Origin of the sequence: Paenibacillus sp. JGP012, assembly GCF_014203995.1 — a bacterium.
Classification (GTDB): Bacteria; Bacillota; Bacilli; order Paenibacillales; family Paenibacillaceae; genus Paenibacillus; species Paenibacillus silvae.
This window is the reverse complement of the sequence record NZ_JACHKG010000015.1, coordinates 57,247-114,917: the sequence shown is the minus strand read 5'-3', so window position 1 is coordinate 114,917 and position 57,671 is coordinate 57,247. Positions and strand designations below refer to the sequence as shown.

At 48.0% G+C, this 57,671-nt stretch carries 45 protein-coding genes (1 of these 45 running past the window's edge); 8 read left to right on the top strand and 37 right to left on the bottom strand.

Annotated elements, in window-relative coordinates:
- The 14 genes from HNR77_RS18375 to leuC all read right to left on the bottom strand — a co-directional run.
- Positions 1 to 168 carry the start of an NAD(P)/FAD-dependent oxidoreductase gene (locus HNR77_RS18375; protein ID WP_184187407.1) on the bottom strand. Its footprint begins 846 nt before the window's first position, so the window shows 168 of its 1,014 coding nt (coding positions 1-168); the start codon lies at positions 166 to 168; its stop codon lies beyond the left edge, outside the window.
- A gap of 65 nt (positions 169 to 233) precedes the next feature.
- Positions 234 to 1,253, bottom strand: coding sequence for an ABC transporter substrate-binding protein (locus HNR77_RS18370; protein ID WP_184187405.1), 1,020 nt, complete (start codon positions 1,251 to 1,253; stop codon positions 234 to 236).
- Between the two features lie 132 nt (positions 1,254 to 1,385).
- The gene (locus tag HNR77_RS18365) at positions 1,386 to 3,050 is read right to left on the bottom strand and encodes an AraC family transcriptional regulator (RefSeq protein ID WP_184187403.1); all 1,665 of its coding nucleotides are present in this window, start codon (positions 3,048 to 3,050) and stop codon (positions 1,386 to 1,388) included.
- 237 nt (positions 3,051 to 3,287) lie between these two features.
- On the bottom strand, positions 3,288 to 5,138 hold the full coding sequence (locus HNR77_RS18360) for an ABC transporter ATP-binding protein (protein ID WP_184187401.1): 1,851 nt from the start codon (positions 5,136 to 5,138) through the stop codon (positions 3,288 to 3,290).
- Positions 5,135 to 6,907: an ABC transporter ATP-binding protein gene (locus tag HNR77_RS18355; protein WP_184187399.1), complete on the bottom strand. Its 1,773-nt coding sequence runs from the start codon at positions 6,905 to 6,907 to the stop codon at positions 5,135 to 5,137. Before HNR77_RS18355 ends, HNR77_RS18360 begins: the two co-directional genes overlap by 4 nt.
- A 406-nt stretch (positions 6,908 to 7,313) precedes the next feature.
- Positions 7,314 to 10,988, bottom strand: a complete 3,675-nt coding sequence (locus HNR77_RS18350; RefSeq protein ID WP_184187397.1) for a dynamin family protein — start codon at positions 10,986 to 10,988, stop codon at positions 7,314 to 7,316.
- Between the two features lie 391 nt (positions 10,989 to 11,379).
- Positions 11,380 to 11,652 carry an NAD/NADP transhydrogenase alpha subunit gene (locus tag HNR77_RS18345; RefSeq protein WP_184187395.1) on the bottom strand — a complete coding sequence of 91 codons (273 nt, stop codon included), beginning with the start codon at positions 11,650 to 11,652 and terminating at the stop codon, positions 11,380 to 11,382.
- A gap of 2 nt (positions 11,653 to 11,654) precedes the next feature.
- On the bottom strand, positions 11,655 to 12,371 hold the full coding sequence (gene nth, locus HNR77_RS18340) for an endonuclease III (RefSeq protein WP_111271348.1): 717 nt from the start codon (positions 12,369 to 12,371) through the stop codon (positions 11,655 to 11,657).
- Positions 12,372 to 12,469: 98 nt separating this feature from the next.
- Positions 12,470 to 15,208 carry an S-layer homology domain-containing protein gene (locus HNR77_RS18335; RefSeq protein WP_184187393.1) on the bottom strand — a complete coding sequence of 913 codons (2,739 nt, stop codon included), beginning with the start codon at positions 15,206 to 15,208 and terminating at the stop codon, positions 12,470 to 12,472.
- 138 nt (positions 15,209 to 15,346) lie between these two features.
- Positions 15,347 to 16,027, bottom strand: coding sequence for a GerMN domain-containing protein (locus HNR77_RS18330; RefSeq protein WP_184187391.1), 681 nt, complete (start codon positions 16,025 to 16,027; stop codon positions 15,347 to 15,349).
- A gap of 34 nt (positions 16,028 to 16,061) precedes the next feature.
- The gene (locus tag HNR77_RS18325) at positions 16,062 to 17,471 is read right to left on the bottom strand and encodes an N-acetylmuramoyl-L-alanine amidase family protein (RefSeq protein ID WP_184187388.1); all 1,410 of its coding nucleotides are present in this window, start codon (positions 17,469 to 17,471) and stop codon (positions 16,062 to 16,064) included.
- A gap of 242 nt (positions 17,472 to 17,713) precedes the next feature.
- Complete coding sequence (locus tag HNR77_RS18320) at positions 17,714 to 19,135, bottom strand: N-acetylmuramoyl-L-alanine amidase family protein (protein ID WP_184187385.1); 1,422 nt, start codon at positions 19,133 to 19,135, stop codon at positions 17,714 to 17,716.
- A gap of 372 nt (positions 19,136 to 19,507) precedes the next feature.
- Positions 19,508 to 20,110 (bottom strand): 3-isopropylmalate dehydratase small subunit, encoded by a 603-nt coding sequence (gene leuD, locus HNR77_RS18315; RefSeq protein WP_111271353.1) that lies wholly within the window; start codon positions 20,108 to 20,110, stop codon positions 19,508 to 19,510.
- A 31-nt stretch (positions 20,111 to 20,141) separates the two neighbouring features.
- On the bottom strand, positions 20,142 to 21,563 hold the full coding sequence (gene leuC / locus HNR77_RS18310; RefSeq protein WP_145403630.1) for a 3-isopropylmalate dehydratase large subunit: 1,422 nt from the start codon (positions 21,561 to 21,563) through the stop codon (positions 20,142 to 20,144).
- Between the two features lie 495 nt (positions 21,564 to 22,058).
- On the opposite strand from leuC, the gene HNR77_RS18305 reads away from it, so the two are divergent.
- Positions 22,059 to 22,991, top strand: a complete 933-nt coding sequence (locus HNR77_RS18305; RefSeq protein WP_111271355.1) for a LysR family transcriptional regulator — start codon at positions 22,059 to 22,061, stop codon at positions 22,989 to 22,991.
- Between the two features lie 1,117 nt (positions 22,992 to 24,108).
- Here HNR77_RS18305 and HNR77_RS18300 read toward each other — a convergent pair.
- The 3 genes from HNR77_RS18300 to HNR77_RS18290 all read right to left on the bottom strand — a co-directional run bounded on the left by HNR77_RS18300 (position 24,109) and on the right by HNR77_RS18290 (position 27,828).
- Positions 24,109 to 24,927, bottom strand: coding sequence for a carbon-nitrogen family hydrolase (locus HNR77_RS18300; RefSeq protein ID WP_184187382.1), 819 nt, complete (start codon positions 24,925 to 24,927; stop codon positions 24,109 to 24,111).
- A 68-nt stretch (positions 24,928 to 24,995) separates the two neighbouring features.
- The gene (locus HNR77_RS18295) at positions 24,996 to 26,621 is read right to left on the bottom strand and encodes an AraC family transcriptional regulator (protein ID WP_184187379.1); all 1,626 of its coding nucleotides are present in this window, start codon (positions 26,619 to 26,621) and stop codon (positions 24,996 to 24,998) included.
- A 190-nt stretch (positions 26,622 to 26,811) separates the two neighbouring features.
- The gene (locus HNR77_RS18290) at positions 26,812 to 27,828 is read right to left on the bottom strand and encodes an ABC transporter substrate-binding protein (protein ID WP_184187376.1); all 1,017 of its coding nucleotides are present in this window, start codon (positions 27,826 to 27,828) and stop codon (positions 26,812 to 26,814) included.
- A 244-nt stretch (positions 27,829 to 28,072) separates the two neighbouring features.
- Between HNR77_RS18290 and HNR77_RS18285 the strand changes: the two genes are divergently transcribed.
- From HNR77_RS18285 to HNR77_RS18255, 7 genes are all read left to right on the top strand, one after another.
- Positions 28,073 to 29,281: a pyridoxal phosphate-dependent aminotransferase gene (locus HNR77_RS18285; protein WP_184187372.1), complete on the top strand. Its 1,209-nt coding sequence runs from the start codon at positions 28,073 to 28,075 to the stop codon at positions 29,279 to 29,281.
- 382 nt (positions 29,282 to 29,663) lie between these two features.
- Entirely contained in the window at positions 29,664 to 30,767 is a 1,104-nt protein-coding gene (gene proB, locus HNR77_RS18280; protein ID WP_184187369.1) for a glutamate 5-kinase, read from the top strand.
- A gap of 22 nt (positions 30,768 to 30,789) precedes the next feature.
- Positions 30,790 to 32,037, top strand: coding sequence for a glutamate-5-semialdehyde dehydrogenase (locus tag HNR77_RS18275; RefSeq protein ID WP_184187366.1), 1,248 nt, complete (start codon positions 30,790 to 30,792; stop codon positions 32,035 to 32,037).
- Between the two features lie 36 nt (positions 32,038 to 32,073).
- Complete coding sequence (gene proC / locus HNR77_RS18270; protein WP_184187363.1) at positions 32,074 to 32,940, top strand: pyrroline-5-carboxylate reductase; 867 nt, start codon at positions 32,074 to 32,076, stop codon at positions 32,938 to 32,940.
- Positions 32,933 to 34,156 (top strand): 2,3-diketo-5-methylthiopentyl-1-phosphate enolase, encoded by a 1,224-nt coding sequence (locus tag HNR77_RS18265; protein WP_184187360.1) that lies wholly within the window; start codon positions 32,933 to 32,935, stop codon positions 34,154 to 34,156. Before proC ends, HNR77_RS18265 begins: the two co-directional genes overlap by 8 nt.
- An 8-nt stretch (positions 34,157 to 34,164) precedes the next feature.
- A complete protein-coding gene (locus HNR77_RS18260; protein WP_184187490.1) occupies positions 34,165 to 34,842 on the top strand; it encodes a 2-hydroxy-3-keto-5-methylthiopentenyl-1-phosphate phosphatase in 678 nt (225 codons plus the stop codon).
- Between the two features lie 2 nt (positions 34,843 to 34,844).
- Positions 34,845 to 35,498, top strand: coding sequence for a methylthioribulose 1-phosphate dehydratase (locus tag HNR77_RS18255; RefSeq protein WP_184187357.1), 654 nt, complete (start codon positions 34,845 to 34,847; stop codon positions 35,496 to 35,498).
- Between the two features lie 101 nt (positions 35,499 to 35,599).
- Here the strand turns inward: HNR77_RS18255 and HNR77_RS18250 are convergent, their stop codons facing one another.
- From HNR77_RS18250 to bshA, 20 genes are all read right to left on the bottom strand, one after another.
- On the bottom strand, positions 35,600 to 36,946 hold the full coding sequence (locus HNR77_RS18250; protein WP_184187354.1) for a multi-tm2 domain protein: 1,347 nt from the start codon (positions 36,944 to 36,946) through the stop codon (positions 35,600 to 35,602).
- Positions 36,947 to 36,976: 30 nt separating this feature from the next.
- Positions 36,977 to 37,429 carry a hypothetical protein gene (locus HNR77_RS18245; protein WP_184187351.1) on the bottom strand — a complete coding sequence of 151 codons (453 nt, stop codon included), beginning with the start codon at positions 37,427 to 37,429 and terminating at the stop codon, positions 36,977 to 36,979.
- Positions 37,422 to 37,922, bottom strand: a complete 501-nt coding sequence (locus HNR77_RS18240) for an RNA polymerase sigma factor (protein ID WP_253299021.1) — start codon at positions 37,920 to 37,922, stop codon at positions 37,422 to 37,424. The genes HNR77_RS18245 and HNR77_RS18240 overlap by 8 nt, the downstream gene beginning before the upstream one ends.
- Positions 37,923 to 38,329: 407 nt before the next feature.
- Positions 38,330 to 39,055 (bottom strand): DnaD domain-containing protein, encoded by a 726-nt coding sequence (locus HNR77_RS18235; protein WP_260410648.1) that lies wholly within the window; start codon positions 39,053 to 39,055, stop codon positions 38,330 to 38,332.
- Positions 39,055 to 40,350 carry an asparagine--tRNA ligase gene (gene asnS / locus HNR77_RS18230; protein ID WP_184187348.1) on the bottom strand — a complete coding sequence of 432 codons (1,296 nt, stop codon included), beginning with the start codon at positions 40,348 to 40,350 and terminating at the stop codon, positions 39,055 to 39,057. The genes HNR77_RS18235 and asnS overlap by 1 nt, the downstream gene beginning before the upstream one ends.
- Before the next feature lie 101 nt (positions 40,351 to 40,451).
- Positions 40,452 to 41,657 (bottom strand): acetate/propionate family kinase, encoded by a 1,206-nt coding sequence (locus tag HNR77_RS18225; RefSeq protein WP_111271370.1) that lies wholly within the window; start codon positions 41,655 to 41,657, stop codon positions 40,452 to 40,454.
- Entirely contained in the window at positions 41,654 to 42,526 is an 873-nt protein-coding gene (locus HNR77_RS18220) for a 3-hydroxyacyl-CoA dehydrogenase family protein (protein WP_184187345.1), read from the bottom strand. The genes HNR77_RS18225 and HNR77_RS18220 overlap by 4 nt, the downstream gene beginning before the upstream one ends.
- Before the next feature lie 133 nt (positions 42,527 to 42,659).
- Positions 42,660 to 44,162 (bottom strand): AAA family ATPase, encoded by a 1,503-nt coding sequence (locus HNR77_RS18215; protein ID WP_184187342.1) that lies wholly within the window; start codon positions 44,160 to 44,162, stop codon positions 42,660 to 42,662.
- Positions 44,155 to 44,682, bottom strand: a complete 528-nt coding sequence (locus HNR77_RS18210; RefSeq protein WP_184187339.1) for a hypothetical protein — start codon at positions 44,680 to 44,682, stop codon at positions 44,155 to 44,157. The genes HNR77_RS18215 and HNR77_RS18210 overlap by 8 nt, the downstream gene beginning before the upstream one ends.
- Positions 44,683 to 45,001: 319 nt before the next feature.
- Positions 45,002 to 45,532 carry a DUF5590 domain-containing protein gene (locus tag HNR77_RS18205; RefSeq protein WP_184187336.1) on the bottom strand — a complete coding sequence of 177 codons (531 nt, stop codon included), beginning with the start codon at positions 45,530 to 45,532 and terminating at the stop codon, positions 45,002 to 45,004.
- Positions 45,533 to 45,583: 51 nt separating this feature from the next.
- Positions 45,584 to 46,891: an amidohydrolase gene (locus tag HNR77_RS18200; RefSeq protein WP_184187333.1), complete on the bottom strand. Its 1,308-nt coding sequence runs from the start codon at positions 46,889 to 46,891 to the stop codon at positions 45,584 to 45,586.
- Positions 46,875 to 47,531, bottom strand: a complete 657-nt coding sequence (locus tag HNR77_RS18195) for a redox-sensing transcriptional repressor Rex (protein ID WP_184187330.1) — start codon at positions 47,529 to 47,531, stop codon at positions 46,875 to 46,877. The genes HNR77_RS18200 and HNR77_RS18195 overlap by 17 nt, the downstream gene beginning before the upstream one ends.
- A gap of 246 nt (positions 47,532 to 47,777) precedes the next feature.
- A complete protein-coding gene (gene dinG / locus HNR77_RS18190) occupies positions 47,778 to 50,630 on the bottom strand; it encodes an ATP-dependent DNA helicase DinG (RefSeq protein ID WP_184187326.1) in 2,853 nt (950 codons plus the stop codon).
- A 190-nt stretch (positions 50,631 to 50,820) separates the two neighbouring features.
- On the bottom strand, positions 50,821 to 51,477 hold the full coding sequence (locus tag HNR77_RS18185) for a tetratricopeptide repeat protein (RefSeq protein ID WP_260410661.1): 657 nt from the start codon (positions 51,475 to 51,477) through the stop codon (positions 50,821 to 50,823).
- Positions 51,478 to 51,562: 85 nt separating this feature from the next.
- Positions 51,563 to 51,946, bottom strand: a complete 384-nt coding sequence (gene panD / locus HNR77_RS18180; RefSeq protein ID WP_184187323.1) for an aspartate 1-decarboxylase — start codon at positions 51,944 to 51,946, stop codon at positions 51,563 to 51,565.
- On the bottom strand, positions 51,939 to 52,841 hold the full coding sequence (gene panC, locus HNR77_RS18175) for a pantoate--beta-alanine ligase (protein WP_184187320.1): 903 nt from the start codon (positions 52,839 to 52,841) through the stop codon (positions 51,939 to 51,941). Before panC ends, panD begins: the two co-directional genes overlap by 8 nt.
- The gene (panB, locus tag HNR77_RS18170; protein ID WP_184187317.1) at positions 52,841 to 53,713 is read right to left on the bottom strand and encodes a 3-methyl-2-oxobutanoate hydroxymethyltransferase; all 873 of its coding nucleotides are present in this window, start codon (positions 53,711 to 53,713) and stop codon (positions 52,841 to 52,843) included. Before panB ends, panC begins: the two co-directional genes overlap by 1 nt.
- A 353-nt stretch (positions 53,714 to 54,066) precedes the next feature.
- Positions 54,067 to 55,044: a biotin--[acetyl-CoA-carboxylase] ligase gene (locus tag HNR77_RS18165; RefSeq protein WP_184187314.1), complete on the bottom strand. Its 978-nt coding sequence runs from the start codon at positions 55,042 to 55,044 to the stop codon at positions 54,067 to 54,069.
- Complete coding sequence (locus tag HNR77_RS18160; protein ID WP_184187311.1) at positions 55,031 to 56,332, bottom strand: CCA tRNA nucleotidyltransferase; 1,302 nt, start codon at positions 56,330 to 56,332, stop codon at positions 55,031 to 55,033. Before HNR77_RS18160 ends, HNR77_RS18165 begins: the two co-directional genes overlap by 14 nt.
- A 38-nt stretch (positions 56,333 to 56,370) precedes the next feature.
- Positions 56,371 to 57,531, bottom strand: a complete 1,161-nt coding sequence (gene bshA / locus HNR77_RS18155) for an N-acetyl-alpha-D-glucosaminyl L-malate synthase BshA (RefSeq protein WP_184187308.1) — start codon at positions 57,529 to 57,531, stop codon at positions 56,371 to 56,373.
- Positions 57,532 to 57,671 lie beyond the last annotated feature (140 nt).

Here is a 57,671-nt window from a genome sequence, read left to right as displayed (position 1 = left end):
AACGTCCCAGATCGTTTTATCCACATACGTCAGCAAAAATCCGCCCAGTTCGTCTTTACCCTCAATGAGCTTCACTTTCATCTCGCGCATGCCAGCGTAGAACGCCGCATACAATCCTGCCGGACCACCGCCGATAATCGTTAGATCATATACGTCCTGATTATGCATTACAGACACATCCTATTCCTGTTCTGACCATTATATCTGCTATCATATGATTGCTCGTATACAAGTCAGTTCTTCTCTTCAAATGCAGCAACAATATCATCAATGACATAATTATCAGCCAAGGGGGCCATGCCCAGATTAAACCACTCCTTACCCCCTACGAGGTATACGTGATTTTCTTTGACAGCCTTCAGATTTTTCCAGATGGATGTGCTTAACAATTCCTCATACTTTTTCTTGATCTGCGGGTTTTCGTTATCATCGAGCTGAATAATCAGATGATCCGCATCATATTCAGGCAGCACTTCCATTGAGATCGATAGTGAAGCTTCACTTTCAGGGAAATTACTCAAAGGTTTCAAACCGAGCCTTTTATGAATGAAGGCACCACGCGAGAGATTAGGACCATTCAGAATGATTTCCTTCTCCATTACTCTCACATACAATACGGTCTCATCCCCAATCAGGCTGTGCAGCTTGTCAGCTCCCTGCTTCTCATGCTGCTCCAAATCGGCCATGACCTGCCTAGCTTCAGCCTCCTTGCCAAGAACGGAGGCGATATCCTGCAGCTCCTCAGGCCATTCCTCACGCTCAGGGAGCAGTACGGTTGGTGCGATGCGAGAAAGTTGCTCATAATCCTTTTTGGACCACCAGGAGGGAGCCAGAATCAAATCCGGGTTAGCGGCAAGAATCATTTCAAAATCCGGAGTCTTGGCAATCCCCATTTTTACGGTGCTTGCAAAAGGCTCCTGCAAATATTTCGGGAATTCTTCATGATAATTTTGTACGGCAACCGGCACAATGCCGAGCGCATATAACAGTTCCGGATATACAACCGATAAGCCAACTACACGCTGAGGTGACACAGGAATTGTAATCTCGCCCATCTCTGTTTGTACGACCTTGACCTGATTCATATTCGACTGTTCCGTGTCATTTGTACTTGTATTGGATGCAGCTGCAGGGGGCTGACTTGCACCGCCCTCTCCTGAACCAGACGCTTCGGGCGCGGCAGCCTGTCCACATGCACTGAGTAATAACAACAATAAAATAACTCCTGTAAATACCCCGTATTTCAACTTCACTTCTTATGTACCTCCTATATATGAATCAAAATGTGATCGCTACTAATCAATAATAATTATCATTATCAATTAGATATAGGAGTAGTATATTAAATATCTGTGCCGCAAGATACTGACGATAACGACTTTATATTATGGACGATGTTGCCACAAATCTAACACTTCGTCCAGCATCAGATCGTGAGTAAAAGCAGTATATTCCAGCAGAACACCTGAATGCATCATGCGAATAGAGCCCTCTTTGGCCGCTTTGGTAGCCTGCCATATCTCGGAGTTGCTCAGTTTATGCCAGGTCTGTCTGGATGCAGCATTTTCACCGACAATGACTACTGCCCTATCTATGACGAGAGGTGTCAGATCACCTAGATCCCCCATGTGCAGATGCTGCTTCTCCCAGATATGTTCTATGCCTTCCGGGGCCTTCAGCTTCAGATCCGTATAGAAAACGGAAGCAATCGTGTGTGGACCCATCACCTGAATGCAAGCTTTCTGAATGCTGATGACAAGCAGTGTGTCCTTGCGAATCTGCTCAGACAGCTGTGAGCGCAGGACAGCTGCCTTTTGCTCATACCTTTGCAGCCAAACCTCGGCAGCAGGAGACAGATTCAGACACTCGGCAGCAGTTCTAAGATGATGACGCCAGTCTCCATTCGACTTTGAAAGTACACATACAGGCGCCAGTGATTTTAAACGTTGCAGCATGTTATGCGACATCTCTTCACGAACGGCAACGATATAATCGGGACGAATCGTCTCTAGCTGCTGCAGGACATCTTCCTCTGCTTCATCAAGAGGCGTAATTGTATCTGTTTCGTATTTGCGCCTGTAATATGCCGTCCATGGATGATTCGCTCCTGCTGCGCAGGGGATGACCTGGAGTGCCAACAGTGTGCCGATCGCTAGTGGATGAACAGCCGCAATACGCTGTTTGCTGTTACGAATAAACGTGGCGGGTGGAACACCCGAAATTTGTTTGAATTTTCGGCGGAAATACATTTCGTCCGAAAATCCAACACAGGTCGCAATCTCCTTGAGCCTAAGGCTATGGTCATTCCTCATCATGATCTGTGCCTGCTTGATTCGATAGATTGTCAGATAGTCTACTGCGCTGCAGCCGTATCTTTTTTTGAACAAACGCATGAAATGACGTGAGCTCATCCGTGCAGCCTCAGCCATATCCTGAATCGTTATTTTCTCCATATAATGCTGTTCGATATAATGCTTGACCTGCTCGATCGGCAGCCGTATATTCTGTGTTTCGACATGAAGCATATCATGGAACATCAGATATAACAGCTCCTGGAATCGAATCTGACCGTAATACCGCTTCAGTCCTGCCTCACACCGGATGAACGCCTCAATGTCCTGGCACAACAAACGGATTACGGCTGGCGAGCTGCAGCTTATTTCACTATTATTGCTTTGCATATATACTTGTTTCATCATTTCATGTACGGATGTGCCAGTCATTTTGCTATTTGATGTAACACTAAATTTCATCAGGTACAGCCCGCGATTATCTTTTCCTTGAAACGCCGCTTCCACTAACTGCCCAGGTAAACCGATATAAAAGGCTGCACTTCGGAGTTCAATAAATTGACCATCTATCGTCAGCCACCCTTCACCACTCGCTGCAAAAAGCAGCATGTAACTTTCCAGAAAATGTTTGCCCAGCCTCCAACCAGCCTCAGACTGGCTTGCCGATGCTGTTTGTAGCTCCGATAAACTAAAATGCACTTGATCTAGCACATCAAAAATAGAATGTGGAATGACCTGTTCGGTACCTTTGTTCCGCATGCTGTTCCTCCAAACGTCTCTGTTGTCTATCCTATATTTAAAATATAACATATTTTACTTTAATCCTTTTGTGGTCAGGAAAACATGATTCCTGATGGAAGCTGAGCAAAAAAATACTTCAGCCCCGTGATCTCCTCCTTTCGTCAGGCAAACCTGTTTGAAAGGAAGAGAAATCCCGTCGACTGAAGTGTCTGTTCATACGAACTGTACTCAAGTGCTTGTTGATCTTCGGACTAATTATAAAAACCGGTACTGTGCTTCAATCAGACCGTTGTATACGCCCTGCTTCTGAATGAGCTGCTCATGATTCCCCTCTTCCTTGATCTCCCCGTGATCCAGCACAATAATGTTATCCGCATTGCGAATGGTAGAGAGTCGGTGAGCAACCATAAAGGATGTGCGTCCCTGGAGCAGCACCTTGAGTGCCTCCTGGATTTTCAGCTCGGTTTCTGTATCAATGCTGGCTGTGGCTTCATCCAGAATCAAAATTCGCGGATCAGCGAGCAACGCCCGGGCAAAAGACAACAATTGCCGTTGTCCCATGGACAGTACGTTACCACGTTCTTCAACCTCCGTGTCATACCCACCCGGCAGCTTCATAATAAATTCGTGAGCATTAACGGCTTTGGCGGCTTCCTCTACCTCTTCATTGGTCGCATCCAGCCGTCCAAAACGAATATTGTCGCGGATGGTTCCCGAGAAAATAAATGTATCCTGCAGCACAATGCTGATCTGACTGCGCAGGCTCTCAACCGTTACATCGCGAACGTCATGTCCGTCGATGGTCAGACGTCCACTCGTGATATCATAGAAGCGGCTAATCAGATTGATAATTGTACTTTTACCCGAGCCAGTGTGACCTACAAGGGCAATGGATTGCCCGGCCTTAGCCGAAAAGCTGATGCCTTTGAGCGCCTGTCTTCCTTTTTCATATTCGAACACCACATTGTCGAACACGATATCGCCTTTAATAGAAGGAAGCGGTCTTGCCCCTGGTTTATCTGCGATATGCGGCTTCTCATCCATGAATTCGAAGATACGCTCGGATGAAGCCATCGCCACCAGCAGCTGATTGTACATCTGTCCCAGACGGTTGATCGGGTCCCAGAAGTTGCCGACATAGTTGGCGAAGGCAACGAGCAGACCCACGGTTAACATTTCATTCTGAATGAGATGTGCACCATACCAGAACAGAATGAGCGTTCCGAAGCCGCCTGTGATTTCAATTAACGGACCGAATCCCTGGTTCATTGCAGATGCTTTGTCCCAGGACTTTTTGCTGGACATGTTCATATTGTCAAAGTATTTCATATTTTCTTTTTCCTGCGTATATGCCTGCGTTACCCGGATGCCTTGAATGGATTCATTCAAGTGAGAGTTAATTCTGGAGTTCTTCATCCGCACATCCTGCCACGCCCGGCGAATCATGACACGCAGTTTAGTGGATATTATGAACATGATCGGCACCGTAATAATTACAGCCAGCCCCAGCTTCCAGTTGATAAGCAACAGGATAACGATAATGCCCAGCAGCTGCACACAGTCGATCATGACATTGACCGCACCATTGGTAAACAGATCCTGCAAGGAGTTAATGTCATTCGTTACACGCACAAGCACTGAGCCTGCCGGCCTTTTGTCAAAAAAGTTGAAGGACAGCTTCTGAATATGCTTGAACAAGTCTGAACGAAGATCGTATATAACCCGCTGTCCAATTACATTTGTCAGCTTGATCCGGTACGTATTAGCCGCCCACTGAATGATATACAGCAGCAGGATTGAACCTGCAATCAGATACAGCATTGTTACACTAGGCACTCCGCTTTGCGGCGCAATTGCTTTGTCGATAGCCAGACTGATAAGAAACGGTACGGACAATTTCGTAATTGTTCCCAGAATCATCATCAGAATGACGAGCGGCAGCAGCTGCTTCGCATACGGTTTCATATAGGCGAACAATCGCCCGAATTCTTGCCAGTTAAACGGCTTCTCAATAACTTCATCATCCTGATAGACAAATCGTTCATTCATTTTCGGATTCGAGGTCCCTTTGACCTCACGCCTGTCTGTTATCGTCTCGGCACTCATGAGTTCACCTGCTCCCCAGCCTCCCGCTTGCCGCGGGCAATGTAGTCTGCATATTGAATGTTATACACATCCTGGTAAGGTCCAGGCACCTGAATAAGCTCTGTATGTTTACCACGCTGTACAACGCGTCCTTCATCAAGCACCAGAATCTCGTCGGCATGGCGCAGGGATGAAATCCGGTGTGCAATAATAAATGTTGTTCTGCCGCGCATAACCTCTTGAAAGCCCGACTGAATTTCGTGTTCGGTTTCCATATCCACCGCGCTGGTTGCATCATCGAGCACGAGAATTTTCGGATTTTTGAGCAAGGCCCGGGCAATGGCAATCCGCTGTTTCTGACCACCCGACAGCCCCATGCCTCGTTCGCCCACGACTGTATCGTACCCTTCGGGAAACTCCATAATAAAGTCATGCGCCTTCGCCAGCTTGGCAGCACGGATAATCTCATCCATCGTCACATTTTTCAGTCCGTAGGAGATGTTATTGCGAATGCTGGAAGAGAACAGGAACGTTTCCTGGAACACGGAAGCAATCTGACTCCGCAAGCTGCGAATGCCCATGTCCTTAATATTTCTTCCATCCAGCTTGATTGCGCCTGAATTGACGTTATACGCTCGCATCAGCAGCTGTATAATGGTCGATTTACCGGAGCCTGTTCCGCCAAGGAAACCGATTACAGAACCGGGTGGAGCATCAAAATTAATATCCGTTACAGCTGGCATTTTGTTTCCGTAGGCAAAGGTTACTGATTCAAAAGTCACATGACCTTTGACCTGATCTGATTCCACAATCACGGGGTCTTCTGTCTCTACAACGTCAACAGGGGTATTCAGCAGCTCAAGCACCCGCTCACCGGAAGCTTTGGACTGTGTATAGTTATTGATATGAAACCCGAGTCCCCACATCGGACCGATTATGTACCAGATCAGACTGAAGAAGGCAACAAGTTCACCCAGGGTCAGTGTCTGCTGAATAACCATCCTTCCACCAACTACGAGCAGAAGAACAACACTTACCGATGCCAGGATCTCCATGACGGGAAAATAACGGCTCCACAATGTAGCAGCATGGATCTGATTGGTTTTGTACCGTTCATTCCGTGTAGAGAACTTCTCCACTTCATAAGGCTCGCGTGCAAAGGATTTAACGGTTCTTACACCTGTAATATTCTCTTGTACCGCTGTAGTCAGCGAGCTTAGAGCAAGTCTCATCTCCTGAAATGCAGGGTGAATTTTGGATTCGAATCGAAGCGCAACGAAGGCAAGCAGAGGAATGCAGACAAGGGTCAGCAGCGTTAGCTTCCAGCTCATCGTCATCATCATAATTGCGCCGAACACGACCATTAGAACCATGTTGAGAATCTGGGCGAAACCAAATCCGATAAAGTTACGGATGGCCTCCAAATCTCCCGTGAGGCGGGACATCAGATCACCTGTTTTGGCCGTATCATAATAACGGAAGGATAGAAATTGAAGCTTTTCATAACATGCATTACGCAGGCGGTAGGCCAGATAGTTACCCAGACGCCCACCAAAGAAACCGTGTAAAAATTGCATTCCCGCTTTCAAAATAACGACACCTAACACAGTCAGGGCAAGTATGGGAACGTCTTCAAAATTTCGTGGAACAATGACATCATCAATCAAAATCCGCAGCAGGTTCGGGTATACCAATCCAAGTGCGGTCGCTAAGGCGAGGAACAAGATTGATACCAGTAAATACGTTCGCTTCTCCCAAAAAAAGGTTTGCAGTTGCCTAAGAACATCCATGTTTCTCCTCCTCTGATGTTGCATTAAATGATATGAACATTTATGAAGTTTATCACCGTCCCCCATTCGCGGCAAAGCGAATAATAGACCATATTCAGGCTGCTTTCAGCTTATTATCGCATTAACGGAGACCAATACCCGACTTTCAATCAAATGTTTGAATATTCTCTATATTTCAGGTTGGTCATACCAAAAAAAGGCTCCCTGTATGCCTTTACAGCGGGAGCCTTTTTGAACGTGTTTTTGCAACATTTTCAAAGTATTTTGGAAGAAATCATTTATTTTACAAACGTTTCCATAATCACGGCTGTGTTGGCTGAACAATCCTTGTCACGGGACAAGGTATCACTTGCTCGCATTTACACATTATTAAAACAAAGCGATGTGATCAAAGCTCCACGGCCTCTTATTCCTGCATCTGTTCCAGCTGTGCGGACAAAGCCGCCCACTGCTCTGCCGGAATTCCACTTTCGAGCGTATCCTGCAGTCCGCTAATCGCTTCATCCAAGCGCTCGGTGAGCTGACGCGCTTGATGCTGCACCGACTGGCAGACCTGTGTATCGTAAAATTGAATCAGCTTTTGTTCCGAGGCAGGCAGCGCTTCAATAATCATCTGTTTGAGCACAGGATCAAGCGCCTCCTGAAGGCGCTGGCGTCCATCCCCTTCAAAGAACTGCTTCGGATTACGGAAGTAACTCCAGTAGTTTTTCCAACCGGACGGTTCCTCCAGCCGGATTTCCTCCAACACCGGTGTGCTCCATTTCTCATCCAAGGTTAAGGATAAATCAATGCCGCTGGTCAGGTGCTTCACCTCATCTATGCATTCGGTTACTTGTTTGGCAACCCATGCATGCCCAGTCTGCTCCAGCCTGAGAGTCGTCGCAAGCAATTCCTGCTCAAGCTCGATACCGATCATACGCAGCAGCTCCCGACCGCATGCCGCAAAAGCCGTTTTCAGATTGCCCTGATCCTCCCGCAGCACCGAGGGATGGAATGCTTCTGCCATAAACTGACCCAGCCGGAACGCAAGACGTTGTCTGACATGGAAGAGCAATTCATTCGTTTCCTGTGTCAGCTCATCCTTCATCGCCCGCTGTGCCAAGCGCTGGATCCGCTCACGTGATTGCCCGGAGATCGTCTCCAGTTTATTCCGCCGCTCACGAAGTTTCTCTTCTCCTTGAGCTGCATCTTCCGCACGTTTGTTCAAACGCTGGATGACACGTGCCAGCTCCTCGGAAGCTCCACCTACTGCAAGGTCGGCCAGCTCCTTGCCCGCAAACCGGTTAAACTCCTCCTCAAAACGAATGAAACCGGATTGCTGCAGCAGATCGCCATTGCCATCCATCTTGCCTTCCATCGCCATAATGCTGGATACCGGGAACAAACGAGGGGAACGAATGCCGTTGCTGCGCAGCTCTGTACCTACGTGCTCCAGCACCTGTTCCAGCTCTTCCTCCGAAGAGGACAGGTCGCTTGCATTGACAACAAAAAACATCTGATCCATCGCTGAGCTGTCCTTGACCCGTCCTAACTGATTCAGGAACTGCCGATCTCCTTGAGAGAAGGCATGGTTATAATACGTTACGAAAATGAGCGCATCGGCATTTTTCATATAATTAAACGTTACGCCGGTGTGGCGTGCATTCACTGAATCTGCCCCGGGTGTATCCACCAGCACAATGCCCTGTTCGGTTACATCACAGCTGTAGTATAGATCGATGGAATCAACAAAACAGGATTTTTTCTCGTTCGCTACAAAATTGCGATATCCGTTCAGATCAACCAGCACATCCTGGCCCAGCTGATCCTGCGTCTCCTGCCACCCCGCAGCAGCGGCTTGCAAAAAGCTGTAATGCGGGCGACCAGCCGGATGCACATCCTGCGGTGTCAAGGCTTTCACGCGCTTCTGCCATTCTGCGCCAGGCTCGCCAAGCCCCAGCAGGCGGAAGGAATACGCCAGGTCCTCCTGGAAGGCGTCCCGGGTCTTCATGCGGACCCGGGCTGTTCCATGCTGCGCGCCGCCGGCCGGAGCCATGATGCGGTTGATCGCCGCTGTCGTTGGATGCGGCGATACGGGTAAGACGGCTTCGCCCAGCAAAGCGTTGGCGAAGGAGGATTTGCCCGCGCTGAACGCACCGAACAGCGCGAGAGTGAACGTGCCGCCCGCAAGCGAAGCTGCGCGTGCACGCAAATCCCGTACCGCCGACCCCATGGCGGGGTACGGCTCCACCAGCGCAGCAGCGGCTTCCAGCCGTGCCGCTGCTGCGTCCAGGCGCCGGCGGCGTTCCGCGCCAGCCGCCGCCGGTGCGCCCTGCGCCGCTGCTGCGCGCGGCGGCGCAGGGGCGTGCGTCTGTGGCTGCGCAGCCACAGACGTGAACGTGCCCGCCTGCGGACCGGGAGCTTCGCCCGGTCCAGGCGCGGGCACGTGCGGGCCCTTCACCTCCGGCAACAGCCCGGAGGTGAGGGGGCCCGCAGGAGGCAGCAGGCTACGCAGCCCTGCTGCCTCTTCGGCGGCGGCGCGCTGGAGCGCCGTGTAGCGCGCCGCCGCCGCGGATTGCGCCAGCAGCGCTGCGCGGTTGGCGTCCAGCGCCTGGAGCGCGGCTTCGCCCTGCGCAGCCAGCGCTTTCAGGATGCGGTCGGCCAGCGCCATGGCCGACTTGCGATACCGGGCCTCGATCTCGCCCCGGACATCCTTGCTGAATTGCATCACATACTCAGGCGACAGCTCTGCACTCGCACTTCGTTTCAGTTCAAGCAATTCCTCATCGATTGCAGGCAGCTCTGAATTCAGTGCCTGCTCCCACTCCGCGCCCCAGATTTGATGGGCTTCACCCAGCTGTCTGAGCATCGTGCGCACATGAACCTCCACTTGGCTAGTGGTTTGATCCTGCAGCAGTCTTACCAATTCCGAAGCCCGGCGCTGCTTCTCCTGCTCCGTCTTGCCGCCGGAGAACAGCAAGCCTACCCGGAAACCGGGCTTGCGGCTTTCCAGATAACTTCCTGCGGAAGTACGAATGTCTGCCGGAGTAAGATTGGCATTAGCCAGCAGCGAATCAAGCTCTGCTCTGAATTTTTCGCGTATCCGCGAAGGTTTGGCGTGAAGCTCGGCAGCTTGTTCGTCCAGAAGCGCCAGCTCCCGTGACAAACGTTCGATGCCTTCTTGACCGCCAATCTCCTCCAGCAGTGCATTTTCCTCATCTTCTCGTTTTCCCGCCTCACGCATCAGATGCTGCTCCGTAATATGACGAGCCGAACTAGCCAGACTGTGTGAGATCAGCTCTTCCTTGCTCTTCATCATCTGGGTAATAAGTTCGGGAAGCTGCTTCCACTGATTATATCGATGCTGCTGATCTCGCAATGAGGTAAACAGCAGACCATCATAACGCACTTCCCATGCTTCAAAAATTGCTTCTACGCCTTGCACATATTGTTCAAACGAGAGCTCACGCTCCCGGTGCTTATCAATCTGGTTTACGATCAGGAACAGCGGCTTGCCCCAGTCGGACAAACTTTTCGCAAAAGAAAGATTGGTCTCCGACTGAACGTGATTGTAGTCCATAACATAGAACACAACATCTGCCAGATGCAGTGCTGAATGTGTGGCCAGGCTGTGCCCGCGATCGGTTGAATCTACGCCCGGCGTATCCAGTAACACGGCGTCGTCCTGCAAAAGCGGGATATCATCCCATACTTCAATAGAGCTGTATGCCCCGCCATTTTTACAATACGCCTCGAGCTCTTCGGGTGAAACCTCAAGCGTGCCTTTATCTTTATTGTCAGCGCTTACGCTCGGAGATGTATAAATAAGTGCTCTCGGCTTGCCATTGCGGATGGCAACCACATTTGCACTGGTTGGCACAGGGCTGGAGGGCAGCACCCTTTTACCGCACAAGCTGTTAATCAGACTCGATTTGCCTGCCGAGAAATGTCCGCAGAACGCAATCGTCAAATGTTTTGTTTCCGCCTTGCTGATTAAATCCGTTATTGCCTCTACAGCGGTTTGGTCCCCTGTCTTCTCCATTGCTTCACGCAACGGGTTCAAAGGTGTGGCCATTTCTGCTGGAAAATCTGTTCTGGACATGACTGGCCTTCCTCCTGGCTCCTCTAATTTGACATCCATATCGACGTCAATCTCTGTTATATCTTATTTAGTTTAACATTATCATGTTTGAATTTGAACGTTTTCACTTGAATCTGCATGTAGATGAATTCCAGATCAATATCATTGCATTACGAGATCATTTCTGCCTGCAATCTGTCTTAATACAATGTATGTACTGATTGTGGTATGCATAAAAAAATAAAACCGATCATGTCGGTTTTAAAATTTTGTACTATAATTTCCGCATAACACGGAACGTTCATCATCAAAAAACTGACCGCATGACATGCCATCCGCATCTGCATACTCAATAGAACGGTCGTGTCACGGCAGCCAGGTTCTTGATCATAGGTTTTAGACTAAACAAAACTTAGGATACTGCGTTCTCCATTACAGGCAGCAAAATTTCGAAAACCTGACCATGCTGCAAAATCGTAATGTTTCTGCCTTTGTCTCTCATCACAACCACTTCTGGTTTCGTGGACATACGCTCCAGGTAATGTTCAGGCACATCACCAGAGTGACTTACAGTGATGCCTTCAACTTCTTTTTCTTCATTCTCAGCCATATCCTGTTCAACGATCTGTTCAAAAATATCGGAGAAGGCTTCAAAGTTGTCAGTGTACACGGAAATGCATTTCATCATTATTCATCCTTTTCTGCTGTTGAATTTAACTTTCGTTTTCGGGGAGTTGCACGTTCCTTATCTTTCCTGATCTGGGACGTTTTCATACGTTTTTTCCCTTCACGGCATATGTCCAGTAACGGACAGATATGACACTGGGGAGATTGAGCCTTGCAATGGTAGCGTCCAAAAAATATAAACCGGTGATGAGTTATAGTCCATTCATCCCGAGGTACGCGCTTCATCAGTTTCTTCTCGACTTCAAGTACGGAGTCATCCCAACCCGCTAACCCAAGTCTCTTCGACACACGTTCGACATGGGTATCTACAGCGATCGCCGGTACTCCAAACGCGTTTGATACAACGACATTTGCGGTTTTGCGCCCTACTCCTGGCAAAGTGACAAGCTGATCATGCTCCTGCGGTACGTCACCGCCATACTGCTCTATTAAAATTCGGCACATGTTCTGGATATGCTTGGCCTTGTTTCGGTACAGCCCGATTCGACGAATATCCTGCTCCAGCTCTTCAAGAGGAACCGCCAAATAATCTGCCGGACTTTGGTACTTTTGAAACAAATCCGCAGTGACCTTATTCACCGTTTCATCTGTACACTGCGCAGACAAAAGCACCGCAACCGTTAGCTCAAATGCATTGCTGTGATTTAATTCGCAATGTGCATCAGGAAACATGGCTTCCATTGTTTCGAGTATATGTCTTACCGTCGCTGCATTCATGAAGAGCTACCTCCCAAAAAGCTTGCAAAAAAAACGTCCTGATGCGGGAAAGATCCCGTATCAAGACGGTCATTCTTTTGATCCTCGAAAAGAAACGATTACTGTTTTTGAATCTCAAACACAACATTGTTCAAGAGATACAATACAATATTATCATTATCTCTGAGAGATTGCACGCTTAAAGTGTTGTCACCCTGGTGAACAAATACGCTTGAACCCAGTGCAAAACGATAATTGGTGTCCGTTGTCGTTTCACGTTTAACCAAAATCTGGTTTCCTACTCCATCATAAGACCAGAACTGTTTGCTCATAACAGTAAGCACCCGGAAACGTGTGGAGTTATCTGTATCTTTGGTCATTTCCACACGGTCACCCACCGTCAGGTTACTTAAAGAGGTTAAAGTCGAGCCGGATTTCACAACTTTCACCGCGCCCGAGATTGCCACTTTTTCTGTCGAACCATTGAACTGTTTCAAGGTTACGGAAGAAGCATCCACCGCTGTCACTTCAGCAAGTGTACGTTTGACGACCTGAACCGCTTTTGGTGTTGTTCCTTCAAAGGTTACATTAATCAGGCTGCCTGTAACCAGCTGTGCAGGAGTAATCGTTTGTCCATTTTCATCCGTCAACACCGCTTGGTCCACGTAGAACTGACTCGTAAGCAAATCAGCCTTCACTCGAACTCGACCATTCGTTTCCACACCTGCAACTTCAAATTGAGCCACCGATTTGAGCGCAATCTTCTGTACCACATCCTGATTCGATCCAAGAGTAACGGTAACATTGTCACCAATCTTCAGATCAGACAAGCTCGCACTGGATTTATTATACATTTCAACCGTTGGAGCTGTTGTATATGGCACAGTCACCGTTTGACCGCTGGATAACAAGCTGATTTTTCGATTTGTAGTATCAATACTTGTGATCGTTCCCTCGTACTTGTAAATGACCTTTACAGACAATGCACGAGTTCCTACATAAGTCAGATCCAGCTTGCGGCCATCATTCAGCAGGGATTCCAGTCCTGCCAATGTCGGTTTGGCTGCGTTATAGTCCATTTTTGTCTTTTCATCAAGCGTAAACACATACGGTTTCTTATTGGCATCGAGTACCGTCAGCACTTTTGTTTTGCTATTGTAGGAGACAACCGTAGCTCCATTCAAAGGCTCCATCTGACGTCCAATGACCTGAATGCGTGTCACCTGATCATCACTGTTTAACGTAAGCTCAACCTTGTCGCCATTCGTTGCATCTGTAATCAGATCATTCAGCGTTGCATCCTGAATGCCGTTAATGATCACTTCCGGCTTTTCAATCAGAAGCTTGGCTTCAAGGGAGCCGCCATCGCGCTTGAATGTCACCGTAGACTGATTGCCACCGATCTCAACAAGCGTTCCACGAACGGATTGCTCAACCCCTTGAGCAAGCTCGATCGTTTGCAGCACACTGTCTTTTACCGTATATTTCACTGCGCTTCCTGCCTTCAGATCAGACAGAGACAGAATACGATTTTGATAACGGATAATCAGATTATCATTATATGTGTACTGTTCTGTTGCTCCTGCTGCATTGACCAGTTTGATCGTTTTGCCAGAAGTCTGTACTTCCGCAATCACACCGTTATCGCTTTTGTTTACGATGCCGGATTTCACCCGGATCACCACTGTTTTTTTGTCAGCGGAGAATGTCTCGCGCTGCACTTCAATAATGCTGTCCGCCGTAATGTCAGACAATTTAATGGCATTGCCATTTTGGTCGATAAATGCTGTGTTCTCGTCGTAACTGTAGGTTTCATAATTTTCGCCTACGAACAAGCCGATTTTATTACCTGACAGTGAACGCGCAAATGTACCTTCAATGCTCTCCACTTGAGGATTGGCATCAATAACCTCAACGTAAGAGGCACTACCTGCTGAGCCTACAACCAGCACTTTGGTGTACAGCTTCACATCGGATGCTGCTGCTCGTGTTTCACTATCCTTGGTAAAATAAGGGGTGCTGCTGTTCACTGCATAGTTAACGGCCTTGCCATCAACCACGAGCGTGATCTGCCCGTCTTTTAATCCGGTCACATAACCCGTTGCTGTGTTCGGATACTTCGTATCCGTTAACGATTCCCCGCGGCTGAAAAACGTCGCGAGCTGCGCACGAGTTACAGAACCTGTGGGATCAAACTTATTGCCTTCGAGACCTTTGGCCAGATCCAGACTAACAGCCAGATTTACATACCCTTTGGCACTGTCGGCAATGCTTGCATTGTCCACAAAACCCGTAGATTGATTATTTTGAGCTTTTGCTTCGGCATCCTTGTTAAGCGAGCGAATCAACAATTTAGTGATCCATTCACGTGTTGCCGGTTTTTGCCCCCAAGTTGTTTTGGACACATCTGCCGTTGCTTCTTCCGTTTTATCTACGAGTCCCAGTTGAAGTGCGAGTGCAACATAAGGCTTGAAGTAGTTGTCCACTTCCATGTTTGTCGGTAATGCCGCAGCCGTGCTTGTGTTCAATTGGGATTCCATATTCATGAAACGGACAGCCATCGTTATCGCTTCCTGCTGCGTTACCGCGTCCCCTGGACGGAACAGACCGTTATTACCGAGAAGAATGCCTTGGTACGCCAGTTTATATACATGTTTCTCAGCCCAAAATCCGGCCTTGATGTCACTGAACAAACCCGTCGGTGCAGCCGTGCTGTTCGCTGCCGCACTTTGACCCTGCCCTGTCTGTGTAGAGTCTGCGGCCATGGCAGCTCCTCCCGAGCTCAGGGCCATCATGCCTGCAAGCACGACAGATGCTACTTTTTTAGAATGTGATGAATGGTTATATTTAAAAGTCACCTATGATTCCCCTCTCTCATATAAAACGATCTGATTCCGTGTCCACGGTACGGTAAAACATTAGAAGCATGACCCAGGACGTGTCTTGAAACCTACTGAAGTGCATCTTTTACCGCCTTCAGAGTTTTCAGACACGCCCTAGTTGGATTTTGTCATTGGATGCTCCAGATCCACATGCCCCATTAAGCTTTCAGATGATTTGCCGTCAACCAGCAGATCAAGTGATTTCACTTCATCGAACTGGAAAAATGTTTGTTTCAGTGCATCCAGCGCAAATACCTCGCCACCTGCACCAAGACGTGCTGTATCTGGCATATGAATATCCAGTGTCAGTGCTCCATCCTTGAACTGAACGGATTTCAGTTCAATATCTTTAGACCAGAGTGGAACAAGCTTATCGTCTTTGCTTTGCTGTAAGGAAGCAAAAGCCTCTTTGTATTTCTCATCATCCGACGCAAATGCAATTTCAGCTGATGCCTTGTGCAGCTCAAGCTCCTCCGGATCAGTATAGAACACTTCAATGGACTTCTGCTGCTTGCTGTCCGATACTGAAGGCTTGTCCGTAGAAGTTTCACCTCCAGAGCTGGTTCCCTCCGAGCTGCCATTTGCCGATGTGGATGGTGTTGTATTTTCCTCGGAATCCGCCGTTGCAGGATCAGTAATGACCTGACCATCTACCTCTGTTACGCCGGTTCCTGTTTGTGTCTCTGATCCCGTACCTTGTGTCTGGCTCGGAGCAGCTGTCGGTTTACTGCCACATCCAGCAGCTACAGCCATTACAGTTACCAGCAAAGCTGCGATCCATATTTTTTTGTTCATTCTAACTCCGCCTCCTCAGCATAAGGGTTGTCCCTTATTGAATTCCCAGATACTCCTTGATCCCAGCAACAATACCTTTTGCTACATTGTTCTGGAAATTTTCCGTAAACAGTACAGCCTCATCACTCTTGTTGCTGAGGAATCCGCCCTCCAGTAAAACTGCCGGCATGGTTGTTTCACGGGTTACATGGAGGCTGGCCATCTTCACACCCCGGTCTTTCAAACCCGAAGTCTGCACGAGATACTTATGCATAATGTTAGCCAGTTCCTTACTCACCGAACGGGAATAATAAGTTTCTACTCCCGATGCCGCAACTGGGCCGCTGTTCGCATGAATCGATATAAAAATATCTGCATTTATTTTTTGTGCAACCTTCACACGTTCTGCCAATGCAAGAAATGTATCATCACTGCGAGTTAATACCACATCAATTTTTGGTTCTTTTTTCAGAAGGGCCTCGACTTTTAATGCCATGGCAAGGTTGAAATCCTTCTCTCTTTTGCCCGTAACACCAATAGCTCCCGGGTCCTGATCTCCATGCCCGGCGTCAATGACGACAACCTTCTTGCCATTGTTGCCAACTGGCGTTGTAGGTGTACCATTCTGATTATTCAGATCAATCATGATCAATCCAGCATCGTTCTGCACACTGTAGCCTTTAGAGCCTGTCAGATCAATGACAAAACGAATCGTTGAAGGGCTATTGCTGAATAAGGAATAACGAATTTGCGACACATCAGGATAACCGTTTACGACGAGCTGACCATTTTGATTGCTGTCCAGTGCCTGACCTTGGCTGAAAGAATCAGCAAATGCCGTATTAGGCAGATCAATAACGATGCGATCTGGTCCTGTCATCGTGAAGACGTTCGGCTTCGTACTTCCACTTGTTGCAATCATTAAGCGGTTGTCGCTGAAGCTGATGCCGTTCACCAGTACAAGACCTTCCTGATCCGATCCTCCACCATCATTGCCGGAGCTTGGAGGAGTAGTTGTTCCGTTTCCGGAACCTGAATTCTGGGTAACTAATGTTACCGTCTTTGTGGTGTTGTTCCAACCCACCTTGAGACCCATTTGTTCTCCAATAAACCGGAGAGGCACTAATGTCGTACCGTTTTTCACGAGGGGCGGGGCATCCAGGTCTACGTTACTGCCGTTCACCGTTGCCTTCTTTTGTCCAACAATCATCTGCATGGCAGTGTTGTCTTTGCTAATCGTCACCGTTTGCGACTGCTGCTTCCAATCCACGGAATATCCCAGACTTTCAGATACAACACGAATTGGCACCATCACTTTGCTGTTGATGTTCTCCGCTTTCGCACCCGAAGGCTGCACGATCTCGGTCCCGTCTAGGATAATTTTCGTGTCTGCTGCTGCATGACTATAGCCCGGGAAAACGAACCCGAAGACAAATAACAGTACCAAAAAACCGAACTTCTTCATCCTTCACCCCTACCAATCTCATATTTTTTTGCCGCATGTTGCAGGCTTGCAACTTCCACTGAGCACGCGGGCATTACCAGACACCTATTAGACGCCTTGCAATCTCAAAAGTTGCGAATTTATTCCAACATAACAGAAAAAAAACGTTGACAGATCAAGCTTTTTTTACATTTTAATGTCTGATTTTTTCCTTTTTTATCAAATGTGCATCTTGAAACAACGCGTTGGTCGAATCTGCATGTTTACGAAATTCGATTGGTTACACTCAAATATTCTACAATTCCATCTACGATAGCCTGAGCACATTGATTCTGATATGCCTCTGACAGCATTAATGCTTCGTCAGCCGGATTACTCAAAAAGCCCAGCTCAAGCAAAACTGCCGGCATGGTTGTTTCTCTGGTTACATGCAGACTTGCTACTTTTACGCCACGGTCCTTGAGCCCTGTAACAGGCAATACGTGTTTGTGAAGTGTTTCAGCAAGACTTTTGCTCGCCTCGCGTGTATACAGCGTCTCAATCCCGTTCGGAACAGGCGTCGTAAATTTATTGCCATGAATAGATACAAACAGATCCGCCTGATTCAGCTTTGCTATATCGACACGCTGCTGCAGCGAAAGCTCGGTATCATCCTGACGTGTAATTACCGTCTGAATGTTGGGGTTTTGCTCCAGAAGTGCCTTCACTTTAAGTCCGACAGCCAGATTAAAATCTTTCTCATATGCTCCTGTTACGCTGACCGCCCCGGACTGGCGTCCCCCATGTCCCGGGTCAATGACTACAACGGCTTTACCACTTTTCTCCGGCAAGGCCGGTTCGCTGTTCGTGGTCCCATTGCCAGCCGTAACATCAACAAGCAGCACGTTATTCTCTCCAAGCGACCAATTTGCGGTAGCATTCTGACTTAGATCCAGAACGATGCGCACCGTTGAAGGAGAACTGCTGAACATGGCAAACCTTACTTTGGAAACCAGCGCAGAATCGGGGATATTCATCTGCCCGCTTCCATCAGGGCTCGAGGCCTGTCCCTGCACAAATGTTTGTGAGAAGGTTGTATTTGGCAGGTCTACAATAATCCGTTCCGGCCCGCTAATACTTGATACTTTAGGACTAATGCTTCCACTTGTCGCTACAATCAGACGATCACCGCTGAAACTTATACTTTGCAGCTCACTTGACCCAACCGGAGCAGGCGTGTCTACCGGGTCACGATCACTCTCTGTCTCCACAACAGGAGGAATGCTGAATAAGCTAACCGTTTTAGTTCCATTGTCCCATCCGACCTGAAGACCCATGCCCTCACCAACAAAACGAAGTGGAACAAGGGTTGTCCCCTGTTTAATCAGCGGAGGTGCATCCAGATTAACTACGTTCCCATTAACCGTTGCAGCGTCTTTGCCCGCCGTCATTTCAATGAAGCTGCTGCCTTTCTGAACGTGCACTGTCTGCGTTGCCTTCTCCCACTTGACGTCGTAACCTAGATTTTCAGACACAATCCGGATCGGGACCATCACGGTTTTACCGATGTTCTCTGCTGGAGCCCCTGCCTTCTGGTCAATAGCTATCCCATCCAGCATGATTGAAGGCACACGATCCGCATGAGCCATCATTGGGAAAAGACAAAGGAACAGGACAAATACGACTGCTGCCGACCATTTCTTCATACGTCATCCACCATTCTTGTTAAGTTATGAACGTTCCAGTTGCATCTTGGGATGAATCTTCTAAAGCGATATGTACCCTTCCATAATCTACTATTCAGTCTATCAGATATTGTCTGTTGATCCGGTTACAACGTTGTCATATTTAGTCGGAAAAAGGATGCATTTTATTGACGTCACGGAAGAAATAGTGCACAACTTGAATCATAAAATAGATACACAAAAAACCTCTAAGCAAGCCCTGGAAACAGCAAGTTTCCAGTTCGCTTAGAGGCCTATTGCCCGGCATAAAGATACAGATCAATTGAATCAAACTTAAGTCAAGTTGATCAAAGTTCAGATCAAATCGGTCAAAATCTCAATAATGCCATTCGTTTAGCCAAACAGTTTGGCAGCGTGACGTTGTTCATAAGCTGTAATTTCATCATCATGCTGAAGTGTCAGACCGATATCATCCAGTCCTTGCAGCAGGAACTGGCGGCGGTGCTCATCCAGATCAAAATCAATATGCAGTCCATGTGCATCTGTAATCGTTTTGTTTTCCAGATTAACATTCAGCTCATAGTTCTCATGGTTGGCTGTACGCTGGAACAAGTCCTCTACTTGCTCTTCAGAGAGCTTGATTGGCAGGATGCCGTTTTTAAAACAGTTGTTATAGAAGATATCCGCAAAAGACGGTGCAATCACACAACGGAATCCATAGTCCATAATCGCCCATGGTGCATGCTCACGTGAGGAGCCGCAGCCAAAGTTGGCACGAGAAATCAAAACGGATGCTCCCTGATAACGAGGTTTGTTCATCTCGAAGGACGGGTTGTTATTCCCCTCTTCATCAAAACGCCATTCATAGAACAAAAATTGTCCAAATCCGGTCCGTTCAATCCGTTTCAAAAATTGTTTTGGAATAATTGCGTCTGTATCTACATTGACCCGGTCTACCGGTGCAACGATGCCTTGCAGTGTTTTAAATGCTTCCATATGTTCCGTTCTCCCTTCTGACGATTATCAATTAGATTACTGCTTCAGTTTTGAAATTCCAGTCACGTACGTCTACAAAATGTCCTTTAATCGCTGCCGCTGCCGCCATTGCTGGTGAAACCAGATGCGTACGTCCGCCGCGACCTTGACGTCCTTCAAAGTTACGGTTGGAAGTCGATGCACAGCGTTGTCCTGGCTGCAATACGTCCGGATTCATCGCGAGGCACATACTGCATCCTGCATCACGCCATTCAAAACCGGCTTCCGTGAAGATTTTGTCCAGACCTTCTTTTTCTGCCTGAATCTTAACACGTCCTGAACCAGGCACGACAATAGCCGTTACGTTGCTGGAAACCGTGTGTCCTTTCGCAACCTTCGCTGCTGCGCGCAGGTCCTCAATCCGACCGTTTGTGCACGAACCGATAAATACATAATCAACCGGAATTTCAGAGATCGGTGTTCCAGGAGTCAGACCCATATATTCAAGCGCTTTTTCAGCTGCTTTACGTTCATTTTCAGTCGGCAGTTCTGCCGGTACAGGTACTTTGGAAGAAATATCTGTACCCATGCCCGGGCTAGTGCCCCAAGTAACTTGCGGGATCAGAGATTCAACATCGATTTCAACGACGCGGTCAAACTCGGCACCCTCATCTGTTACAAGCTCTTTCCAAGCCGCAACTGCTTCGTCAAACTTCTCACCTGCCGGTACATATTCACGACCGCGCAGATATTCAAACGTTGTTTCGTCCGGTGCAATCATACCTGCTCTTGCTCCGCCCTCGATGGACATGTTGCATACGGTCATGCGTTCTTCCATGCTCAGCTCACGGATCGACTCACCTGTGTACTCGATAACATAACCTGTTGCAAAGTCAGTGCCATACTTGGCAATAACCGCGAGGATCATGTCTTTTGCCGTTACACCCGGGTTGCGTTTGCCGACAAAACGAACTTCCATCGTTTTTGCTTTCGCCTGCTGCAAACATTGAGTTGCCATAACGTGCTCTACTTCACTTGTTCCGATACCAAATGCAAGTGCGCCAAATGCACCATGTGTGGATGTGTGGCTGTCGCCGCATACAATCGTTTTACCCGGATGAGTCAGGCCCAGCTCAGGTCCCATAACGTGTACAACACCTTGGTCGATCGTATCCAGATCGTACAGCTTCACACCGAAGTCGCGGCAGTTCTGCGACAGTGTGTCGATCTGCTGTTTGGAGATTGGATCAGTAATGTTGAAACGGTCCTTCGTTGGCACGTTGTGATCCATTGTTGCAAATGTCAGCTCTGGACGGCGAACTTTGCGGCCGCTCAGGCGAAGACCTTCAAATGCTTGTGGCGATGTTACTTCATGCACCAGATGCAGGTCGATATACAGAATGCTCGGTTTTCCTTCTTCCTGATGAATCACATGATTTTCCCAGATTTTCTCAAACATCGTTTTTTTACTCATCATTTTCACCTCATCATAAGTTCGGTCCTTGGAAGAGCCTCTTGCATTTGCGTGTAAAAGTGAAGCTCTTGAATGACATTAATATATCACCCTGTCCTTCATTGTTCCAAGATATAATATCTATAGATGTTATAGGTTAAACCTATAATGAGGAAAACAACAATAAACCGCTGTTTATTATAGCAGTTTCAATTGATAACAATTATCATTATCATATAAAGCTTATACTACGTTGATGTTCTGCTTCTGTCAATGCTGTGGGCGATTTTTTATTTTTGCCGGGCCATAACGTACTCGGTTTTTGTTATCGCCATTAACAAATGCGGGCCCAATCCATAACAAATGCGGCTGTTCTAGTGATAACGAGTTTTTGCTCTGTAGTGATAACGAATTTTGGCGTTTTAGTCATGACGAATTTTCGGCCTTTTAGTCATAACGAAATTTTAGCTTTTTAATGATATAATAGCGACATCAATGAAAGGAATGACATCAATTATGGAATTCAGACAACTTCAATATACATTGCAGATTGCTGCCGAACGCAACTTTTCACGAGCGGCAGAGAAATTACATATTGCCCAGCCTTCCTTGAGCCAGCAGCTGTCCAAGCTGGAGAAGGAGCTAGGCGTTCTGCTGTTTCAGCGCAATACCAGTACGGTTGAGTTGACTCATGCGGGAGTTACCTTTGTAGAGCAGGCTCAGAAAATTGTGGATGCTGTGGAGCTGCTGCGCCAGGAAATGTCGGATATTTCGCAGCTTCGCAAAGGAAAGGTTGTCGTTGGCAGCATGCCGATCACCGGCTCCCATCTGCTTCCGCATGTGCTTCCTGCTTTTCAGCTGGCGTATCCTGATATAGAAGTCACTTTGCTGGAGGACTCTGGTCTTGCACTCGAAAAGTTGACGGCCAGCGGCAAAGCGGACCTCAGTCTGCTCTCCTTGCCTTTGCAGGAGCCGAGCTTGTCTTATGTTACGATTGGTGAAGAACGCATTGATCTGGCAGTACCGCCGAATCATCGCCTGGCACATCGAGGAGACCCGGATCATCCACAGCCTGTGCGAATCGATGAGCTGCGGGAAGAGCCCTTTGTTGTATTAAAAAAAGGACAGGGCTTTCGCAAACTTACCTTTGACCTGTGCGAACAGGCTGGCTTTGATCCACAGGTGGTGTTTGAGAGCACCAATATTGAAACACTGCAATCGCTGGTCGCAACGGGCATGGGTATCACTCTGGTTCCCCGCTTTATCGCCCGTGCTCCGCGCAGTGAATTCGTGCCGGTGTATGTGCCCCTTGCCGAGCCGACGCCGAGCCGTACTCTAGTTGTCGCTTATCGACAGGGACGCGTGCTGTCCAAAGCAGCAGAAGCCTTTATTCAAACTTTTCAGCAAACGGTCGCAGCGCTATCCAAATCCGATAACTTGTCAGGTTAACGTGCTGGCTGTACAGGTCGGTTACAGTCTACGGTTAGCCTGCTCGCTACAGGAAAAAACCAAATTCGCGTATAGAAGGTCATGTACCGTTAACCATGTGTCGGTAGTCATGTGTCAGTGGTCATGTGTTGGAAGTCACGTGTTGGAGCACAAGCTGATGTAAAATGGATGTGGAAAGGCGAGATATGCTCGTACTGAAACTTGCACGCATACAGTAGATAATCAGCATACATTTTGCGTGCATTCAGCATGCATTTTGGGCGCTTTCAGCATGCACTTAGTATAAATTCAGCGTGCATTTTAAGCGTGCATTTTAGGTGCATTCAGCATGCATTTTGCGTGCAATTTCCAGCGAAACTGCTCCAGAGCCTGATCCCGAGCGCTAACGATTCCCACAGACCTTATTTACGCATTTTACATCACTTTTAATTTCTAACGATTCGATAGAACGTTATTTCAACTGAACAGGGCAAAACTCCCCCAATTCATGTCTAAAACCTGGAAATAACGTCTCTGTGAATCGTTAGAATTACAAATCGGTGGTTTAACGTTAAATAGCATCCTGAGGATTCGTTAGAATTCATGCGCTCACGTGAAATGTTTACTGTGCAAAGCTATCCAGAGATAGTCAGCCATAGGCGTTGATCGTCGGGCATAAGTGGGAATAGTCAGGCATACGTCGACATAGGCGGTGATAACCGCCAAATTCTCACCTGAACAATACTCAACCCAGCCAGACTGCCCAGCATTGCACGATACCCGTGCCCGTTCTTCCGCCCTACCTTTCAATTTCCAGCCTTTTTCCGTTGCTTCCCCTTCTTTTTCGTTCTCCCCCCCTACCTTTTCGTTGCTTACCTTTCTTTTCTGTTGTCCACCCTACTTTACCTTTATTCAACTACTTTTTCCTTTGCTCGTCTATCTCTACCTATACCTTTCCTCTCCTTCACTTCATTTCATTTTATTTTATTTTACTTTATTTTATTTTATTTTATTTTACTTCACTTTTCACTTCACTCTACTTTACCTTACCTTACCTTACCTTACCTTCCTTACCTTCCTTACCTTCCTTACCTTTACTCCTTGCGCTCCACTGTTTCCTCCACCCCAGCTTTTCCGACTATTTCCCGCCAAAATATATACTTGGTCTACGGTCCTCAAACACGGGAATGCGTCCACGGACTTCATCAACCAAAGCAGGGCGAATCACACCTGTTACGATCTCTTCCCCTTCACCGCCTTCAGCTACAATCTCACCCCACGGATCGATGATCAGGGAGTGACCAAAAAATTCAGTGTCTCCCCCTTTGCCCACACGATTACATGCAATGACATACATCTGGTTCTCAATTGCTCTCGCCGTCAGTAGTGTGCGCCAGTGATGCAGACGGGGATTCGGCCATTCGGCTGGCACAATTAAAGCACGAGCACCGCTTAGAGCCAGCGTCCGGGCTAATTCGGGAAAACGTATATCGTAACAGATCGATGCCCCTGCGGTCAGACCGCTGCCCAGCTCGAACATTTCAGGCTGAGCGCCTGGTTCCAAATATTTTTCCTCATCCATCAACCGGAACAGATGAAGTTTATCGTAACGTGATACTTCTTCCCCTGCTTCATTATAGACATACATCGTATTGTATATTTGACCGTCACGCTTTTCGGCAATGGAGCCACCCACAATCGAAAGCCCATGCTTCTTGGCAAAAGCAGACAGCCATGCTCTTGACGTTTGTCCCTCCGGGTCAGCCAGCTCATGAATTTGCGTCAAAGCATATCCTGTGTTCCACATCTCGGGAAGCACGGCCAGCTTCAAATCCGGATATTGTTCTACTGCACGTTCCAGCAGCAGCTGCATATGAGCATGGTTTGCTTCCGGGTCCCCCAGCTTAATATTCCCCTGGATCAATGCTACCCGTAATTCCCCTTGTTGTTCAGTCATCCCCTAACACTCCTCCAAAACGTAATACTTGATATCATAGCCTGATCCCGAGAAACTCCGCAACTGTATTACTGCAAATGGTTATCTAACAAATCAGGTAATTTTTCCAGCAGCTGCTCACATGTCTCTGCATCACCTGAATTCCAGACCAGCTCCTCTAATGGATAAACACGTCCTTGTTCTACAGCCGTAAGATTTCTCCACTCTGGACTTTGCAGCAACCTCTCTGTGGCATGTCGTGCAGCAGGCTCCTGAGGTAACATGAGGAAAAGGTAATCTCCCACATGTTCGTGGACCTCATCAGCTGAAATTTCTTTATATGCTCTACCTGCCGCAAGAGCTTCCTGCACTTTGTGAACCGGCCTGAAGCCAAGCGGATGATACAATAGTGGCGCAAGTCCGATGTTCCCCATCACAAACAGTCGTGCTCCGCGATGGTATGTCAGTACAGAAGCTGTTTCGCCGAGTGGGATTGCTTTGCTAATCTTCTCCCACATTCCCACGAGTTGTTTCTCATACGAACTTAACCATCGTTTAGCCTTGTTCTGTCTGCCAAACCAGCTCCCTGCTCTGGTCAAACGTTCATCAAGAGACGCATGGGAATTATAAGCCAGTGTAGGTGCAATGCGTGACAATTGCTCGTACTGCTCCTCATCTTCGCTATCCATAATAATCAGGTCTGGCTTTAAACGGCTAGCCGTCTCGACATTCATATGAGCCACTGGATCATACGCCTGTTCCCCAAGTAAGGGGATACCTAATACTCGCAAATCTCCGGCAGTATGACCAAAAAAGAGAACTCTCTCTGGATTTGCAGGAATATGTACGTCATGTCCCAGCCAATCCTTTACCATCGTCTGCTGTTGGATTGACCTGTCATAATGCCTGGGGGATAATCCGGTGATCTGGCGAAAACGTCTGCTAAAATAATACTCATCTTTAAATCCTACACGGCCCGCAATATCACGTAAAGGTGCATCAGTCTTGCGCAGCCATTCCTTCGCATGCTGAATACGAACATGATTGATATAGTCAAGCGGTTTGTGTGCGGTTCGCTCTCTGAACATTGTCGTGTACAAGGCTGGCCGAATACCAGCCATACTTGCAAGCTTTTGTACAGAGATTTCATCGGCATAATGTTCATCGATATACTGAATGGTGCTGGCTAATCTGGATTCCAAATTTTGCTCTGACCCCGTTGACGTGTAACGGGTGATGATCCGTTCCATCCATCGCTGAAACAGTGTGTTCAAATGACTGTATTCCGCATCATTTTTATAACTTCGCGACGCATAGATTTCTTTTATTTCGCCGTGCAAAGGAACAGCTGCTCTATCATTTAATCGGGTTCGATTCTGGAATAAAGGCCGTGTGTACTGCTCCGGATTACCTGAACCTGCTTGAAACACATCATATGTCATCACCGTATATTTCAGATGCTTCGAACTTCTGTGTTCAAGCTGGTATGCTTCTTCTGGAGAAATCGGGTAGATATGCCCTGTACTAAAAGGCCAATGTTCCGTCCCGATGTACAAGTGACCTTCCCCTTCTTCACAGATTAAAAATGTATGTTTACCACACTGCACCTCAAGCATGATATGATCTCGCGGTTCTATTCGTTGCTCCAGATGGTCCAGCCGAAACATAAATGCAGCAAAAAATAACATGTCGTGATTCACATCCGAAGTTTTCATAGTATTTCATCTCCTGATGGTATTGAGAAAGATTATCACTCTGGATTTCTATGCATTCATTATAGTTGAGCGCTGATCTCTTATCTAGGCTATTTTGTTTTAAGAAAAGATTCATCCTGGCAATTGGAATATAAAAAACGCTCAACCAGAAGTTGAACGCTTTTCATATATCCAATCTATTACTGAATCACTATTGCATCATCTGTTTTGGCAGCTCTTTCAGCAGCCATTCCCTGGACATTGCATCCCCTGAAGCTTGGACGATATTAAAACTATACACCTTGCCTGCTTTTACTGCGGGCAGGTTTTTCCACACTGGGCTGTCCATCAATTCCTTGGTGGACTGCTTGGCATCATCCGTTACAGGATCAAGGATAAATATTCGATCACCTGCGACTTCTGTCATTTTTTCCAAAGAAATTTCGGCAAATCCCAATCCCTCATCTATTACCTTCTGTATTTCATCTGTCGGTTTCAATCCGTCCTTGCCATATAATAATTGTGGTAGCCCCGCTCCTGCCATTACAAAAAGGCGATTACCCGGATACATCGTAAATACCGATGCGGTCTCTCCTTCTTTCAAACCATTTTCATGAAGCTGCTTCCACATTTCCGCTGTTGCTGTTTTATTCGCTGTAATCCATTCCTCGGCTTCCTGCTTTTTATTTAACAAATCACCAAGAATTCGCATTCGATCTTCCAACGGTGCAAATGAGTTAAAGGTTACCGTAGGGGCTATTTTTGAGATCTGATTGTACTGTTCCTCATCGTTGTTCGAGAAAATAATCAGATCCGGATTCAACCCGAGTGCCTTCTCCACATTAAATGGAAACCCGACATCTTCCGCATTGGCTACCAGATCATCAAATACCATACCTTCCTGCCGTAGTATGCCAACCGGAATAACGCCCAGTGCAACCAAATCCCCGGTAACTTCTCCATGGTAGATTACTCGTTCAGGAGTAACAGGAATGGTCACGTTATGACCTGTCCAATCCACGAACTGTCTGGTCTGCTGCACTTTCCCCTCATCCGCCGCAGTCTGTTCTGCCGAACCCGTGTCTTCACCTGCCTGATTAACCGATGAAGTGGACTTATTTTCCGAAGTTGGTGCTGGTGTCTCCGCCATGTTTCCACATGCGAGTAAAAATGCGGACAACGCTGTGAGTGTCAATAAAACGGCCGAATTGCGAAACTTGTTTTGCATCTCTATTTCTCCCCCTAAATAACGTGCTAATTTAGCTTTGACAAATAATGATATTGATTATCATTATCGAATAATATCTTAAGTTATATCTTTATTGAGCTCAATGGACAAACCTGTATTCTCTATTTCACTTTTGTACAAATCCATCTTTATTACTGTCATCTCCCCCTATACAGCTCGGGATTGACGTGATAAATTAATAAAAACGTTTGGCTATAAATGAACCTTCGGAGTGATAAATACGATGACTAATGCTGACTATACTTCTTCACGTTCTGCTTTTCCCATTCCATCTGCTGATATGCTGTCACAGCTGCCCACGCAATTTTTTGCAACGCTCGTGCAAAACGTTAATCGTGAGATCGCAGACGGTCATGATGTAATCAATCTGGGCCAGGGCAACCCTGACACCCCTACACCGCCGCATATTATCCGTTCCTTACAAGAGTCGGCTGAAAATCCGCTATATCACAAATATTCCCCGTTTCGCGGATACGCCTTTCTCAAGGAAGCTGTCGCCAAGCGATATAAGGAAGACTATAATGTCGATCTTGACCCCGAAACCGAAGTGGCTATTCTTTTTGGCGGCAAAACCGGACTCGTTCAATTACCACAAATATTGTTGAATCCGGGTGACGTGTGCCTTGTTCCAGATCCGGGGTACCCGGATTACTGGTCTGGCGTTGCAATCGCGCAGGCACGTATGAGCTTCATGCCGTTATTGGAAAACAACGCGTTTCTGCCCGATTACGAGGCAATCGCCGCAGATGACAGGCAGAAAGCCAAGCTGATGTTTTTGAACTATCCGAACAATCCAACCTCAGCTGCGGCTCCGCTATCCTTCTATGAGGATACCGTTGAATTTGCAACACAAAATCAGATTGTGGTGGCTAGTGATTTTGCATATGGCGCTATCGGTTACGATGGGCATCGCCCAGTGAGCTTCCTGCAAGCTCCGGGAGCAAAAGAAGTAGGGATCGAGTTTTATACGTTATCCAAAACGTACAACATGGCTGGATGGCGCGTTGGATTTGCGCTAGGCAATGCGGAGATCATCTCTAAAATCAATTTGCTGCAGGATCATATTTATGTCAGCCTGTTTGGCGGCATTCAGGCTGCGGCTGCCGAAGCCCTCACAGGTCCGCAGGATTGTGTCACTTCGCTCGTAGCCAAGTATGCATCCCGCCGTGATGCGTTTTATGAAGCCCTCTCCGCCATCGGCTGGCAGGCTCCGAAACCGCAAGGTTCTTTTTTCGGCTGGCTGCCTGTACCTGGCGGTCACAGCTCTGCTGAATTTGCTAACATTCTGCTAAGAGAGGCAAAAGTAGCTGTTGCGCCAGGCATCGGCTTTGGTTCCCACGGGGAAGGCTATGTCCGCATAGGGCTTCTGAGTGATGAGCAGCGATTGCAGGAGGCTGCAGAACGAATTGGCAGACTGCAGCTCTTCAAGTAAAGGTATCGTTCGTTTTGCAAAAGCACATGGGCACAATCCCTTTGCATATGCCAACTTTCCATGGTATGTTATAAGAAATAGTTAGAACGAAACGTGATGACGGGACCAGTAAGAGAGAACTGGCTGCGCACAGAGAGTAAATTCCATTCGGTTGAGAGAATTTACCGCAGCTTCTCCCTGAAACCTACCCCCGAGCGGCCTGTTGCACACAGGACAGTGCCTTCTGTTACAGGGCATGAAGCCGGATGATCTGATCATCAATAAAGGTGGTACCGCGGAAGTAACGAACTTTCGTCCTTTTTAACCAAAGGACGAGAGTTTTTTTTGTACCTGAACAGGCTGCCCACCATCACTGATTAATTATGTTTAAGGAAGTGAAACCATGACTTCACGTATTGTCGTTAAAATCGGGAGCAGCTCATTAACCACCGAGGAAGGTGGTCTGGATCGCCGGGCCATATCTTTTTTTGCAGACGAGATTGCCTCTCTTGCAGCACAGGGTCACGAAGTTTTGCTTGTCACCTCTGGAGCAGTTGCTGCCGGATTTCGGGAAATTGGATATCCCCAGCGTCCCAAACTGTTACATGAGAAACAAGCAGCGGCGGCTGTAGGGCAAGCTTTGCTAATGCAGGCATATCAACAGGCTTTTGCAGCGCACCGCGTTACTACAGCGCAAATTTTATTGACCCGTACCGACTTTCACAGCCGTAAACGTATGGGAAATGCCGGTATGACGGTAGAAGAGCTGCTCAAACAAGGTGTCATTCCGATCTTTAACGAAAATGATACAGTATCTGTCGACGAGCTGAAATTCGGGGATAATGACCTGCTCTCTGCACTGGTTGCCAATCTGGTCAAAGCTCAGCATCTTATCATTGTGACGGATACCAACGGACTGTATACCGCTGATCCGCGCAAAGATCCGGCAGCAACTCGTTACGACCGCATCCCCGAGATCACAGCCGAGATATACGCCTACGCTGGCGGCTCGGGATCAACCGTGGGAACGGGCGGCATGCGCTCCAAAGTAGATGCGGCCAAGGTCGCTACACGCGGAGGTGTACCTGTTTTTGTTGGAAGTGTGAAAGAGCCTGGAGATATGCAGCTGGCAGTAGATGGAACGGGTAAAGGAACCTATTTTGAGACCAAACTGGCTTCGCTCTCCCGTAAAAAACAATGGCTGGGCTTCATGTCCACGCCGCTTGGTACAGTCGTGGTTGATCATGGTGCCGAGGAAGCGCTCGTACATGGCGGGCACAGTCTGCTTCCCGTAGGGGTCAAACGTGTTGAGGGAACATTCCACGCGGGTGATGTCGTGGAGGTGCTTGGACCGGATGATTCACTTCTGGGACGTGGTATCGTCAATTACGATGATGATCAGCTTCGTCAGATTGCAGGAATGCCTAGCGGCGAGGTAATGAAACACCTGAACAGCATACACAGACTTGAAGTCATTCATCGTGATGAATGGATTACATTAAAATAAAACTCCTGAGGAGGAATGTAAGATGAGTGAAGTTCGTGAAAAAGCAAGCAAAGCCAAATCTGCCGTATCCACGCTGAATCGGCTGACAACAGAGCAAAAAAATGCTGCACTGCGCATCATGGCTGACGCCTTGATTGCACAATCCGAAGAGATCATTGCTGCCAATGCGGAAGATCTGGATCGCGGCAGGGAGCAAGGCACGCCTGAGTCCATGCTGGACCGCTTGGCATTGAACAAAGAGCGGATTGCGGGTATAGCCGAAGGGCTGCGTCAGATCGCTGAGCTGCCTGACCCGGTCGGTGAGGTGCTTGAAACCTTTACCCGTCCAAACGGTCTTCATATCGAGAAGCTCCGGGTTCCGATCGGTCTGATTGGCATTATCTATGAAGCGCGTCCTAACGTGACCGTGGATGCAGCAGGTTTATGCCTCAAAACAGGAAACGCGGTGTTGCTGCGCGGCGGCTCCTCTGCCCTTTCCTCCAATCGCAAAATCGTGGAGGTGCTGCATCAGGCACTCGCAACATCTGCGATGCCGGCAGAAGCGCTGCAGCTCGTCGAAGACGCAGACCGTTCTTCCGTTGATGAGATGCTCAAGCTGAATGGCCTGCTGGATGTCATTATTCCACGCGGGGGTGCTTCGCTCATTCGAACCGTTGTTGCTAATGCAACGGTACCTGTGATCGAAACAGGTGCTGGCATCTGCCATACGTATGTCGATGAATCAGCTGATGAAGAGATGGCTGCGGACATAGCAATTAATGCCAAGGCACAGCGACCATCCGTATGCAATTCAATGGAAACCCTGCTGCTGCATGCCAATTATGCCGAAATACATCTGCCAGCTCTGGCTGAGCGTTTTCGTGAAGCAAATGTTGCTCTGAAGGGCTGCGAGAATGTACGCCGTCTTGTTCCCACAGTGCAGGAAGCAACAGAAGAGGATTACGCAACAGAGTATAATGATTATATTTTGAACATCCGCATTGTAAGCAGCCTGGACGAAGCATTGCAGCATATTGCACAATATGGAACCAAGCATTCCGAATGTATCGTCACCCGGGATACGGCTCACGCGGAACGTTTTATGCATGAAGTCGATGCAGCGGCTGTTTATCATAACGCTTCCACCCGTTTTACCGACGGCTTCGAATTCGGTTACGGTGCAGAGATCGGAATCAGCACCCAGAAGCTGCATGCACGTGGTCCGATGGGGCTGCCAGCCTTGACCTCCAGCAAATACCGGATTACAGGCAACGGTCAGATTCGTCAATAATAATGAAGTAGCAGTTATATAGGAGGAACGATAATTATGAGCCAAGAGCAGCAGACCTTACTACAACAAAAAATTACTTTCCACGGAGCAGGCGCCATGGCCGAAGCCATCGTTCGTGGACTCATTTCCCGTCTTGTCGTTCGTCCTCAGGATATTACGATGCTGAATCGCAGCAATCTTAAACGTCAGGAGGAGCTGAGCACAAGGTACGCCGTGCATACCGGAACAGCCTCGCAATCACTGGACCTTCTTGCCTCTTCCCCGGTAATTGTGCTGTGTATGAAGCCCAAAGACGCCGCGGCAGCGCTGCGTGAATTAGGCCCCCTGTTATCACCGAACCAGCTGATCGTATCCGTTATTGCGGGGCTGTCGATTCGTACAATGCAGACACTGCTTGGCCGCAAGCAGCCTATAGCCAGAACGATGCCTAACACCTCCAGTACCATCGGACTTGGTGCAACCGGGCTTGCTTTCTCGGCAGAGATTACTGATGAACAGCGCAGCACAGTCATGACACTTTTTGAAGCTGTAGGCATTGTAACGATTGTGCCAGAGGACAAACTTGAAGTGCTCACGGGGATTTCCGGCAGCGGACCTGCTTACGTATACTATCTCATGGAAGCTATGATTGCAGCGGGAATCCGCGGTGGTTTGTCCAGCCAGCAGTCTCGTGATCTTACAGTTCAGACCGTGCTGGGTGCAGCACGAATGGTGCAGCAGACCGGTCTCGAGCCGATGAAGCTGCGCAGTGATGTTACCTCGCCAGGAGGTGCAACACAGGCCGCACTGAAAACGCTGGATGAAGGAGACTTCTTTGAAAATGTTATCGCAGCCGTGGGACGTTGTGCCGAACGTTCACGCGAGATGGGAGCTGCATTGGAAGGAGATTTAAACCATGAATAATATGTGTACGGCCACCTATCGTCTGCATGATGATCATGCTGATTTCCACAAAAAAGCCCAGTCCATCGCCATCGGTATGACCGTTGGCAGCTGGACTGAGCTGCCTCAGGCCCAACGTGAAGCGATGCAGAAACATTTGGGCGAAGTGCTCAAGGTTGATGTACATGAAGCCGAAAGCATGGCTCCAGGTGATCGTTATGCAGATATTACGATTGGATACCCGGATATTAACTTCAGCCGTGATATTCCCGCCCTGCTTGTGACCGTCTTTGGTAAAATCTCGATGGACGGACGCATCAAGCTGCTGCAGCTTGGCTTCTCCGACAACTTCCTTAGAGCTTTCCCAGGACCCAAGTTTGGCCTGAACGGTGTACGTGACCTGCTTGGTGTGTATGATCGTCCTCTGCTCATGAGTATTTTCAAATCCGTCATCGGACTGAATGCCGATGAGCTACGGGAACAGTTTATCCGTCAGGCCCTTGGCGGCGTTGACCTCATCAAGGATGACGAAATTTTGTTTGAGAACAAGCTCACTCCGATTGAAAAAAGAGTTGAGGTCTGCATGAAGGCAGCCGAGCAGGCGCGCCAGGAGACAGGAAAAAAACTGTTGTATGCCGCCAATCTGACCGGCCCTACTTCACGCTTGAAGCAGCAGGCAGAACGCGCCATTGGCGCAGGAGCAAACGCGCTGTTATTCAACGTATTGTCCTATGGTTACGATGTGCTGCATGAATTAAGCAGTGACCCCGATATCAACGTGCCCATCATGGCTCACCCTGCACTTGCAGGTGCACTTTATCCATCCCCGCATTATGGTATTTCCGCATCTGTCGTGCTGGGACAGTTAATGCGTCTGGCCGGGGCCGATCTTGTGCTCTTCCCTTCGCCATATGGCTCTGTTACGATGCCCAAGGAAGAAAACATGGCGATTACCGAACAATTGTTAACACCTGAGCTCCCGGTAAGACCAAGTATGCCTGTGCCTTCAGCAGGAATCCATCCAGGACTCGTACCTATGATTCTGAGAGACTTTGGCAAGGATGTCATCGTCAATGCTGGCGGCGGAATTCACGGACATCCGATGGGAACCGAAGCAGGTGGACGGGCTTTCTTGCAGGCGATTGAGGCTGCTGGACGTTCCATTCCGCTGGCAGAGCATGCTGCAGAGCACCCGGAATTGAAAAGCGCGCTGGATTTATGGGGTGGCGAGCGATGAACCGTGAGATGAATAGTGGTAAGAAAACGGCGATATTTTGTGATTTTGACGGAACAATCACCCTCTCGGACAATATCGTTGCCATCATGAAACATTTCAAGCCAGAAGGCATCGAAGCGATCATGAAAGACACGATTGAACAAAAGGTATCTCTGCGCGAGGGCGTTGGAGCGATGTTTGCTCTCCTGCCCTCCTCTCAAAAAGACGAGATTGTCGAGTTTGTGCTTGGACAAGCAGGCATTCGTGAAGGCTTCCCAGCATTTCTGGAGTACGTTCGCAACGAAGGCATTGAATTCAATGTAACCAGTGGCGGCATGGACTTTTTCATCGAGCCGCTGCTCGCACCGTTCAATATTCCGCAGGACCGTGTGTATTGCAATGGAGCAGATTTCTCAGGCGAAAGGATTCGTATTGAATGGCCGCATCCCTGTCAGCCTCCATGTGAGAATGGCTGCGGGATGTGCAAAACAACCGTGATCCGTTCGTTCCCGGCAGATGATTATAACCGGATTCTGATCGGAGACAGTCTGACCGACTTTGAAGGGGCTAAAATCGCTGATCTGGTCTACTCCCGCTCCATCCTGACAGATAAATGCGTGGAGCTTGGTGTGGATCATGTGCCTTTTACAACCTTCTATGACATCATCGAAGATATGAAGCAGAAGCAATCACAAGGAGTGCTGTAAATATGGGTTTTGAAAAGATTACATTAGAACATAAACGCCAGGTTCTTGAAGAACTGGCTGATGTCAAAGCACTATTCGCAAGCCGGAACTGGTTTCCGGGCACAAGCGGCAATCTGTCAATGCGAGTGGGTGAGTTTGACCCTGAGCAATTTTATTTTGCGGTTACTGCTTCAGGCAAGGATAAGTCCCTCCGCACGCCGGAGGATTTCCTTTTTGTTGACAAGGAAGGTAAAGCAATCGAAACGACAACGCTGAAGCCAAGCGCCGAAACGCTGATCCACTGTGAAATCTATCGTTTGACTGGCTGCGGTGCCGTTTTCCATGTGCATACGGTATTCAACAACCTGATCAGTGAATTTTACGGTGATCAAGGCCACGTACCCATTCAGGGCATCGAATTGATCAAAGCGTTTAACATTTGGGAAGAAAATGCAGAGATTCGTGTGCCCGTGCTGCCGAACTTTGCTCATATCCCTTCGATCGCCGAGCTTGTTCCAGGTGTGCTGGATGCCAATGTTCCAGGAATTCTGCTGCGTAATCATGGCATCTATGCATGGGGCAAGGATGCTTTTGAAGCGAAGCGTCATCTGGAAGCCTTTGAATTTTTGTTTGAAGTGATGTATCGTCAGCTGCTGCTGAGAGGTGCATCCAAGTAACAAAATGACAGAATCACCAAAAACACACCAATGGCGTTTCATGGCCCTGGTGTGTTTTTATTAGCATTTTGCTCGAATCCGCAATCATATACTTTGAAACGTTATTGCCGATGATCCTTATCCTTGAACAAAAAGAGGCTTTCCAGTTCATCGTCTTTGGTCTGATGGGTGATGGAATGACCGGAAATCGCTGCAGACTCCTTCTGTTTGCCAAATAACAGTTTCAGACCACCAAAGATAAGCAATAAGGAAACAATGACCGTGTTCAAATGGGATCGAATCTCATAACTCAGGAACATATCCGGGAACAGCTCGTTCAGCTGCGGAATAATCAACCGTATCGTTAGATAGTACAGCCCAAGGCCGGCGATGCCGAAGCCGATTAAACGCTGGTGCCGCACCCAGTCCTTGAAGATCGGCTCATCCGTGAGCGGCTCACGTCCGTAACGGCTGGAGCATTGAAGCCCGTCGAAGAAGCTGTAGAACCAGATCAGCGGAATCATAAACAGGAATACAGATAAGCGAAGCAAGTCAAGAATATAGATGCTGCCCAGAAACAAAAACATCAGCTGCAGTCCTCTTTTTTGCAAACCGAGATACATATGTCCTGCTCCTGGAAAAGCAGAGAGCAATGTCGCCAGCACTTTACTGCGCCGCCCCATAATTCTGCCTGTCTCCAGTTCTTCAAACAAGGTTCTGTCCTGCAGCACTTCACCTGCCTGCTTGCGATGAACATGCTGAACTGCATCAAACATGCAGTATACCCAGATCACAGGCAGAACAAGCAAAAACATCAAAAACACAGATTCATTTGTAATGGCGGAGACAAAAACCATCATCGCAAAGGAACCGAAAAACGCCATCAGGAAGGACAAGCCCCGGTGAAGTAATCCGAGATGCAAATGTCCAAGACCCGGAACAAATGAAAGCAAAATGGTAAAGAATCTCTCCCCTTCGCTGCCTTTCTGATACACGGGCTGAGACTGAGCATAGGCACCGCCGGGATATGCAGCATATTCATCGTGACCATTCACACCCTGATGATGCATGTCGTCTTCACTAATAGGCCCTGCAGGTTCCTGCTGTCCGGCGTAAGCTCCTTGATAGCCAGCACCCTGATGAGGAGCAGGGCTGCCATAATGTAATCCCGTAGTGACGTATGATGTGTTGAAATGTAATTCTCTGGCTGAAGGTGCCGTAAGGAGCACAATGATCATGTCCAGCATACTGAGACACCAGAAGAAGATGGCACCCAACAGTGCCAAAACTAATAAATCTTTTTCATCAGTCACAAATGCCAGCATAATAAAACCAATACCCGTACCAAAGACTAACAATGGGTACACTACAGCCCGGGTTTTTCGCCGCCAGTACAAAAATCCCAATCCAGGGAACAGGTTTAATAAAAATGCAAGTAATTTATTTCGATCTGGATGCACAGTCGTCATTCCTTTCTTTATCAGGCCTTACCCGCCCATTCAAGGCTTGGGTTTGAAATTATCGAGCCATGAAGTAGCTGCCTCGGTCCATTTCTCTGTGAACGAACCTGCAGTTTCACCTTCCTGGAATTTATGATAAGGGGCAACTTTGTCAAACAATCCGGAAGAGAGAAAGATCAATGTCAGGCAGGCGGCCACGGCGTAATGAAATGCACGTTGCTCGAACCAGCGGCGAGTACGTCCGCCACGAGATTGACGCATGCTGCCCATGGTTGGCAAACGTTCAATTCGTTCCATCACGGTATTTGTAAATTCAATCGGATGGGACAGCTCAGGATAAGTCTGCTCCATGTCTAACGCTCTAAGGTACGCATCCATCGCATCCGGTTCGTTCAACAGAAGCTGCTCCATCCGCATGGCCTGATTGCTGCTAACTCGGCCTTCAATATAGTCCACCCACTGCTGCACGGTATACATCTCTTTTTTACTCACGCCACTCCTCCTCCTTCCAATGGTTTCGAATCCATTGCCGTGCCCGATATAGTCGGGATTCTACCGTTTTCACAGCCACCTGGGCCTCATGAGCAATCTGCTCATAATTTTTCTCGCTCAGATAATATGCGGTAATAATATCCCGATGCTGGGCGGGCAGCTGATCGATCCGTTCGCGAAGTTTATCCTGTCGCTCTTTGCGTATCACACGGGTGAGGACATCTTCCTCCCGCCCTGGCAAATTCACTACACGGTCTTCTCCACCCAGATCTTCAGCACTTCTTCTGCCCAGCTTGCGTTTGGCATCAATGGCTTTATGAAAGGCAATTCGGGTTAACCAGGTTTTGAAACCTTCGGATCGATAATCGGGGAGAGATTTATAGATCTGTATGAACGCCTCCTGAGCGGCATCCTGGGCATCCTGATCATTACGTAAGACGGAATACGCAACATGATACACATGCTGACTGTATTTATCGATCAGAACACGCATCTGGGATGCATCTCCTTGACGGATTTGTTCAATGATTAGCGCATCATCAATAACTCTCCCCTCCTCTCCAATTCAATAGACGACGACATGTCATCCGACCCCTGCATATTTTATCAAATTTATTATGATTCTGTACCCACGCTCCAAAAAGAGTGAATTGCCATGTCTGATTTAACTTATAATCCGGATATGCTGCACCAAAAAAAACAGGCTCAGAATAACTCTGGCCTGTTTCTCTGTTAAACTAGGGTGTTTCTGAATACTCTGAGGGGAACAGATTGTGCAGAATTTTCGTCCCATGCAAGGAAGTTTTGCGCAGGCTTACCGGGGGTAAGTTAAGCAAAACTGACGCAGCAGGGGGAGAAAAGGCGGCGCAAGATGACCTTGAGCGGGTGTTCAGACACGCCCTAACGTCCCCCGTTACGAAAACGCTGTGTATACGCTTTGGCATCCTGCACATTTTTGACACGATTTCTGCTCCACTCCAGCAAGATTCGGTCAATGTAACGGAAGTGTACCTTGCCTGCAAAAACCGCTTCCTTCAAAGCCAACAAAATAAGCTCCTCCTGATAACGATCCTGATCAAGCCAGCCTGATATCGTTTCACATTCCATCGGGGAGAGAGGCCGCGCAAATTCCTTTTCAAAAATAGAAAACATATTCCGCTCTTCCTCATCTTTTTGAACAGTGTTCGAATCAGGACGTAAAGCATTGCTTCGCAGCTGTTCGGACCGGGCATGCGCTGCTTCGTCCGCGGTACACATGGCAAGCTTTGCATACAAGCCATGCAGGTCATAGCGTTCATACTGGATATCCCGCTCTTCATCCCGCTGCTCATCAATCGTGATATAACCATCCCTCATCAGACGCTGCAGCATTCTCGCAATGCCTTCGGGAGCCAGTCCCATGCGTCCAGCCAGCTCTTCAAGAGTAGGAAATTCATTGAATTCTGCCTGGCGGAAGCCGAGCAGTTGAATCAGCAGCAGCACTTCAGAATCAGATAAACCTAGCTGGTGATAGAAACGCAATAACGCATAAGGTAATTGAGCAGTACCCGATGACATCCCATAGGCCGCTCCGCTTAACCAGGCTTTGGAGGCACCGTCCTCCATGTGCTCTTTTCCGTTAAACATTAAGGGTACAGACGGTAGAGCATACGTGGGAATGAGATAGTCTCACGAACATGATCGAGTCCGCAGATCCATGCTACCGTCCGCTCCAATCCCAGACCGAAACCGGAGTGAGGAACCGATCCGTATTTACGCAGATCCAGATACCACTGGTACGCTTCATCCGAGAGATTGTGCTCTTCAAAACGCTGCTGCATCAGCTCTGGATCATCAATACGCTGTGATCCGCCAATGATCTCTCCATAGCCTTCCGGCGCAATCATATCTGCACACAGAACAACTTCAGGGCGATTCGGATCAGGTTTCATATAAAACGCTTTGATTCCAGCCGGATAATGAGTAATAAATACAGGTGTATTATACTTCTCGGCAATCGCTGTTTCATGCGGCGCACCGAAGTCTTCACCCCAAGGAATGTCAAAGCCTTGTCCGTTCAGAAACTCAATCGCTTCGTCATACGTAATACGAGGGAACGGAGCCGTAATGCCTTCCAGCTTGGATACGTCACGTCCGATGGACTCCAGTTCTGCACGGCAATTTTTCACCACAGACTGCACAACATGTGCAATGAACTTCTCTTGAACACGCAAGCTCTCTTCATGATCAACAAACGCCATTTCCGGCTCAATCATCCAGAATTCGATCAGGTGACGGCGGGTTTTGGATTTCTCAGCACGGAACGTTGGGCCAAAGGAATATACTTTGCCGAGTGCCATTGCCGCAGCTTCCATATACAGCTGTCCACTTTGTGTAAGATAAGCGTCCTCATCAAAATATTTAATGTGGAACAGGTTCGTTGTTCCTTCCGCAGAAGAAGGTGTCAGGATTGGCGGGTCAACCTGTGTGAATCCGTTACCATCAAAAAACTGCTGAACAGCACGAATAATCTCGGCGCGAATAACCATCACCGCACGTTGTTTCGTAGAACGAAGCCACAGATGACGGTGGTCCATCAAGAAATCAACGCCGTGCTCTTTCGGCGTAATCGGATAATTTTCTGTCAGATGAATAATTTTCACACCTGTAACGGTCATTTCATATCCAGACGCACTGCGCGGCTCTTCACGAATGATTCCTGTTACATAGACAGAGCTTTCCTGAGTCAGACTTTTGGCATCATTCCAGATCTCTTCACTGACTTCACTCTTTACTACAACCCCTTGAATATATCCAGTACCATCACGCAGCTGCAAAAACTGAATTTTGCCGCTGGAGCGTTTGTTGTTAATCCACGCACCGATCGTGACCGTTTCACCCACATGCTCATTCACATTACGAATTACACAATTCGTATCCATGCCATATCTCCCCTTGGTTCCATAAATTTGAAAATGCAGCGGACAGGTGTAACCCTGCCCTCTGCACTTCCTTGTCATTCTGTATTTACTTTACAGTTAGTTTACTTGGAATTCAATACGATTCGGTGTGTATCACGCGCAATAACCAATTCTTCGTTTGTTGGTACAACCAGAACGTCAACTTTGGAATTTTCAGTTGTGATGCGGCGTGGTTCACCCGAACGGATTGCGTTGAGTGCTTCGTCCAGTTCAACGCCAAGGTATGTCAATTGCTCACATACTTTCTGACGCAGGACAACAGAGTTTTCACCTACACCGGCAGTAAATACGATCACGTCAACACCGTTCATCGCCGCAGCATAAGAACCGATGTATTTACGCAAACGATATTCATACATTTCGAAAGCCAGCGTAGAGTTCGGCTCGCCCTTCTCCATGCCTTCTGTAATTTCACGCATATCACTGCTGATGCCGGAGATGGCCAGAAGTCCGCTGTGTTTATTAAGCATGGAATTCACTTCGCTGACGCTAAGCTCTTCCTTGTTCATTACATATGGTACAATTGCCGGATCGAGGTCACCACTGCGTGTTCCCATCATCAAACCTTCGAGCGGAGTCATACCCATAGATGTATCCACCGACACGCCACCTTTGACTGCAGTCACACTGCCGCCATTACCCACGTGACAAGTGATAATTTTCAGGTCTTCCAACGGACGGCCAAGATACTCTGCCGCTGTTTTGCTTACGTAATCATGGGAAGTACCGTGAGCGCCATAACGACGTACTTTATATTTTTTGTAAAGTACGCGCGGGATTGCATACAAGTATGCATGCTCAGGCATGGTTTGGTGGAACGCTGTATCGAACACCATAACCTGAGGTACACCCGGCATATTCAATTCAGCCGCACGGATACCCATCATAGCAGCAGGGTTATGAAGTGGCGCCAGGTCAAACAGACGGCGAATCTCAGCTTTGGCTGCATCATCCACCAGCGCGGATGCTTTAAATGCTTCACCACCGTGTACAACACGATGCCCAACTGCTTGAATTTCGCTAACAGAATCCAGTACACCATTCTCTTTATGCGTCAGAATGTCGATGACTTTACGAATTGCGGTAGTATGCTCAAGAATTTCGCTAACTTCCGTAATCTCCTCACGGCCAGTCGGTTTATGCGTCAGAATGGAGGAGTCCATCCCGATCCGCTCCACCAGACCTTTCGCCAGTACAGATTCATCTTCCATGTTATACAATTGATATTTAAGCGAGGAACTTCCCGCATTAATTACGAGTACTTTCACAGCCGGTCACCATCCTTGTCGTACTTGAAGAATCCTTCTCCTGTTTTCGCGCCCAGATGACCTGCACGCACCATTTTTTTCAGAACGGTAGAAGGACGGTATTTCAATTCTCCGAACTCACGGAACATTCTTTCAAGTGCTGCCTCAACGGAATCAAGTCCGAAACGGTCAGCCATCTCAAGCGGGCCATGCTGGAAGTTATATCCGATACGCATTGCATCATCAATGTCCTCTGCAGAAGCCACACCTTCTTGCAGAACATGAAGTGCCTCGTTAATCAGCAGACAGATCAGACGAGAAGTAACGAAACCAGGGGATTCATAGATCATAACACCTTTTTTGTCTACAACCTCTTCAACGAAACGACGAGTTTCTTCGAAAGTTGTATCCGACGTTTTGAGTCCGCGAATAATCTCAACAAGATCAACCCGGGATACCGGGTGAATAAAGTGCATACCAATAACACGCTCAGGATACTTGGTCGAGCTTGCAAGCTCGGTCAAACTCAGCGTGGAAGTGTTACTTGCCAGAATTACATTGCTTGGACAAACCTGATCCAATTGATGAAAGACTTTCTTTTTCGCTTCCAGGTCTTCTGTAATGGTTTCGATAACCATATCACAAGAGCCCAGTTCAGCAAGATGTCCTACTTTGGTAATCCGGGAGAGAATCAATTTCTTCTCTGCCTTCGTAATCGCCCATTTCTCCAGTTGTTTATCCAGATTGGTCTCGATCATATTGTACGCATGATCCAGCTTTTGTGTTGTGTGCTCCACCAGAAGCACATCAAGTCCTTTGGCTGCAAGCATCTGGGAAATACCTTGACCCATCGTGCCGCCGCCGACAACTCCTATTTTTTTGAAAAACATGGTTCTGCTCCATCCTTTCGGTTCTCTATTTCTCTATTGTACCCTGTTCGCCGAAAATTACAAATTTCGACCCAACAACTAATAATATCTTAGCACGAGTGAAATGTAAAAAAAAATAACCAGCATAAAGAAATTATGCTGGTAAACGGGCGCTGTCACGAAATTGACAACGAAATTGTTCTCCTGATAGAACTTCCTCACGCATCAGAATATCAAGCGAATTGTCGAAAATTGTCCGCTGCTCCTCAAGCCGGCGTTTGGTCTGCTCCATCAGCTCCTGCAAGATCATTTTGTTCTCACGCATCAGCTCTTCCGTCGTGACCATATCCATGTTTACGATGCCGAGCGAGGTCAAGCCGGAAGCCATCATCGTCTGAACAACATTGGTCGCCTGCTCAAAGTCGTTACGTGAACCTGTGGAACGCCCGCCGTAATACATCTCTTCAGCAGCTGCACCAGCGAGAGCAATCATAATCTGCTCCTCCAGAAAACGCTTCGTATACAGAAATTGTTCCTGCTGCGGATTGTGGCGCACATACCCAAGAGCCTGTCCACGCGGACTCAGAGCTACCTGGCTAACACTTCCCGGGCGCACAAGCTCTGCCATTATGGCATGACCGAGTTCGTGAATCGCAACCCTCTTTTTCTCTTCGACGCTCGATTCACGATCCGTTTTCTCACCCATCATCACTTTATCAATCGCAAGCGACAAATGACGCTGTTCAATATTGGTCAAGTCCTCACGCATCGCATAGATGGCAGCCTCGTTCATCACACTTTCCAACTGCGCGCCTGAGAAGCCATATGACTCTTCAGCGATCTTATCCAGATTAACACCCTGAGTTAAAGGTTTGTTCACCGCATGCAGCTCCAGAATATGCTTTCTGCCTTTTTTGTCCGGTAGATCGACCTGAATATGACGGTCAAAACGCCCAGGACGTGTCAACGCACTATCCAGCATTTCCTTACGGTTGGTCGCTGCAATCAGCAATATCCGAGGTGTCTCGGAGGTATATATACCGTCCATCTCTGTCAGCAGCTGGTTTAATGTCTGGTCGTACTCACGCTGCTGACCGCCCTCACGTTTACCGCCAATAACATCAATCTCATCAATGAAAATAATTGCATTTTCCTTGTTTTCCTTTGCCGCCCGCGCTCTGGCATCCTTAAACAAATCCCGGATACGACTGGCACCTACACCGACATACATCTCAACAAATTCACTACCTGATGCAGCTACAAAAACGGAATCGGTATAATGTGCCGCCGCTTTCGCCATCAGCGTTTTACCCGTTCCTGGAGGGCCTGTAAGCAAAATGCCTTTAAGCGGACGAATGCCAAACTTCTGTATCTCATCATGACGAATGAGAAAGTCCAGCGCTTCTCTTAGCTCCTGCTTGGCGCTATCCTGCCCTCCAATTTCCTCAAAGGTCAGCTTGGATGGCCCTTTTTTCTTCCGTTTACGCTCCTGGGCTGCACCCACAGTAATTCCTCCGCGCATCTGCATCATAAATAACAAGCCACCTACCAGCAGCGCAGCAATAAGAATAGGTACAATATTCACTCCGATAAATGCAAGAAAAATAATCAAAACAGGGACAAATCCAATGGCTGCTTCTTTCGTCCATTTAGGCATTAGGCCACACTCCTATCTGACCGGGTATACGCGGCAGGATAATAAACTTGCTGGCATCTCCGTCTCTCAGACTAACATACACATTGTTGTCATCCATTGCGGTGTTAACTTTGATCCCACCCGTCGCCATCTTCGATAGCGTAGGGGTAATCTCTGCATATTGTTTGTTTTCCATCGCTTGAGCGACTGTAAACATCGCATCGCCCCACCAGCTCTCCAAAGCTTCGTTCGAATGATCCACGACGTCCAGTTTAAGTGCACGTGAACCGATCAGGTTCTGTCCTTCTCGATGAATGTATTGCACGAGTCTGCCTAAATCGACATTAGGTTTCAGATCAAGTTTCATATGCACATCATTGCGGTTAATAGTTATCTGAGCACTGTTGACACCATCATACTGTGTAACCATCTTTTCAATCGGACTTTGTACAGCGACTTGTCGATATATGAACCAACCTCCAAACAACAGGACGGCAGAAACAACGGCAGTAATAATAATAGGCATTACTTTCAGCTTCAATTGAATTTCCCCTCCCAAAAATGAGCCTATACATGATCTACAGGCCTATATAGTTAGCTGTACATGATATCTGCAATAACTGTTGCAGATTTGTTTGCGTTATTTGTTAACTTCAGTACATATTTGAGTATATCACATCGTATATACAATATCGAAGGTGAAAATATGAATAAAATATTAAATTTAACTATATTAAAAGTTTCATGAATATCATCGATTAACACTATTAAACTTTAAAATAAGCTATTTTGACAGCATTTAATATCATGAACATGCCAAAAAACCGGTTCAGTCGATGTATCGACTGCCGGTTTCTTGGCTAGCTGTTAGGAACTGTATACACCAGGTCCACCTGCTCCCCAGTGCTGAATCGGTAAAACCGATAATAATTGTGTGTATCCGCTTTGTAATATACCTGCCAAACGTAAATATTATTCACCACTCCGGGCATGATCCGTTTAATCTCGCCGCCAGGCACATCAGATTCGAAGCGACTGCGAATTTGTGTTTCAGACATCCCGTTCTGCAACAGCTCACTGTGAACCCCGCCCGTACCTTGCACAGGCTGATTATTCATATCAAACTTCACCCATACCAGGATATCCTGATTATCTTTATTTTTGGCCGTCATCGTCCAATAGATATTGTCATCGCCTTCTTTTTCGCCCCAGACGTATTTGCGGAGCTCATCCGGTGATGTGATGCCGAGCTGGTCCTTCGCCGCCTGAATCGCCAGTGCTTCCTCCTGGCGCTGATCCTGTGTAACGTAGACATAATATTGCTGAAGTCCAAACAAAACCAGAACGAGGATGAGCAGCGATATCCAGATCCACTTCTTTTTTTTCTTCAAGAGCTGAACTTCCTTTCCTTGAAAAACTGCACACGGCAGCCTGTCTATTCCTTAACGAGCAAGCAGCTGGTCAAATGCCTGCTGAGCTTCTCGCAAAATACGCTCTTCATCAAGTGTCAAACATTCACCATGCTTCACTACCTGCTTCCCGTCAACCCAGACGTGCTGCACGTCCTTCGCAGAAGCAGAATATATCGTATGTGAAATCAGATCGGTATGCGGATAGAAATGAGCCTGTTCAATATCTAATGCAATAAAATCAGCCTTCATTCCCGCTTGCAGCATCCCTGTATCCTTCAGGAAGATAGACTTCGCACCGTAACCTGTTCCAAGCAGCAACGCCTCACCAGCAGGTACAGCTGTCGGATCGCCGGATACACCTTTATGGATAAGGGCTGCAAGCCGCATTTCCTCAAACATATCCAGATTGTTATTACTCGCAGGGCCATCTGTCCCCAGTGATACCGTCACTCCGGCTTTTAGCAGCGCTGGAACACGCGCTACCCCGGAGGCCAGCTTCAGATTACTCCCCGGATTGTGAGATACGGCAACATCATGACGCGCCAAAATTTCGATCTCTTCATCGTTCAGATGCACCGCATGAGCTACCAGAGAAGGGCGGGAGAAAAAGCCGTGTTTCTCCAGATGTGCCACTGGACGCAGACCATAATCTGTTACGTTTTGCTCAACTTCACGTAAGGTTTCTGACATGTGTGTATGCAGCGGCAGGTCCAGATCATGTGCAACCTGTACCAGCTTCTCTATGTAGTCTGGAGGACAAGTATAGGGTGCGTGCGGAGAAATTACGGTTGTGATGCGTCCACCCGCCTGTCCATTCCACTCACGTGCAAATGCTGCAGACTCTTCCAGCTTGCGCATCTGCTCTTCTTCCGAACAAAGTCCGATTACACCACGCGCAAGCGCAGCTCTTGCCCCGGACTGTTCCACCACTTTTGCGACCTGATCCATATGATCGTACATATCCAGAAATGCTGTTGTGCCGCCTTTCAACATCTCAAGCACGGAAAGCGATGCTCCCCAATACACGTCCTCGGAAGTCATTTTGGCTTCCATTGGCCACATTTTTTCCTGCAGCCACACTTGCAATGCCAGATCATCGCCATGGCCGCGAAGCAGTGACATCGCTGCATGACCATGCGTATTGATCAGACCCGGCAGGAAGAGGAGCCCTTTTCCATCCACTTTAGTCAGATGCTCGTTTCCTTCCGGCAGCGTCTCACCAATATGCACAATCTTGTCATCCTCAACAACCATATATCCTTGCACTACTGTCCAGTTGGAACCTTCGTTTACAGCAAATTTCCCGTTGTGAATTACCCATTTATTCGTTGTTGTCATCTTGCTCCTCGTCCTTCCCGTTCTCCAAGTAATAAGCCAGGCTCAGCAAATCTGTTGTAAAATCAGCATGATGGATACGTACATGCGGAGGTGTTTTCAGAATGGTTGGTGCAAAGTTGAGAATGGCTTCAATCCCCGACTCAATCAGCTGGTCAGCGACGTTCTGAGCTTCTGTATCAGGAACCGTGATGATGCCGATGCGGATGTTATCTTTTTGTACCGCCTCGGTCAGCTCTTCCATCGGTTTGACCGTCAGACTGTTGATCTTGCTGCCGATTTTCGGACCATATGCGTCAAAGATAGCTACAATCTTCATATTGTCCTTGAGGTACGCATTATAATTCGACAACGCATGTCCAAGATTACCGGCTCCAACCAGAGCCACATTGATCTGTTGGTCTATTTTCAGAATGTGACGAATCTTCTCAATCAAGTAAGAAACATCATATCCAATGCCTTTACGGCCAAAGTCACCAAAATAAGCCAGATCTTTGCGAATCTGGGCCGGATTCAAGTCAAGGCGCTGTCCAAGCTCCTGCGAGGAAACCGTTGTCACCTCACGCTGCACGAGTTCATTCAAATAACGCAAATACACAGGCAGACGTCTTACTACTGCTTCTGAAATTTTATCCGATTTCATTTATTGCTCCCCCTTACCATTGCCACGATAAAATTATAAATAATGCTGCGATATCAAAATACATATTGAAAAGATGGGCATTCTGTATATCTACCTATGCATAGCTGCATTATTTATATATATACAGAATGCCCTGCAAGTTAAATTTATAAGTCCATGATGTTCTGCCTGTAAAGTCTCTTTCGAGTGTAACGCCATGTTAAAGCACAATGCAATGCCATAGCTTACAAAAAATGAATATTTTTGCTACTCGGCAGGTTGATCCAGCCACTCGGAAATACGCGGTACCATCTGTTCTGTAAGCATATGTTCCATCTTCGGTCCAGGCAGTGAGTACAGGAAATACTTGCCGTAGTAGGCCTCGATCACACGGGTATCATACACGATGACAATACCCCGATCCTTGCCGGTACGAACCAGTCGCCCAAATCCCTGCTTGAACCGGATGACCGCCTGTGGAACAGACAGCTTCATAAATGGATTTTTTTTCTGCTCCACCAGCAGTTCACTCTTCGCTTCGAGTAGCGGGTGGTTCGGAGGCTGAAACGGCAGTCGTACAATCGCCAGACAGGTGAGAGCTTCGCCTGGAATATCTACCCCTTCCCAGAAGCTGCTCGTACCCAGCAGTACCGCCGCTTTGGCATCCTGGAATCTTCGGGTCAGCTTGGAACGATTGCCACTGTCCACCCCTTGGCCCAGCAGAGAAATGTCATTTCCCGACAAGGCCTCCTTGAGCGGATCATATACCTGGCGAAGCATTTTGTAAGAGGTGAACAGCACCAGCATCCGTCCACGAGTTGCAATCGCCGCTTCAGCCAGCGATTGCACCAGCATCTGTACAAAGTGTGCATCTCCGACACTGCCCTTCAGACTCGGGAAATCACGCGGGATCACCAGCAAAGCCTGCTCACGATAATTAAACGGAGAAGGAAGCATGGAGGTCAGCAGCCGATTATTGTCCGCAGCCTCCTGCAAGCCCAGCTGCTCGATCATAAACTGGAAGGACTTGTCGACAGACAACGTCGCTGATGTAAGCACAACGCTTTTCTTTTTGTCAAAAAACATCTCTTTCAGCTGTGCACTTACATCCACCGGAACAGCGTATAACTGAAGGGACTTGCTGCGGAACTGACCGCTGGCTTCCATCCAGTACACTGTCTTGGCATCGTCCATACGCATGAAGAATCGCAGATTCTCCTTCATTGTCGTCAAATCCTTCAACAGTCCGGTAATATCTGTGATCAGGCTGTCAGACTGATAATCATCCTGATCCTCTTTCACTTCAAGCAGCAGCTTGTCGCCTTTGCGAACCATATCGCCCAGAGTGACATAGATCTGGTTCTCCAGATCCTGCAGCTCCTGCCACTTCGCAGGCTTTTGTGATGCCTTCAGTCGCAGGGAGAATTGTCCTGTCTCGCCTGGTGACGCGTCGCTGCGTTCAGGAAGCAGGCTGAACAGAGCGTCGCTCAGACGGTCCCAGAGCTCCTTAACTTCCACAGCAAGAGGAAACATCTCATCCACCATGGAACCCCACTGCACGCCTTTCTCGTGTCCTGACAGCTGTGAACGCAGCATCGGAAGCTGTCCGTTACGGCTGTCCTTGAACAAACGTGTGAGTGTGTGCACAAGGGTAAAATACTTCATATGAAGACCCAGATGTTTACCCGCAACATCCTCCAGGTGATGGGCCTCATCAATAACCAGGCTTTCATATGCTGGCAAAAGCTGGTGAGCAGCCTTCACATCTGTGAACAGCTTCGAATGATTGGTAATCACAATGTCCGAAAGCCCGGCCTCATGCTTGGCACGATGATAGAAACATTTGCGGAACCACGGACAGGATCTGCCAAGACATGATTCAGATTCGCTCTGAACAGTCTCCCAGAAGTCGCCACCACGTGCGCTGAGGTTTAGTTCCTCGTCATCCCCCGTTTCCGTTTGTGTGAGCCATACAATCATTTGAGCGGCTGTGAAATAATCCTCTTTTGGCGTAGCAAATTCACGTTTGTTGATTTTGTGTTCGAACTTGCGCAGGCACAGGTAATGCCCTCTGCCCTTGAAGACAGCTGCCTTGAACGGGAATGGCACCACCTGAGTCAGCATGGGAATATCCCGCTCACGCAGCTGCTCCTGCAAATTGATGGTGTGAGTGCTCACCATCACCTTCTGCTCCTGTTTAACACTTTCATAAATAGCCGGCAGCAAGTACCCCAGTGACTTCCCTGTGCCCGTTCCAGCTTCCAGAAGAAGATGTTTCTCTTCATCCAGCGCCTGTCGTACACTGCTGAACATCTGTGTCTGTGCTTCACGCTCTTCATAATGCTCCAGCGTATCTTTGAGGTTCGCTCTCACCTGATCCATAAACTGATCAAAGCTTACCCCGTCCAGCGGATTCGCTTCCCGCTCATCGCGAGGCGCTCCAATCTCCGTCCAATCGCTGACGTTAAGCGCCAGCTGACGATAATACGTATGCCCGTCAAGGTCTTGTATTGGCTCAGCTTCCTTCTCGCTGCGCAGCCCGTCCAAAAACCAGCCCAGATCACTATCCTCTGGCGCAAACAGATCACTAAGCCGCTGAATTGTTATTAAAGGCAGCTCTCTAAGCTCATCCAGGCACTTGAGCAGCACATAAGCTGTTGCAAGTGCATCGCTGTCCGCCTGATGTGGACGGTCATGCTGAAATCCGAACTCGGCTGACACGTAACCGAGCTGATACGATCCCAGAGAAGGAAACGTAATTTTCAGAAAGTCGATCGTATCCAGAATACGGCCTGTAAAAGGCAAATAACCGCACCGATCCAACGCATTCTGCAAAAAATGAAAATCAAAGGCAACGTTATGGCCCACAAGCACCACATCGTCAAGAAGCGGCACCATCTCCATCATCATCTCTTCGAGTGAAGGAGCATCCGCGACATCGTCTTCTGTAATTCCGGTCAGCCCCGTAATAAAAGGAGGAATGGGCACACCCGGATTTACATAAGAACTATATATTTGAGTTATGCTGTAGTCATGATCTATGATGGCAAGTCCGGCCTGTATAATTTCACCGTCGGACTGCGTGCCGGTTGTTTCGAAATCCAAAACGGCAAATTTCATTGCAATATACGGTCCCTTCCATTCCAGTCTATGTTACAGCATAGCAAAAAAAAGGACATTTGAAAATTAATTGACAAAAAAGCGGTGTTCCCGCCGCTATGCCATAGGAGGAAACACCGTTCTTTTGCCGCCAAATGTCCGTTTAGGGCGTGTCTGAAAACGCTGAAGAAAGCAGATTTCAAGACACGCCCTAATTCAGGGCAGTCAGCTGATTTGCGTATTGCAGTTTGCCTCTGTTAAGCCTGCAGGCTTCCATGTTATACAGAGGTTCGGTCAATGTCGGGTCATGCTGAAGGGCCTGGGCAAACAAGGAGCAGGCAGCTTCCGGATTCGAAAGCTTGGCTTGAATACAGCCCAGCACATTACATACCAGGCCTTTGAGCCGCGCAGAACCGTTTAACAGCATAATATGCTGTAAATGGACTTCTGAATCATATAACTGCTCTAAATTAAGGTGAGCAAGTGCCAGATAGAAACGAGCCAGCGCACTCTCGGGGTAATCGTGAACAACCCTTGAGAATTGATCAATGGCTTGCGGATACATCTGCAGCTTGAAGTACCCCTGACCGCGACTGAAACATTCCAGATCAAGCTCGGGAAGAGCAGTAACCGCCTCCTGCTCCGGCTCCAGAGAAGCCGGCTTTTCGAGCTCCTGCTCCCTGAGCTGGCTCATCTTTTCTTCAAACATCAGCCATTCATCCAGCACGCCATCACTCATGCGCTTTAATAAATTCCATTTCTGCTGCAATTCCTGTTTGTCCAGACCTTTAGCGGAAGGATAGCTCTTGATAATTTCATCTAACATGTCGTTCATCTCGGCGAAAACATGCTGGAACATCGCTTGCATCCCCACCCTTGAAAAAATGGATTAGTGCAGTGACCTGTACTCATTTTTTGCTGGATGAGCAGATTTCATTCCCCTTCCCAGCGGATTACAAAATCGTGGCGTGCACTTCCTTTTTCATCGTCTGCACCGGTTTGTTCTGACCGTCCACGAATACCACCGTTGGTTGATGTGTATTCGCTTCTTCCTGAGACATCATCGCATAGGAAATGATAATTACCGTATCTCCAGGCTGTACGAGACGGGCTGCCGCGCCGTTCAGGCAGATTACACCACTGCCGCGCGGACCTGGAATGACATAGGTTTCAAGCCGCGCACCATTGTTGTTATTCACAATTTGCACCTTTTCATTTTCCATCAGGTCCGATGTCTCCATCAGGTCCTCATCAATGGTAATGCTACCCACATAGTTCAAGTTCGCTTCCGTCACCGTCGCACGGTGGATTTTGGATTTCATCAAAGTTCTAAACACGGGACAGCACCTCCAGATGTTGAATACGTATATTATCAATCAATCTTGTTTTTCCAAATTTCACGGCCAGTGCAATTAACAGATCGTCGAAGGTACGCAGTTCATCCTGGTCATGCAGCGGCTCCAGACTTGGAAAAGCCTGAATCTCGGCATAATCAATAACGGCTTCAGCAGATTTGCCAATGTGCTCACGCAGCAGACGACGAACGTCAGCCGCTGTAACCGCCTTTCTTGCCTCAACAGCCTCCTGCACCGCACGCAGTGCCTGAGACAGCACTAATGCCTCCTTACGCAGCTCTGAGCTCAAATAAACATTGCGGGAGCTCAGCGCCAGTCCATCCTCCTCACGAACAATCGGACAAGGTACAATTTCAACAGGCATATTAAGATCATTGACCATCTGTTCAATGACCGCCACCTGCTGCGCATCCTTCATACCGAAGAACGCCTTTTGCGGCTGCACGATGTTAAACAGCTTGGATACAACCGTCGTAACACCGTCAAAATGTCCCGGACGAGAGGCTCCGCATAAACGCTCCGTGATTCGGGATACCGAAACTGTCGTTTGCGTCGGCTGTGGGTACATCTCCTCCACGGAGGGAATAAATACGATATCGACTCCTTCATTGCGGGCTGTCTCAACATCCCTTGCCTCATCCCGCGGATAACTGTCGAAGTCTTCATTCGGACCAAACTGAATCGGATTTACAAAAATACTCAAAACCACGATGTCCGTTTGTGTTCTTGCAGCCTTCATCAGGCTGGCATGACCCTGGTGAAGATATCCCATCGTTGGTACCAGTCCAACAACAGCCTCTCTAGCACCGCCCGCCTGATTTGTGCGCAGCACCTGAATTTCCTGTCTTAATGCTGTGATTGTGCGTATAACCTTCATCAGCGAATTTCCACCTTTTCTTTGCGTTGTCCGTACAATTCATCCAGCACACCATCCGCGGCGTTGAATACATGCTCTTCTGCCGGGAATGAACGATCCTTCACTTCTTTTACGTAAGCTGCAATGCTGCTGCGAATCATCGAACCAACGTCGCCGTACGTTTTGACAAAACGTTTCGGTGTGTAAGGCGAAGCATACTGGACCACGTCATGGAAAACGAGCACCTGCCCATCACACCCGCGGCCTGCACCGATGCCAATGGTCGGAATGGATAATTCTTTCGAAATGGCATCAGCAACCTCTTCCGTCACCAACTCAAGCACGATGCCAAAAGCACCAGCTGCCTCAAGCGCCTTCGCTTCATCCATCAGACGCTTCGCATCTGCAGCATCCTTGCCCTGAATGCGGTAACCTCCGATCTGATTCACCGATTGCGGCGTCAAACCGATGTGTCCAAGCACAGGTACTCCTGCCTGCACTACGGCTTTGACCGTATCTGCGATTTCGACGCCGCCTTCCATTTTGACCGCATGCGCATGACCCTCCTGCATCAGGCGGCGCACACCTTTCAGCGTTTCGTCAATGCTGCCGTGATACGTCATGAAAGGCATATCTGCCACGATAAACGTATTCTCTGCACCACGTACAACCGAACGGGTATGGTACACCATATCATCAATCGTCACCGGCAGCGTGGAATTGTAACCCAGCACAACGTTCCCCAGGGAATCTCCCACCAGAATGATATCAATGCCGGCTTCCTCGGCAAGCAGAGCTGTCGGATAATCGTAAGCCGTAATCATGCTTAGCGGTATTCCGTCCTGCTTGTATTTTTTCATTTTCACAATATTCAGTGGTTGCTTCTTAGCCATGTTCTTGTGCCCCTTTCTCTTTCCCTTTTCAATCGAAACGCAACAAAAAAAACCTTTTAGTTTTTCCACTAAAAAGTCCCGAAAAGTCAAAAAAGAGTCACTTGCGATCGTCCCTTCTGTCTCGGTCCTCTTCGGCTCAGAGCAGAATCCAACAATACTTTTGTCGATATGTTACTTTAATTACAATTGCCGTCTGCTTCTATAAACAGAGCAAGCAGAACAAAGATATACTGCACTACGGAGTGCAGCTCGGTCTGTAACAACCCGATACCGCCTCACGAACACAGTATAGCAGAGTTCTGCTCAAACTTCACGTCTAATGTTCACATGACCTGTGAAAGTTCGACAAAATGTCAGCTTTTCCAGCTTACTTCCCCTGAAACGATGAGCTCACGTTGCCCATCCTGCTTCTCGACCACCAGCGCCCCCGAAGGATCAAGCCCTACTGTCGTGCCTTCAATCACTCCATGTGGATTCGTGATGGTCACTTTGCGGTGTAAGGATACCGACAATGCCTCCCACAGCGATGCGATAACACCAAACCCCTCTTTTTGATATAAAAAATAGAGATGCTCCAGCTCGGTCAGAATGGCGGCAGCAAGCGCGGTTCGGTCAACCGGCTGTCCAGTTTCAATCTTGAGCGAGGTAGCAATATGCTGCAAGTCTTCCGGGTAATCATGTTTATCAAAGTTCGCATCCACACCGATGCCTGCCACACAGTATCGAACCTCGTGATCCTCAACCGTCGATTCGAGCAAAATACCACACATCTTGCGGCCATCAATTAACAGATCATTAGGCCATTTAATGCCTGCCTGAGCACCGGTACAAGCGCGAATAGCTCGGCATACGGCTACACCGGTCAGAAGCGTTAGCTGCGGTGTATGCTGTATAGCCAGCTCTGGACGCAGCAGCACACTCATCCAGATGCCTTTGCCAGAAGGAGAAAACCATTTTCTGCCGAATCGACCTCTCCCTCCAGTCTGCTCTTCTGCAAAAACAACAGCGCCTTCAGCCTCGCCTTCCTCAGCCAGCTTCTGAACATCCCCCTGGGTGGACAGCGTGGAGGAGAGCATCACGGCCTTACGACCAAATACGGTTGTCTTCAGCGCCAGCTGCAGTGCTGCCGCATCAATTCTTTCCGGCTTGGTGACCAAGCGATATCCTTTACGTGAAACAGCCTCGAACTCGTATCCAAGGTCACGCAGTTTATTCACATGTTTCCATACAGCCGTTCGGCTAATGGCCAGATGCCTGCTGATGTCCTCACCCGATACAAACTCCCCATCAGCATGAAGCAGCATATGTAATAAATCTTCATGCTTGCTCATTCATAGCCACCCGCTTCACTTCAGCACTTAACGCTTCATGCTGATTCATTATATTTCCGATTGCCGTCTCTTTCAGCAAATGTTTCATCAGCTGTCCCAGCCAAGGTCCACCCTTGCGATCCACCAGCTTCAATATCTGTTCTCCGGTAATTTGCAATTCCTTCAGCTCATGTACAGGCATGGATTGAGTCCAGACAGCAGCTTGTGCCTGAACTTGATCCAGCCTGAGATATGCCTGCTCCGAGACTTCTCGCCACTGTTTCGGGAGAACCTGCTGAAGCTGGAGCCAGTCACTGGCCGCTTGAGCACCGCAATGGAGTACGGTGACAATCCAATGTGCCCGAAGAGAGTCGATGTCACCGCTTTGCTCAACAAAATCACTGACCTGCTGCTCTACCTGAAGAACCCCGGTAATACGGGTTCGTTGTTCATTAGAGAACGTCCATTGCCGCAATAGCTTGTCTGCCTCTTCGCGGTCATAAGCACCTGCAAGCAGCAGACACGACCAGCGGAGCAGTATATGATCTTCCGACAATTGCTCCAGGCCAGTCAGCATACGCTGATTAAATCTGGACGCATTCACCGGAGCCTTGACATGCTCCAGCGCCCGACTGCGATCTAACAATGCCAGCCCTTTCAATGGATGAGGACCAGCCATCATCTTCACCATCTCGGTTCGAACCCGTTCCATCGCAATATGCTGAAGCAATTCGCGCTGGTGTAACAAGCCTTTCCACGTATTAAACGCAATGCTGAAATCAAATACCGAAGCGAAGCGGACGCAGCGCAGCATACGCAGTGCATCCTCTCCAAAGCGTTCTCCGGCCAGCCCTACACAGCGAACCAGTCTCTGCTTGATATCCGTTTGCCCGCCGAACGGGTCAACGATAACCCCATCCACGCCCATAGCCAGAGCATTCATTGTAAAATCCCGCCGCTGCAAGTCTTCCTTGATATCCTGAACAAATTGTACTGCCGCAGGTCTGCGATTATCGTGATATTCGGATTCCGTGCGAAACGTGGTTACTTCGAAATAATGGCCTCCTGAGCGAACCGTCACCGTTCCATGCTGCAGCCCTGTAGGGATGCAATCTTCAAATATGTTCATCACTTGCTCGGGAGAAGCAGAGGTTGTAATGTCCATATCATCAACAGAACGGCCCATTAATTCATCACGAACACAGCCGCCAACCCAATAAGCCTTGAAACCCTCTTCGTTTAACCGAATGAGCACGTTCTCACTTTGTTTAGCCATTTCATCATCTGCTTGTGTCCATTGAACCACCATATATCACCTCTTCTCTTACCTGCTGTGGTCCCCGAGGCTTACCCGCATACGGGATTCAAACTGGGAATTTCTCTCCCAAGCACACGATAGTATATTTGTTCATAATTGTGACGAATAGAGTCATTACAGAAATCATGATGCGCCCGCTGGAGACAAGCTTCCCTGATATCCGCAGCCAGACGCTCGTTCGTCAACAGACGTATCGCGTTCTCCGCCATAGACTTCGTATCTCCGATCGGTGAGAGGAATCCTGTTTTGCCGTGAAGCACAAGTTCTGGAATACCTCCAGCCTGTGAACCAATCGTGGGTACGCCACATGCCATAGCTTCGAGTGCCACAAGGCCAAAGCTTTCCTTTTCAGACGGAAGCATCAAAATGTCAGCCATGGATATCACCTGAGCGATATCATCTTGTCTGCCGAGGAAGTGAACCTTGTCACTCAAGCCGAGTTCTTTAATCTTACATTGAATTTTAGGCAAATCCGGCCCCTCACCTACAAACAGCAGCTTGGCTGGCACCTGCTCCTGTACTTGACGAAAGACCTCGACCACATCCTGCGTTCGTTTGACTGGACGGAAGTTGGAGATGTGCATCAATATTTTTTCATCAGGTGTTGCAAAGTCACGACGCAGACTCGCCGCATCTCTCGGATAATACACACGCTTGTCAATAAAATTATAAGTCAGGTCAATCGGCCGCTCGATGTCCAGCAGCTCGACCGTTTCACGAATCAAATCCTGGGATACGGCGGTTACCGCGTCACTCTCATTGATCGCCAGACGAATCAGGTCTTTCAAAGATTCATCCTGAGCCAGTACAGTAATATCCGTACCATGAAGTGTAGTCACAACTTTCAGGTTGTCCCCGACCATCTGTTTTGCTAGAAAAGCACATACCGCATGCGGCACCGCATAATGGACATGCAGCAGATCAAGCTGCTGCGCCTTCGCCACCTGTGCCATCTTGGTCGCCAAAGAAAGGTCATACGGCGGATAACGAAACACATAATAATCATTCACTTCAACTTCATGATAAAAAATGTTCTTCTGGAATTTTCCTAGTCTGAAAGGAATACTATTTGCAATAAAATGAACCTGATGTCCCTGCTCAGCCAATAACTTGCCGAGTTCCGTTGCGACAACCCCAGAACCTCCGAGAGACGGATAACAGGTAATTCCGATTTTCAGCTTTTGATCCATCCGGTTGGACGCTCCTTTGATCTCCCGCTTCGTGCAGGTTGATATCAAACAACGGAAAATTAGATATTCTAATCCGTTAATTGTTAATTATATTGTGTGTATAAATGGACTTATATCTTTATATACAAATTTCCTCTGGC

What these genes read in the sequence shown, in the direction of transcription:
- HNR77_RS18365 (WP_184187403.1), bottom strand. Translation starts at nt 3,050, where the DNA reads ATGCGGAACAAAGGTACCGAACAGGTCATTCCACATTCTATTTTTGAT.
- HNR77_RS18360 (WP_184187401.1), bottom strand. Translation starts at nt 5,138, where the DNA reads ATGAGTGCCGAGACGATAACAGACAGGCGTGAGGTCAAAGGGACCTCG.
- HNR77_RS18355 (WP_184187399.1), bottom strand. Translation starts at nt 6,907, where the DNA reads ATGGATGTTCTTAGGCAACTGCAAACCTTTTTTTGGGAGAAGCGAACG.
- HNR77_RS18350 (WP_184187397.1), bottom strand. Translation starts at nt 10,988, where the DNA reads ATGTCCAGAACAGATTTTCCAGCAGAAATGGCCACACCTTTGAACCCG.
- HNR77_RS18345 (WP_184187395.1), bottom strand. Translation starts at nt 11,652, where the DNA reads ATGAAATGCATTTCCGTGTACACTGACAACTTTGAAGCCTTCTCCGAT.
- nth (WP_111271348.1), bottom strand. Translation starts at nt 12,371, where the DNA reads ATGAATGCAGCGACGGTAAGACATATACTCGAAACAATGGAAGCCATG.
- HNR77_RS18330 (WP_184187391.1), bottom strand. Translation starts at nt 16,027, where the DNA reads ATGAACAAAAAAATATGGATCGCAGCTTTGCTGGTAACTGTAATGGCT.
- HNR77_RS18325 (WP_184187388.1), bottom strand. Translation starts at nt 17,471, where the DNA reads ATGAAGAAGTTCGGTTTTTTGGTACTGTTATTTGTCTTCGGGTTCGTT.
- HNR77_RS18320 (WP_184187385.1), bottom strand. Translation starts at nt 19,135, where the DNA reads ATGAAGAAATGGTCGGCAGCAGTCGTATTTGTCCTGTTCCTTTGTCTT.
- leuD (WP_111271353.1), bottom strand. Translation starts at nt 20,110, where the DNA reads ATGGAAGCATTTAAAACACTGCAAGGCATCGTTGCACCGGTAGACCGG.
- leuC (WP_145403630.1), bottom strand. Translation starts at nt 21,563, where the DNA reads ATGAGTAAAAAAACGATGTTTGAGAAAATCTGGGAAAATCATGTGATT.
- HNR77_RS18305 (WP_111271355.1), top strand. Translation starts at nt 22,059, where the DNA reads ATGGAATTCAGACAACTTCAATATACATTGCAGATTGCTGCCGAACGC.
- HNR77_RS18300 (WP_184187382.1), bottom strand. Translation starts at nt 24,927, where the DNA reads ATGACTGAACAACAAGGGGAATTACGGGTAGCATTGATCCAGGGGAAT.
- HNR77_RS18295 (WP_184187379.1), bottom strand. Translation starts at nt 26,621, where the DNA reads ATGAAAACTTCGGATGTGAATCACGACATGTTATTTTTTGCTGCATTT.
- HNR77_RS18290 (WP_184187376.1), bottom strand. Translation starts at nt 27,828, where the DNA reads ATGCAAAACAAGTTTCGCAATTCGGCCGTTTTATTGACACTCACAGCG.
- HNR77_RS18285 (WP_184187372.1), top strand. Translation starts at nt 28,073, where the DNA reads ATGACTAATGCTGACTATACTTCTTCACGTTCTGCTTTTCCCATTCCA.
- proB (WP_184187369.1), top strand. Translation starts at nt 29,664, where the DNA reads ATGACTTCACGTATTGTCGTTAAAATCGGGAGCAGCTCATTAACCACC.
- HNR77_RS18275 (WP_184187366.1), top strand. Translation starts at nt 30,790, where the DNA reads ATGAGTGAAGTTCGTGAAAAAGCAAGCAAAGCCAAATCTGCCGTATCC.
- proC (WP_184187363.1), top strand. Translation starts at nt 32,074, where the DNA reads ATGAGCCAAGAGCAGCAGACCTTACTACAACAAAAAATTACTTTCCAC.
- HNR77_RS18265 (WP_184187360.1), top strand. Translation starts at nt 32,933, where the DNA reads ATGAATAATATGTGTACGGCCACCTATCGTCTGCATGATGATCATGCT.
- HNR77_RS18260 (WP_184187490.1), top strand. Translation starts at nt 34,165, where the DNA reads ATGAATAGTGGTAAGAAAACGGCGATATTTTGTGATTTTGACGGAACA.
- HNR77_RS18255 (WP_184187357.1), top strand. Translation starts at nt 34,845, where the DNA reads ATGGGTTTTGAAAAGATTACATTAGAACATAAACGCCAGGTTCTTGAA.
- HNR77_RS18250 (WP_184187354.1), bottom strand. Translation starts at nt 36,946, where the DNA reads ATGACGACTGTGCATCCAGATCGAAATAAATTACTTGCATTTTTATTA.
- HNR77_RS18240 (WP_253299021.1), bottom strand. Translation starts at nt 37,922, where the DNA reads ATGCGTGTTCTGATCGATAAATACAGTCAGCATGTGTATCATGTTGCG.
- HNR77_RS18235 (WP_260410648.1), bottom strand. Translation starts at nt 39,055, where the DNA reads ATGTTTAACGGAAAAGAGCACATGGAGGACGGTGCCTCCAAAGCCTGG.
- asnS (WP_184187348.1), bottom strand. Translation starts at nt 40,350, where the DNA reads ATGGATACGAATTGTGTAATTCGTAATGTGAATGAGCATGTGGGTGAA.
- HNR77_RS18220 (WP_184187345.1), bottom strand. Translation starts at nt 42,526, where the DNA reads ATGTTTTTCAAAAAAATAGGAGTTGTCGGCGGCGGCACGATGGGTCAA.
- HNR77_RS18215 (WP_184187342.1), bottom strand. Translation starts at nt 44,162, where the DNA reads ATGCCTAAATGGACGAAAGAAGCAGCCATTGGATTTGTCCCTGTTTTG.
- HNR77_RS18200 (WP_184187333.1), bottom strand. Translation starts at nt 46,891, where the DNA reads ATGACAACAACGAATAAATGGGTAATTCACAACGGGAAATTTGCTGTA.
- HNR77_RS18195 (WP_184187330.1), bottom strand. Translation starts at nt 47,531, where the DNA reads ATGAAATCGGATAAAATTTCAGAAGCAGTAGTAAGACGTCTGCCTGTG.
- dinG (WP_184187326.1), bottom strand. Translation starts at nt 50,630, where the DNA reads ATGAAATTTGCCGTTTTGGATTTCGAAACAACCGGCACGCAGTCCGAC.
- HNR77_RS18185 (WP_260410661.1), bottom strand. Translation starts at nt 51,477, where the DNA reads ATGCAAGCGATGTTCCAGCATGTTTTCGCCGAGATGAACGACATGTTA.
- panC (WP_184187320.1), bottom strand. Translation starts at nt 52,841, where the DNA reads ATGAAGGTTATACGCACAATCACAGCATTAAGACAGGAAATTCAGGTG.
- panB (WP_184187317.1), bottom strand. Translation starts at nt 53,713, where the DNA reads ATGGCTAAGAAGCAACCACTGAATATTGTGAAAATGAAAAAATACAAG.
- HNR77_RS18165 (WP_184187314.1), bottom strand. Translation starts at nt 55,044, where the DNA reads ATGAGCAAGCATGAAGATTTATTACATATGCTGCTTCATGCTGATGGG.
- HNR77_RS18160 (WP_184187311.1), bottom strand. Translation starts at nt 56,332, where the DNA reads ATGGTGGTTCAATGGACACAAGCAGATGATGAAATGGCTAAACAAAGT.
- bshA (WP_184187308.1), bottom strand. Translation starts at nt 57,531, where the DNA reads ATGGATCAAAAGCTGAAAATCGGAATTACCTGTTATCCGTCTCTCGGA.